Raw genomic sequence first — 57671 nt, forward strand, 5'->3', positions numbered from 1 at the left:
TTTTAGAATAACCCCCATTGTTCAAGTATGGTTTAGAATACATAGCGGCAATACTTTTTTTCAGTGAGTCTTATTCTAAATTCAGAAGGTAAATAGTTATTTCATTTTCTGACTATCGAAAACGAATCGACAATATAATAGCCCCATATTCCTTCTTTCTGCTTGATGTTTAATTTGTATTTCGAAATATCTTCGTCTATGTATGTACAATATGTTGATGAGCTGATTCTTAACTGTTCCTCATTATTTTCATCGAATTTGAAATAAATATAGCGTCTACTTCTTTTTCCTTTTGTCAGCCTTGTAATGTCATACTCTTGCGTCGAAATACCGTTATTGTCTGCTTCAATCTGGTTGATAGTGTTCCACGCAATGTTGGCTGCCGATCCTAAGCTGAGATAGGAGAGTATGAGCCCTTCTACCAAGAGGAAACAAACTAATATCGTTTTGGCACCAAAACCTTTGTAATCTATAGCTACCAGTCTAATATATTCTTTGCTGTATATTCCCCATGCAATAATTCCCAGTAGGGTAGGGATAGCAAAAACGAATACGCTGTATCTCCAATCCCCGCCAATGGTTGTAGGCTCAATAAAGAAGTGATATAACACCCCTATAACACCCAGTATAATAAAGGCGCTATAGAGTTTGTTATCATGCTTCTTTACGTATTTCTTCTCAGTCTTAGTCAGTAGAGATTCTTCTTCCTTTTTCTTCTTTTGTTTTGCCATTGTTGTTATCTGAATGAAACTCTGCGTAATTCGTCTTGGTCGAGAGCCAGATTCGTTGAAAAGAAATCGTAGAATAGTTTTCTGAGCTCTTTTCTGTTGATTGTAGTCTTATTTTGTCGGAATGTTAGATAATTAACACATAGGTTGCCATTGATCATATCCCGAATAGTATCGTATTTTAGTTTTTTGGTAAAAGCATAAAGACATTTAACGCCCATGATCGAAATTGCAATTCCTGCGATTGCTAATTTGAAGTAGAAGAACAATCCTACAATAGAAAGAATAAGCAGAATGCAGCAAAAATATAAGATGATGCGATTAGGCTCAAGTATCTCTAATTTTGCACCAATACCTCGATTGAAAGTGTTAACTAGTCTACGGCGGCTTTTCTTAGGAAATATATCTTTCAATTTTGTTGATGGACATAGTTTCGACGGATCATATAATCCGGCTTCTCTGATTACGCTCTTTATTTTGTAAAAAGCCAGCAAAGAAGTACACAAGGTATCATCCTCTCCATCTATTTTACTCATGATCAGCGAAACAAGTTCGTCGAAATCTGCTATGTTTTCAAGCTCATAGTCATCGAAATGGAAATTGAATTTATCTTCAATTTCCAGTAGCAGATCATCTAAGTCTTCCCATTGGGTATCTTTCAATTCGATTTTCTTCATAAATGTATGGTTTTGTCGAGTTATACCGAATTTACTTATCCATATTGTTAACGTAAAATCTGTTCTTAGAGTATGAGTAGCTGTATCCCCATTCCTCAGAACCTCCCTGAAATATATTTATCCAATCATTATATATCTTTACTCGATAATCCTCATATCTGACGGGAGTTGCGAACTGCTTGATAATATGATCATCCTCGAAAATGCTTATTCGGCTCTCTTCGAAAAAAATAACACGCTCATTCATCTCAACCGGTAAAGATAGATTCGCTTCAATATCTGAGATTAGTTTGCCGTTAAGATAATAATATAACCGATCATCTTCTACGTGATATGCTAAAGATACCTTACCCGATTGCCAAACCATAATAGGTTGATGTTTTGGTCTTTTGATATCTCTGGTGTTTTGCCGATTAAAAAAATACTGCATTTGTTCATCTACATCAACATCCTTAAAGTCGCCGGCTGAGAATGATTTCCAGTCTTTGATCGTGAAATAGTCAATTATCGTAATCAGCTCTTCAATAGTAGGGTAACGGCTTATATCTACGAAATACCCATTTTTTCCTTGTGTTATTTCCAAGCGTGGATAAACTATATTGACTTGGTATAAAGCTAGTTCCAGCTTTTTGTTTTGCAACTCTCCTTTGTCAATCTTTTCTTTGATATAATAATTTAAAAATTTAGCTCTCCCTTCAAGGAGTAATGCCGTACAAGTTTTATAGCTCGAATAATTCTGGCACAAGTACATATTTATGTACTCTCCTTGATACACATAATCTACACATTCTGTAGCCTTGGATGAGATAGCGAAAGTAATTATAATGATTAAGGAGCAAATTCGTTTCATATGTTTAGGCGTATTCTATATTGTTATTCAATCGATATCACAATAACCGGAGGCGATCAGATCTCCTGTATTGTTTGCATATTCTATGATTTCAAATTTATTAGCATTCCTGGCAGGAACGATATAACTCCCATGCAAACTTTTGTAAACGCATAAATTATCATCAACTAACTCATAATGTTCGTCATTCAAGCGGAAATCTCCATTTTTATTAACTTCGAAACAACGAATGAAAAAAGGTGCGGGACCATCCATATAATGTTCTGTTAATATGCTGTCCGAAATATGAAAAGAAGACAACCATGCCCAGTGGTCATCAAGATAGAATTTACCCTTATATCTTGACAGATAAATCCAATACCCCGTATATTTCTTAATAATAGAATCGACTTTTACGGTGTCAATATTATTTTTGTACTTTTCTATTTGCTGATTATAATACGTATTATAGTTTTCAACATAGAAATCCGAATGCTCTTTGTTTTTATCGAAATACGTTTTATAAGTCTTATCTAAAGCCTGAGGGGTAAATGGCTTATGAAAAGGTGTGTTGTTGCTATGTATAATGAATTTATATTGCGAATATTTTCCATACTCTTTGTCGCAGTGGTGGTAAGCTTCTAATACGGTAATCGGATCAACTGGTACTTTGTTTTCCCATCTAAAATAAAGTTTACCTCCCAACTGTTGCAGTATAGTATCTTCAACAGTAGGGATGTGCTTATCTCCTGATTCAGATCGAGTGGCATAGATAGAACTACACAAGATTGATGCAAATAAGATTGACAATATTGCTAATATGAAGTATTTGTAGCTTTTCATAATTGAGATTATTTGTGTTTCGATCTATTAGGCTTATTATAACTACTAATATAAATCTTTTTTGTCCCTAAATCTGTAATCTCCTATAATTTAACATAAATACAGTTAAATATTTGGTTTATTTTCATTAATTTACGGAACCAACCTTAAAACGAATCATTATGAAAAAGAAATGGTATTTAATCATCTTTTATTTGGTGATGACTCTTGTTATGATTCTGATCAATATAGCTTTGCCTGATGGTGAAAAACTCAATTGGCTAGCTGTATTTTGCTCCCCTGTATTGGCTACTATCTTGATGTATTTTTTTTACAGAAGACTCTTCGGTAGATATTGAAGATATAAACAAAAAGGCTGCAATTCATATGCAGCCTTTTATTTTTTTCATACACCGAGATATTATATATCCAATCGGTAGACATTTGTTTCGCGTTTCATAAAACCCGATTTCTGATACAAAGCATTTGCTTCGATTCGAGAAGGACTCGAAGTCAGATCAATCTTAGTAATACCTAGTTGCAGAGCTTGAACTACAGCCTGTTTAACCAGTTTTTCTCCGATTTTTTTACCTCTGTGTTTTTTATCAACCACCACATCTTCTATCTGAGCTCTCGTACCCGATGTCAGTTCGCAGATTAGAAGTGTTAACATTCCAATGATTGAATCGCCTTCTTGAGCAACGAAAACATATGCGTTTGCCGAGCTGATGATGTCCGACAAACGTTCTGATGTTATTTCTTGACAATCAGGGTTCAACTGAAGCAGCAAACTATTTATAGTTTTAACTGTATCTGCCGAAACGGCTGTAAGTCTAGTTATTTCCATTTCTTTTCTTAAAATACAAATTGTAGTTGTCCGATTACCGAATGACTATTTTTCTGATCCCATTTCTTCGAATAGTCCGAATATCTGTAGTTCACAGTAAAACGACAGTTTTTGTAGAAGTAGTAGTCAGCACCGGCTGTGTAGTCCATCACTTCCGAGTTAATATCTTTGTCGCTGTTGTAATAATCTACTTTACCTACAAGGCTGATTTTTTGTGGACATACATAGTATTTCACAGTCCCATACAATCCTTCGCGATCAATTTTGCTGTCTTTACCATGAAGCCATTCCGCACGAGCGTATAATCTGTCCGATTTGTAATCGGCACTCAATATCCAACGATTACGGGTATGGTTAGTTAGTTCTGAAGAACCTGGCATTATATATGTCGCATCACCATAGTAAACACTACCTCCTATACGGAAACCTTTCAGCGGTTGAAGCATCAACGATGCCGAGAAGTCTTTCGAATTATCCTTGTCACTCGTATTCAATCCTGTACCTTGGAAAACTCCGGCAGCATATTGGATGAAGTCGTGACCTTTCAGGGTAAACAGCGATCCCGATACCATAAATCCGGCATCACGACCTGAGTTGTTTTTCCCGTTCTGGTATCTTTGCACATCATCGCTCATACCTATCAGGCTAGATATAGAACGAGTATTATAAATGGTTTCAAGATCAGTTAACGAGATCTGATTTTCTAGTGAGTAAGGTGCTTTGAATTGTCCTAATCTGAAGCTCAATTCTTTCAGTGGAGACCATTCGCCCCAAAATTCATAAATCATAGGATTTACCAATTCGGTCAAGAAAGAATATCTGATGTTATTTCCTAAATCACCTTTCGCCGAAACATAGACTACTCGCGCTTGTACATCATGTTTCACTCTGTTCACATTGCTGTAATTGTACATAAACAGACCATAACCACCTATTTGCAGATATGGCGTGTTGTTGAAAATGCCTCTTACTTTAGCGGCAGCTTGATCAATTTTGTCAACCGGGTCGGATTGTTGTGGTTTCGATGTCGATTCTTTTTTTATTTCATCAGCTTCCTGCTGAGTTAGAATCTCTTTTTCTACAAGTTTTTTCAACAGTTCGTCGTTGTTGTCTTGAGCATACCCCATCATAGCGATCAAGCATACGGATAAGATTAGGCAAAGTCTTTTCATCGGTATTAGTTATTATTAATTAATAGATTCTTTAATTTCTATTTTCTCGCCTAAATGTTTAGGCTGTTTGTTGGTAATCAAGTCTAAGAAGACTTTCACTCTTGTGAGTTTTTCTCGAACCTTGGTTTTTAGGGTCATTCTGTTCAAGCTTAAATCTGCAGCGTTATATCCGTAAACTTCGAGTCCTGATTGTTGAGCCAGATAAATAGCTCGTTGGTTTTGGAATTTTTGTGAAACAATGATAAATGAATCTTGGCTAAAGATCTCTTTCATGCGGATGACCGAATCCAGAGTACGCAATCCTGCAAAATCGAAATAGATAATGCTATCGGGAACGCCCTTTTCGACCAAAGCATTGAACATGTCGCGAGGCTCGTTGTACGAAACGTGTCTATTATCGCCACTGACAACAAATGCCTTTGCTTTTCCGGCATTGTATAATCTGACTGCTGCATCTATACGATTGGTGAAATAGAGGTTTTCGCGTCCTCCTCTCGCCCATTTCGAGGTACCAGGTATTAAGGCTACTTTTTGTGATGGAATGCTGTCAAGATTGTCGAAAACAAAATCTTTAGTATCGTGTTCTACTTTCCAATTTGCAAACCAAATGACGAAAAAGATAATCAGTGCGAATGCCAGACAAAGCAGCATCGCACGTTTGATCATCCTTTTTATCTTCGATTGCTTTTTCATCAAATACGATCAAGCACTTTCTCGATCAGATCTTCGATTGAACCTTTGTAGTTTGCGTTCGATTCACCTGCCAAACGATTGGCTATAATCGTACAAACTGTCATGGCCTTGTGTCCCATCAAACGGCCTAAGCCTGCCAGAGGAGCACTTTCCATCTCGTAATTGGTGATCATGTGTCCGTCAAATTTGAAAGCTTCGATTTTGCTGTTCAAATCCGGATTTGCCAACGGCATACGCACATATCGTCCCTGAGGACCATAGAATCCGATAGCCGAAATTGTTACACCTTTGATCATGTCGTGTCCTACGCGCTGAACCAATTCTTCATCGGCTTTTACTACGTATGGCGAGCAGTGTAGCGGATTCCAGTTTACATATTTCTTGAATGCATCTTCAAAATCCAGCTCAACTACATTGTTACGGCCATCATAGTAGTTCAAAACTCCATCAAATCCGATCGATCTTTCGGCAACAACATACGATCCTATACCGCAGTGAGGCTGTAATCCGCCCGATGTTCCTACGCGCACCATAGTCAGTTGTTTGAAATCTTTCTTTACTTCGCGGGTCTTGAAGTCCACATTTGCCAATGCGTCCAGTTCGGTCAGAACAATATCTATATTATCGGGGCCTATACCATGAGATATGGCCGTGATACGTTTACCCTTGTACTTTCCGGTTATTGTACGGAATTCGCGGCTCTGTATTGTACATTCTATCTCGTCGAAGAATGAAGCTGTCAGATCAACTCGGCTCGGATCACCCATCATGATGATTTTGTCCGATAGCTGTTCAGGTTTGATGTGCAAGTGGAATACGCTTCCATCATCATTGATAATTAACTCTGAGGCTGGTATAATTCTCATAAACGTCAATTTTAATATTTATTACAAACTTACACAAAAAAGCTGTTAAACAATTCGCTATCTCAATTTATTATATATTAACATTCGAAGATGCAACAATGTCCGGATATGTGCATCTTAAAGATGTAACAGTTTTCTAGACAGATAAATTAAATTATTAAAAGAGTATGAACAGTATATTTAATTTGAAAAAAATCGTGTTATTCGGAGCCGTGATAGTAACCGCATTGGGATTTCATTCATGTTTGGATGACGATAATGATAGTTATTCAAAATTATTTCCGAATGCACTTGTAACAACTAAAACAGCAACTGATAATACATTCTTTCTTCAACTAGATGATAGCACTACGCTATTGCCTATCAACATGGATAAGTCTCCATATGGAGATAAAGAAGTGAGAGCTTTGGTAAACTATGATGTTGTGAAAGACCCTAGCGGACCGTATAGCAAGTCGGTTCATGTCAATTGGATAGACAGTATATTGACTAAAACGATTGCTCCTGATTTGGGCGAGGAAAATGACAAAGTGTATGGCACAGATCCAGTAGAGATGGTTGCCGATTGGATAACAATTGCCGAAGATGGCTACCTTACATTGCGTTTCAGAACGCTATGGGATCGATATAGTGAGCCTCATTTTGTTAATTTACTATTAGGCAACAATCCGGACAATCCGTACGAAGTAGAATTCCGACACAATGCTCATGGCGATGTTGATGGTCGTTGGGGCGATGGTTTAGTTGCATTCCGACTTGATCAGCTACCCGATACAGAAGGCGAAACCGTGAAATTGACACTGAAGTGGAAATCATTTAGTGGCGACAAATCTGCCGAATTTGATTATTGTACCCGCAAATCGACAGCAGGCGGCGAAGAAGCCGCTAAGGTAAGAAACCAGTTGAACATCCAATAACCAATTTTCAATATTTTCTAAGTCTCCGTAGTTTGATTACTGCGGGGACTTTCTTTGTTGATTGTTTTTTATTGGTGATGCAACATATTTTGTATTTGATGCATCATATTAGTATAACCAATATTTATTGACTATGAAAAAAAGAACGTTATACCTTATTAGTGTTATTATACTTTTTGTAGGTTTTGCTTGCGATAAGAATGATGATGTTAGAATCGAGGGTTATGAAAAAGCAGAGGTTGAATGGCAGAATTGCATATCGGCTGATCAAAAGCATCTTAAGAAGTTGAAACGAGTTGAAGGGCAAATCATTTCAAAAGAAATTGATCAATATATATCGCTTACTCTCATCGTAAGTGCCGATGGAGAAGAGTATGATCCATGTAATTCGGATTTTTTGGATGAAAATATCGGGGCTCATGTTATCTTTTCGGGTGATACTTATGGTGGCGATCCTGCAACCGATTATATCTATTATGCTAAAGGTGGTTTCTTGAAACTTAAAGAATTGTGGATAAAAAAATGAGATTGTTGGTGATGTGATGCAACATTTTTTGTATTTGAAGCATCATAGTAGTATAACCAATATTTATAAACTATGAAAAAAAGAATATTATACCTTATTAGTGCAATTATGCTTTTTGTAGGTTTTTCCTGTGATAAGAATGATGATGTTAGAATCAAGGGTTATGAAAAAGTAGAAGTCGAATGGCAGAATTGTATATCGGCTGATCAACAGCATATCATGAAGTTGAAACGGGTTGAAGGGCAAATCATTTCAAAAGAAATTGATTCAGGCAATTTCTCGCTTACTCTCATTGTGACTTCCGATGGGGAAGAGTATATTCCATGTGATTCTGATTTCTTGGATGAAAATATCGGGGCTCATATAATCTTTTCGGGTGATACTTATGGTACTGATCCACTTGCACTATATATATATGTCGCTGAAGGTGGTTTCTTGAAGCCCACAGAATTGTGGATAAAAAAATGAGATTGTTGGTGATGTGATGCAACATTTTTTGTATTTGAAGCATCATAGTAGTATAACCAATATTTATAGACTATGAAAAAAAGAATGTTATACCTTATTAGTGCAATTATGCTTTTTGTAGGTTTTTCCTGTGATAAGAATGATGATGTTAGGATCGAGGATTATGAAAAAGCTGAAATTGAATGGCCGAATTGCATATCAGACGATCAAGGCCATCTAATGAAATTAGAACAAGTAAAAGGACAGATTATTTCAAAAAAAATAGAATTATTCAATCGTTCTATAACTCTCATTAAAGGTTCTGATGGAAAAGAGTACTTGCCTTGTGATTCTGATTTCTTGAATGAGAATATTGGGGCTTATGTAATCTTTTCGGGTGATACCTATGCTGGCGGTATGGCAACTGAATATATCTATTATGCCAAAGATGGTTTTTTGAAGCTCAATGAATTGTGGGTAAGAAAATGATATCAGAAGATGTGATATCTTAGCATCCTTTGTTTATTCACAAAAACAAATAAGGAAAACTAGATAATAGTTTGCTTATTTTGTAATAGTTAGGTGGAAAATTTCTATATTTGCCATCGTGAAACTATACAGAATCATAGCATTAATTTGCATTCTTATTGCAAACCTTTGTATTTTAGGACATGCAATTATACCTCATTGTCATTGCGATAGGGACGAATTGTGTGTGATTATGCATCATAACGATTGTGATGAAAATGCCTGCGATGAGACTCAGCATCACAGTCGCAAAGGAGAGTCAGGAAGCTGTATTCTTACACAGATTGTGCCGCAGCATCATTCGTCGGTAGATGAAATTTTGCCCGATGTGTCTGATAGCAACATTACATTGTTGTTTTACGATATCCCTTTAGATCTATTAAAAATTGATTTGCCAAATACAAGCGTAAGGCATATTGCCTTCGACGAAGTTTCGCATTATACCTCATACGTCAGTCCTACACTAGGATTGAGAGCTCCTCCTTTCATTTAATTACACCCCCGATTTGTTACAAAGCAATTGCATTAGACTAAACGAGTCTGATGTTTTGCATATCTGTTCAAATATTTCAGTAATTAAATGATAAACAATGAAAAAAATATTCTTTTTACTTATGTTGTCTGCATCTGTTATTCTGTATGGATGCAACAAAAACAATAAAACAGATCATGATGCCCACGATCATGCATCCGAAACTCACGATCATGATGCGGAAAATGCCCACGATCACGATCACGACCATGATCATGATGATAAAAATCACAATGCAAACAACATCGAAATGTCGCCCGAACAAGCCAAGAGTGTTGGCTTGGAAGTAATAACTGTACAGCCTGCCGAATTTCACGAAGTGATAAAAACCGGTGGTCGTATAATTTCGGCTCAGGGTGACGAAAAAACAATGTCGGCTAATGTGAGCGGTATTGTTGTTTTCAATAAAAAATCGGTAACCGAAGGTACGCAAGTGCAGAATGGCGAAGTGCTAATCAGTATTTCGACTCGTAATATTGCCGATGGAGATATTGTTGCTCGTACGCGTAATGCTTACGAAGCTGCTAAAAGAGAGTACGATAGAGCGAATACGTTGATGGAAGATATGCTTATTTCGCAGAAAGAGTACAACGATATCAAATTGAATTACGAGAATGCCAAAGCTTCATATCGTGCATTCGAGAATAACAACTCAGCTTCGGGCGCATCGGTCAGAGCTCCGATGAGTGGTTATGTAAAATCATGCCTTGTTACCGAAGGACAGTATGTTGAGGTAGGACAACCCTTGATTGTTGTTACACAAAACAGACGTCTGCAGCTTCAAGCCGAAGTCTCTGAGAAATATTATACAAGCCTGCCTACGATTCGTTCGGCTAATTTCAAAACAGCTTACGACAATAAGTTGCATCAGCTGGATGAAATGAATGGCCGGGTTACCTCATACGGCCGATCGGCAAACGAAAATAGCTTTCTTATTCCGATCAATTTCGAGTTCGATAACGTTGGAAACGTGATGTCGGGTTCTTTTGCTGAAGTATTCTTGCTCGGTCAGAAGAAAGAGAATGCAATTGTTGTTCCGATAACGGCTTTAGTTGAAGAGCAAGGTACATTTTATGCATTCATCAAGTTGGATGATTTTCATTATACACGTCGTGAAGTTAAGTTAGGGGCGACCGATGGCGAGAATGTCGAAATCCTTTCGGGCTTGGCTGTCGGCGACAAAGTAGTGAGTAAAGGTGCTTATCATGTGAAACTTGCATCCTTGTCTGAAGCTATTCCTCACGGACATACACATTAAAATAGGGGAGGAGTAGACTTATGTTGAATAAAATAATACATTTTGCGTTGCATAACCGTTTTACGGTATTGGTTGCAGCCGTGATCATACTGGTTGCGGGATTGTACACCGCCCGTAATATGGATGTCGATGTTTTCCCTGACTTGAATGCGCCAACAGTCGTTATCATGACTGAGGCTAAAGGGATGGCTCCCGAAGAAGTGGAGCGTATCGTAACTTTTCCTATCGAAACGGCTGTCAATGGAGCAACTGATGTGCGTCGTGTACGTTCGTCTTCCACAACTGGTTTTTCGGTCGTTTGGGTAGAGTTTGATTGGGGTACAGATATCTTCTTGGCAAGACAAATCGTAACTGAAAAGTTAGCCGCTTTGGGAGAAGCGCTTCCAGCAGGAGTCGGAAATCCGACTCTAGGACCTCAATCATCTATTTTGGGCGAAGTTATGACTATTGGTGTAACTGCCGATTCTACGAGTTTGCTTGATTTGCGAACAATAGCCGATTGGACAATCCGTCCGCGATTGCTCTCGATTGGTGGCGTGGCTCAAGTTTCGGTTATAGGTGGAGATATCAAAGAGTATCAGATCCAGTTGGATTTGAATCGCATGCGTCATCTGAATGTGACTTTGGATGAGGTGATGGCTGCTGTTAACGAGATGAATCGAAATGCTTCGGGGGGAGTTATCTACGAATACGGAAACGAATATATAGTTCGCGGTATCATGCAAACTAACGACTTGGATAAATTGGGCAAAACATTGATTCGTCTCGAAGGTAACAGCCCGATAACGCTGGAAGATATTTCGAATATCGAAATAGGTGCCAGTAGTCCCAAACTTGGAGTCGCTTCCGAAAAGGGAAAACCAGCCGTATTGGTAACCGTTACAAAACAACCAAGTACAAGTACAATCGAATTATCAGAAAAAATAGATGCATCTATCGAAGAATTGAGGGCAAATTTACCTGCCGATGTTAAGTTATCGACTGATATTTTCCGTCAGGAACGCTTTATTCAGAGTTCGATTAGTAATGTAGAAAAAGCACTTGTCGAAGGCTCGATCTTTGTGGTTATTGTTCTTTTCCTATTCCTGATGAATGGTCGTACGACTTTCATCTCGTTGATGTCGTTACCAATATCGCTTCTGATGACATTTCTTTCGCTCAAACTGATGGGTATGACCATCAATACGATGAGTCTTGGTGGGATGGCTATTGCTATCGGTTCGCTGGTGGATGATGCCGTAATTGATGTGGAGAATGTATTTAAGCGTTTACGGGAAAATCGGAAAAAATCAAAGGAGCTGCAACAGAGATCGCTTGATGTTATTTTCGAAGCTTCGAAAGAAGTACGAATGCCGATTCTGAATTCTACATTGATCATAATTGCCAGCTTTGTTCCTTTGTTTTTCCTTAGTGGAATGGAAGGCCGTATGTTGATGCCACTAGGTATAGCATTTATCATTGCTTTGATAGCGTCGACAATTGTAGCATTGACCGTTACGCCAGTATTATGTAGTTATCTGTTAGGCTATAAACAGCAAAGTGCTAAAGGTGATCATGAACCTAAATTGGTACAGAAACTGAAAAGTTGGTACACAAAAAGTTTGCATTGGGCACTTGAACATCAAAAAGCCGTTTTGAGTGGAACAGCAGTACTTCTGGTTTCGGCTATTATTGTAGCATTGACATTAGGGCGTAACTTCTTACCTCCATTCAACGAAGGTTCATTTACTATAACATTAAATACATTACCCGGAATATCGTTGGAAGAATCGGATAAAATCGCTCGCCAAGCAGAATTACAGTTGCTTGCGATTCCTGAGATTCAGACCGTAGGAAGAAAAACGGGGCGCGCTGAATTGGATGAACACTCTTTCGGTGTAAATGTATCCGAAATAGAAGCTCCATTCATGTTGGCAGATCGTTCGAAAGATGAACTAGTTGCTGATATTCGCGAGAAGTTGAATGCTATTCCGGGTACTTCAATCGAGATTGGCCAGCCTATATCGCATCGTCTGGATCATATGCTTTCGGGTACTCAGTCTAATATTGCGATAAAGCTATTTGGTAGTGATTTGAACAAGTTATTTCAAATCGGTAATCAGATTAAAAGCTCGATTGAAGATGTAGAAGGTGTAGCCGATTTAAATGTAGAGCAGCAGGTAGAACGTCCGCAATTGGCAATTATTCCGAAGCGTGAAGTGATGGCCAAATATGGTGTTACGTTACCTGAGTTTTCGGAATATGTGTCAGTATTGCTGTCCGGAGAAGAAGTTTCGCAGGTTTATGAGGATAATAAAAGTTTTTCGCTTATCGTAAAAGTGAAAGATGATTATAAGGATACAGCCGAGAAAATAAAGAATCTCTTGGTTGATGCCAATGGCAAGAATGTTCCTTTCGAATATATTGCCGAGATACGCAGTACTTCGGGTCCGAATACAATCAACCGCGAAAATGTACAACGCAAAATTGTTGTTTCGGCCAATGTTGCCGGGCGCGATTTAAGAAGTACTGTAAATGAAATTCAGTCGAAAGTAGCCGAATCGGTACAATTACCCGAAGGATATCACATAGAATATGGTGGCCAGTTCGAAAGCGAACAATCAGCATCACGCACACTGATGTTGACATCTGTTTTGGCTATCCTAGTGATATTTATGCTGTTATTCAATCAGTTTAAGAGTCTGACACAGTCATCGGTAGTGTTGCTCAATCTTCCGCTGTCACTCATTGGCGGGGTGTATGCTATCTGGTTGACTACGGGCGAATTGAGCATCCCTGCTATTATTGGATTCATTTCGCTTTTTGGTATTGCTACACGTAATGGTATTCTATTGATGGCGCATTATAACGATTTGCATGCGCGTGGCGAATCTGTTGATGAAACAATTATTCATGGATCTATCGACCGGTTGAATCCGATCTTGATGACAGCTCTTTGTTCGGCATTAGCTTTGATTCCGTTGGCAATACAAGGAAGTTTGCCGGGTAATGAAATACAAAGCCCGATGGCAAAAGTTATCTTGGGTGGATTATTCACATCTACACTTCTCAATATGTATATTATACCTATTATGTATAAACTATTGCATAGAAAGGAAAATTAAAACACGATGTTCGTATGAAAAAAATAATATTTATAACACTGCTATTCGCATCTTCGCTTGTTGCTCGTTCGCAATCGGGATTCGATAATGTGATGCAGCAGATAGAAACTAATAATACAACTCTGAAAGCTTATGATCAGCAACGGCAGGCTAGTCGTGCCGGTAATCATACGGGAATAAATATGGAGAATCCCGAAGTAGAGTTCGGCCGCATGTGGGGAACGAATTCGAAAGCTGAAGGATATAAATATGATGTAGGAGTTACACAAACATTCGACTTTCCGACAGCCTATCATCATAAGAAAAAGTTGGCTAAAGATCAGGATCAGATATCTGATCTTACCTATATGGAACAACGAAATGAAATTCTGAACGAAGCCCGTATAATCTGCATCGAGCTGCTCTATCAGAAAATTATGTGTCGCGAATTGTTGGAGAGAAAGCTTGTGGCTGATCAGTTATTCGATGCTACCGAAAAGCGTTTTAAATCGGGCGATATAGATGTATTAGAGCGAAATAAGGCTAGAATCAACCAGATAAATGCTGAAAAAGCTTTGCAATTGTGCGAAGTAGAAGTGGATGTCTTGACATCTGAATTAACGCGTATTAATGGAGGTGTAGCTGTAGAATGGACGGATGTGTCTTATCCCGTAACGAAGGCTTTACCAATAAGTTTCGATGATTGGTATACAAGTATAGAGATTAATAACCCTTCTATAAAGCTTGCTTCGCAGCAAATTGAAGCTAGCAGAAGGCAGGAACAACTGACTAAGTCGCTGAATCTGCCCAAAATATCAGCAGGGTATCGTAAAGCATATGAAGCGGGAGGTCATTTTAGTGGTTTTGTTGTGGGAATGTCTATCCCTTTGTGGGGCGGAAAGAATACAGTGAAGCAGCGCAAGGCCGAAACAGTGGCTATGACAGTTCTATACGAAGATACACGTTTACAGTTTCGCAACGAATTGAAAAAAGAATATGAAAAGGCAATTCGCTTGGAAAAACTATTGAAAGAGTATGACGATGTGTTGAATGCTTCGAACAATCACGAACTTATGCTCAAAGCATTCAATCTGGGACAGTTGTCACTAGTGGGTTATCTGCAAGAATTATCGATCTATTACGAACTGAAAGATAGTTATTACAGCACAGAAAAAGATTATTACTTGGCTTGGTCTGAGCTGATGCGTTGGGATACTAGCTTTCAAAACTAATTTGAAGATTTAAATGATATCGAAAGAGCCGCCTTTTAGGGTGGCTCTTTTTGTATTTGGCATCTGGGCTTAGTTAGTATGCATATTGATGGAATATTTAATTAGTTTCGATAAGTTTCATATTTAACATTAAATATTTTTATTTCTTTCGAATATTTGTTTTATTTGTATCGTCAATTGAGATTAACCAATAATATGCCATATATATGAAAGAAACCGTCAATAAACCTTATGATGTGATCATTATCGGAGGTGGTGCTACAGGGGCAGGTACAGCCCGAGACTGTAGCCGAAGAGGCTTGCGGACTCTGTTGCTCGAGCGATTTGATATCGCCACGGGTGCTACAGGACGAAACCATGGGCTTTTGCATAGCGGAGCCAGATATGCTGTGACGGATGCCGAATCGGCAGAAGAATGTATCAAAGAAAATATGATTCTGAAACGCATTGCTCATCATTGTGTTGAGAAAACAGATGGTCTGTTTCTTACTTTGCCTGAGGATGATATCAATTTCCAAAAAACATTTGTTGAGGCTTGTACAAGAGCCGGAATCGAAACTGAAATTCTCGATCCGAAACAAGCTTTACTTCTTGAGCCATCAGCCAATCCAAATATGTTGGGTGCTGTTCGTGTTCCTGACGGGGCGGTCGATCCATTTCGGTTGACGGCTGCAAATATCATTGATGCACAAGATCATGGAGCAATAATCATGACTTATCATGAGGTCGTTGGTTTGATTCGTGAAGGTGGAAAAGTAATTGGAGTAAAAGCTTTCGATCATAAATCGAAAGTTACGAAAGAAATATATGCGGAAATAACCGTAAATGCCGGAGGAATCTGGGGACAACATATTTCGGAGTTTGCAGATGTTAAAATTAATATGATGCCGGCGAAAGGATCGTTATTGATTTTTGGCCATCGTGTGAATAATATGGTATTGAACAGGTGCCGCAAACCAGCCGATGCTGATATCCTTGTTCCGGGTGATACTATTTCGCTGATTGGTACAACTTCGGTTAGAATACCATACGACGAGATCGACAATATGAAAGTAACTCAGGAAGAGGTTGATATACTTATTCGTGAAGGAGAAAAATTGGCACCAAAACTTGCATATACTCGTATTTTGAGAGCCTATGCGGGGGTTAGACCGCTTGTAGCTGCCGATAACGATCCTACTGGACGTAACATCAGTCGTGGAATTGTATTGTTAGATCACGCTATTCGTGATGGATTGGAAGGGTATATCACAATTACCGGAGGTAAGTTGATGACTTATCGTTTGATGGCTGAGTGGACAACGGATTTGATCTGTAGAAAACTCAATGTTTCAGGAAAATGTACAACAGCCGAAGAAAATTTGCCAGGTTCTCGCGAAAGTTTCGAGGAAATAAATAAAAAAATCGTATCGATACCTGCAACATCGCGTCAGTCGGCAATTTCGCGTCATGGCGATATGGCTGCTAAGCTTTCGGGAAATGATGATTTTCAGAATGGTTTGGTCTGCGAATGCGAAAATGTTTCGGTAGGAGAGGTGGAGTTTGCATTGAAAGAATTGAACGTAACCAATCTTGTCGATCTTCGCCGACGTACACGTGTAGGTATGGGGACTTGTCAAGGAGAGTTGTGTGCTTGTCGTGCAGCCGGATTGATGGGATCGTCAATATCATGTACTGAAAAATCGATGAAAGATTTGATGTCTTTCTTGAATGAACGTTGGAAAGGTGTTTATCCAATTGCTTGGGGTGATGCACTTCGCGAAAGTGAATATACAACTTGGGTATATGAGAGTGTGTGTGGTTTAGAACAAACAGATAAAACAGCGAACGATGAAATTTGATACAATTATAATAGGTGGAGGTCTGGCAGGCCTTGTATGCGGAATAAAACTTTTGCAGAATAACCAGCGATGTGCAATTGTTTCGTCCGGACAAAGTGCATTGCACTTTTCTTCGGGATCGTTCGATTTACTGAATAAATTGCCTGATGGCACAGAGGTTGCTAATCCGCTAGAAGCTGTTGAGCAATTGATTGCTGCAAAACCTAAGCATCCATATGCTAAAATGGGTGGCGAAACATTCCGATCTTTAGTTGGCGAAGCCAAATCATTCTTTGATGGAGTGGGCTTCCCTACGATAGGAGATGGACGGACGAACCATTTCCGAGCAACTCCATTCGGATTGATGAGACCGACATGGCTTACTTTCGAAAATTATGTAACAAGCATTAGTGCAGATAAATTACCATGGAAGAAAGTCTCTATTTTTACGATAGCCGGATTTTTAGATTTTTATCCCAAATATATTGCTGATGAGTTTCATAAGCTAGGAACCGAATCGGAGATTCATGCTTTCGATTTGCCAAAGCTTGCTCATCTGCGCCGTAATCCTAGTGAGCTGCGTGCTACTAATATTGCTTATGCTCTGGATAAAGATGAAGATACCGAGCTATTTATAAAGATTTTGTCAGATAATAGTAAAAATTGTGATGCTATTATTCTACCGGCTTGTTTCGGATTGAATAATCTTACAATGAAAGATCAATTGGAAAAAGCAGTAGGTAAACCTATTCTCTTTATTCCTACATTGCCGCCATCTATTGCGGGGATTTATACACAGCAATATCTGCAGCACTATTTCAAACATTTAGGTGGTGTGTATATGTTGGGTGATAATGTAATGAAAGCTGATGTTGAGGGAAATAAAGTGAAGCGCATCTATTCGTTCAATCATGGTGATATACCTTTCGTAGCAGAAAACTTTGTGTTGGCAACAGGAAGCTTTTTTAGCCAAGGTGTGATTGCTACTCTGGATAAAGTGTACGAACCGGTTTTTGATCTGGATATTGAATATTCTAATAAAAGAGAGGATTGGTACGAAAAGAATCTTTTCGAAAAGCATAACTATCAGGAATACGGAGTAGAGACGGATAAGTCTTTCAGAGCTTTGAAAAAAGGTGTAGCCTTTGAAAATCTGTATGCATCGGGAGCTGTATTGAGTGGTTTCAATGCCATAAAAGAGGGGACCGGAGCTGGTGTTTCGATATTGAGTGCTTTACATATTGCAGAACAAATACTTAAAAAGTAAGATCGAGATGAATTTACAACAACATAATATAAGCAGTAACAACTTTGAGCAATGTATCAAGTGTACAATTTGTACAGTCTACTGCCCCGTATCAGCAGTCAATCCAAATTATCCCGGACCAAAACAAGCTGGTCCTGATGGTGAACGCTTGCGTTTGAAAGAGCCTTTGTTCTTTGATGAGTCGTTGAAATACTGTTTGAACTGTAAGCGTTGCGAGGTGGCTTGTCCTTCGAATGTACGTATCGGTGATATCATTCAGTCGGCACGTATCAAGTACAGCAAGAAGAAGCCGAAACTGCGTGATATGATACTCGCAAATACGGATATTGTAGGAACGTTGACAACACCATTTTCTCCGATAGTAAATCCTATTCTAGGCTTGAAAGCTACTCGTAAGGTGTTGGATATGACATTGGCTATCGATCATCGCCGTATATTCCCCAAATATGCTTTTGGAACATTCGAAAGCTGGATGAAAAAGCAAGCTGCTAAGCAGAAAGAATTTCCTAAGCAAGTGAGTTTCTTCCATGGCTGTTACGTGAATTACAACAACCCTCAGTTGGGTAAAGACTTAGTGAAGGTATTCAATGCACTTGGAATAGGTGTTCAGTTGCTGAAGAAGGAAAAATGTTGCGGTGTAGCCCTTATTTCGAACGGATTGATCAATCAGGCAAAACGTCAGGCTAAAGTAAATATAGACTCGATACGTGAATCGGTTATAGACAAGAAAATACCGGTGGTGGCAACATCATCTACATGTACATTTACTATTCGTGATGAGTATCCACATTTGTTGGATATTGATAATTCGGATGTGAAGGATCAGGTAGAATTGGCTACACGTTACATCTTCCGTTTGATGAGTCAGAATGAAGATTTGAAGCTGAAATTCAAGAAAGATGTCGTAAAAGTGGCTTATCATACGCCCTGTCATATGGAGAAATTGGGCTGGTCGTATTATTCGATTGAGTTGATGAAACTGATCCCTAATCTTGAATTGACAATCCTTGATTCGCAATGTTGTGGTATAGCCGGAACTTATGGTTTCAAGAAAGAAAATTATAAAACATCGCAAGATATTGGTGCATCGTTGTTCGAAAAGATTGAAGCAGCAGATATCGACTGTGTTGTCAGTGATTGCGAAACATGTAAATGGCAGATCGAGATGTCGACAAGCCGTAAATGTGAGCATCCATTGTCTATTTTGGCTCGATGTTTAGAATAAATAAAAGTTTCGTTTTTGGAGATTGTGGTGTTTCGATTTTAGGGGCGTGAATACTAGTTCGTAAATTTAACATTTAACCGATCGAGGCACCATCTAATCTGCTAAGCAACTGTTTTAGACTTTGAATTGTGTTAAAATATGGATTTATGGTGTCTTCTTTCGATTTCTAGGGTATATCAGAATGCGAAATTAAAAAGGAACTAATATTTAACTATTCGAAACTTTGAGGTCAGATTAATATTTCATATATTTGTAGAGCAGGATAAAGTAGAAGACTGTTTAGACCTAATAAAATTTCGTTTATACTTTTGATCTGTTTTATCAGTGTTTAAGATTATTGAATTTTAAAAAACTACTAAAGATGAGTAAAGTTTATGAGATAAATGTGCAAGGCATGTCAGATCAGACAAGAAATGCTTACTCTTTGGATTTTACCAAAATGGAAAATATGGACACATATACATCTCTATTGAATGTATATAAAGAAGTCCTTAAGTTCGTTGATTTTGGTGGAATGATAAAAAGGCTAAGCGGGAAGTAAAATTAATACGTACAGTAATGAATAAATGTGAAAGTTAAAAGCGATATCTGATGAATACAGGTATCGCTTTTTTGTTTGGACTTCTATTGCTATTTTTTCTTTGATTTGAATTTTGCTAAAAACGCTTTCTTACGGAGTCTGTTTTCATCAAACTTATTTTTTGCTTCAATTGCTTTTCCCAAAAGATTACTATCCCATCCACGTTTCTCAATATAATGCTTAGCTACAAACTCGAATAAATCCAAGCGGTAGGTAAATCGAGTCAGGTTATCGAAACAATCTTTTATGGGAATGTCTTCACCGATAGGGTAGACTTTCATACGATTAATATCGATAACTGAAAATGTATAATGTCCATTATCCAGTATATGATATTGAACGTTCGTTTGATTCAAATCGTGATGTAATATACCTTTCAGATGCAGTTCGGCGGCAAATTCTGCAAAGTCTTTAGCCAATACCTGATCGAAATCTTCCAAGTCGTGCAGTCTGCTTTTGATGGCAGGAGCGTAGTCGCTGGCTGATATGAAGTAGGTATCACCGATAAAACCATCTTTCCAATACTCAATATAAGCTAGCTCAAGCGGAGTATCTATATCCCGTTGGCGTAATATAGTTGCATTGTTAAATGCTCTTTTGGCCTTACTTGGTCTGAAGAAACTATATCCAATGCGTTGAATAATGTTCGGACTTTTATATTTTTTGACGATAACATCGTTCAGTATATTATCAGATTCGTCAAGTGTGAATGATTTGATAACATTCCTCTTATTATAGAGAGTTTTTCCATCATTTGTGAATCTATCGGTAATATGCGATAGAAAATCTCGCAGATTATCATTTGTCTGATAATCCGGATTGATGGTTATTTTAGCTTTATATGATTTATCAGCTGACATGAGACTCTCCGTAATTGGGTATTCTGAACTTAAAATTCCGATGTAAAGTGAAATTTTATATCTTGAAAATCTTGCTGAGCCATCATCAATACATAATTTGAATCGGCCAAGAATACATCACGGTCGTCTTTGTCCTTTGCCATATACTGAGCCTTGCGACGTTTGAAATCGTTAAGCTGTTCAGCGTTATCACTTTCTATCCAGCAAGCTTTATAAAGATTGATCGGCTCCCAGCGACATTTTGCACCATATTCATGCAGCAAGCGGTATTGAATAACTTCGAACTGAAGTTGCCCAACTGTACCAATGATTTTGCGGTTGTTGAACTGATTTACGAATATCTGAGCTACACCTTCGTCCATCAACTGATCGATACCTTTCTGAAGTTGTTTAGTCTTCATAGGGTCGTCGTTCTCTATGTATTTAAACATCTCAGGCGAGAAGCTTGGTAATCCTTTGAAGTGTAGATTTTCGCCAGATGTCAATGTATCTCCGATTTTGAAGTTTCCCGTATCAGGCAAACCAACTATATCTCCGGCATATGCTTCGTCTACAGTTTCTTTCTTCTGTGCCATGAAGGCAGTAGGAGAGGAGAAGCGCATTTCGCGATTGAAACGCACGTGCTTGTAATAAACATTACGCTCAAATTTACCCGAACATACTTTCACGAAGGCAATACACGAACGGTGATTTGGGTCCATATTGGCATGTATCTTGAAGATGAATCCGGTAAAGGCTTCTTCTTCTGGTCGTACTGTTCTTTCAACAGCATCTACCGGACGCGGTGATGGAGCAATGTTAACAAAGCAATCCAATAGTTCCTTTATCCCAAAGTTATTCAGTGCAGATCCGAAGAAAACGGGAGCGATTTCGCCTTTCAGATAATCTTCGACATTCAATTCAGGGTATACACCTTGTATCAAGTCTATATCTTCGCGAAGTTTACCGGCTAATTTATCGCCAATATGTTTTTCCAGTTCCGGACTATTAATATCTTTCAATTCGACCGACTCGGTAACAACTTGTTTGCTTTGTTTGTATAGGTCTAATTTCTTTTCGTATAGATTGTACACACCCTTGAAATTCTGTCCACTGTCTATTGGCCAGCTCAATGGTAGTACTTTTATCTTTAGTTCTTCTTCTATTTCGTCAAGCAAATCGAATGGATCTTTACCATCGCGGTCCATTTTATTCATGAACACAATCACTGGCGTCTTACGCATACGGCAAACTTCCATCAATCGACGGGTTTGAACTTCTACCCCTTTTGATGAGTCTACCACAACAATAACACTATCTACGGCAGTAAGGGTACGGAAAGTATCTTCTGCGAAATCCTGGTGACCAGGAGTATCGAGAATATTAACTTTGTGTCCTTCGTATTCGAATCCCATTACCGATGTGGCAACCGATATACCGCGTTGTTTCTCAATCTCCATCCAGTCAGATGTTGCTGTCTTTTTAATCTTATTCGATTTTACAGCTCCAGCTACGTGGATAGCTCCCCCGAAAAGTAGTAGCTTTTCGGTCAGTGTAGTCTTACCTGCATCGGGGTGACTGATGATGGCAAACGTTCGGCGACGGCGTATTTCTTTTTCTAATTCACTCATTGTTGCGATGTATATCTTCTTTTCAGCGTGCAAAGGTACTAAAAAAGATGTAAAAAAGAAGAAGGTGCTTTTCTTAAAAGCACCTTCTTCGCAATATCTGTAAATTTAATCGATCGATTAAATATTATTTTCCAGCTTCAGACTCTTGTGGTTTGTTTTTCGACAACATTTTCCAAGCGATTGGAGTTGCGATGAACAATGAAGAGAATGTACCGATGATAACTCCAAGTAGGATAGCAAACGAGAAGCTTCTGATTGTATCACCACCTAGGATGAAGATACAAAGAACTACTAGCATTGTACTCAAACTTGTATTTACCGTACGACCTAATGTCGAGTTAAGAGCTTCGTTAATTGTTTCCGTAACATCACGTTTTGGATAATTCGTACGGATTTCACGGATACGGTCGAAGATAACCACCTTGTCATTGATCGAGTAACCTACTACGGTAAGGATTGCCGCAATAAATGTTTGGTCAACCTCCATCGAGAATGGCATGATCTTGTATAGTAACGAGTATGCCAATATGACGAACAGAGCATCATGTGCAACTGCAACGAGTGTACCTACCGAGAATGCTTTGTCGCGGAAACGTACAAGGATATATAGACCCATGAATACGATTGCGAACAATACTGCAATACTTGCCGATTTTTTCAAATCGTCGGCAATACTTGGACCTACACGTTGCGAGTTGACGATATAGTTATCGTCTAATTGCTCTATAGTCGTATTTTGATCTATCAGATTCATTTTCTTGAATCCCTCCGCAAGAATTGTTCTTACATTAGTTTCAGCTGAATCTGTTGCACTTTCAATTTGGTAGTTAGTTGTAATACGCAACTGGCTTGCAACTTTAGATTGGCTACCAGCACCAGTCGTAATTACACGCACATTAGCACCGTCAAACATTGGAATCAATGTTTCTTCTACATCTTGAGCATTAACCGGTTTGTCGAAACGAACTAGATAGTTACGTCCTCCAGTGAAGTCAATACCAGTGTTCAATCCGTTGAAGAATAAAGATGCTACACCGATCACTATAAATACTATAACTCCTATTGTTAATGTTTTAGTCATAGCTAAGAAGTTAATCTTAGTATCAACAAACAAGTTTTTAGTTATAGAAGTTGTAAATGTAAGATTACGGAATTTACCTTTTTCGATCATGAATTCGTAGAATATACGAGTTAGGAATACAGCAGTCAAGAATGAAGCTGCGATACCGATGATCAATGTAGTTGCGAAACCTTGGATTGCTCCGGTTCCGAATATGATAAGGATAACCCCTGTAATGATTGAAGTGAAGTTAGCATCGAAGATTGCCGAGAATGCATGTTTGTAACCATCAGCAATAGCTGTTTTAACATTTTTACCTGCACGCAATTCTTCTTTCGTACGTTCGTAGATCAAAACGTTAGCATCCACAGCCATTGCAAGTGTCAATACAAGACCCGTAATACCAGGAAGTGTAAGTACAGCTTGGAATGCAGCTAGTGTACCCATCGTGAAGAATAAGTTTAGTAATAGAGCAGAGTTAGCAACTAGCCCTGGAATTACTCCGTATGCAAGACACATATATACCATCAACACAACAAGTGCAAGGATGAATGATATGATACCAGCATCAATTGCTTCTTGTCCTAGTGATGGACCTACAACGTCTTCTTGGATGATACGTACTCCGGCTTTCATACGTCCCGATTTCAGAACGTTTTCCAAGTCGGCTGCATCTTCGTATGTGAAGTTACCTGTGATTGACGAACGTCCACCCTCGATTTTATCGTTTACGCGTGGTGCAGAGTATACGTGTCCGTCAACAACGATAGCAATACTTTTTCCTTTTTCAGCACCAGTAATGTTAGCCCAGCTTTGCGAACCTTGAGAGTTCATTTGCATGCTTACTTCCCATGCCGAACCGTGTTGCGATTGGTCAGCTTTTGCGTTGACAACAGCATCTCCGTCCAAAACCGGACCTTTGTTGCGTCCCATTCCGCTAGGGCTAAGTGCATATAGTGTAAATAGTGTTTCACGATCATCTTCAGCTTTGAAACCCCATGCGAATTCAACATCACGCTCGCCGCTGTTTCTTGATTCTACAGCAAAACGGCGTAGGATATTTCCTACTGCAGTTGTGTCGTTTTTGTGGAATGCTCCTACTGTTGGACCTTGTCCAGGAACTTTGATATAAGCTTCTAACGGTTTAGAGAAACCTAGCAGCATTTGGATCGAGTCAGATGAAATAGAATCACCCATCGAATTCAATGCTGTTTTCGAAAGCTCATTGATAGTATAGAAACGTCCTTGTATTTCCGAGAAATCATAAGTTTTCCAGAACTCAAGATTTGCATTTCCTTGAAGTAGTTTACGAACACGCTCTGGTTCTTTAACACCCGGTAGTTCGATAAGGATACGGTCTGCACGGTCATTCAGTTTTTGAATGTTCGGAGCAACTACACCAAAACGGTCGATACGTGTACGAAGGATGTTGAACGAGTTGTCAGCAGCACTGTTAACTTCAGTACTCAACGCTTCGATAACTTTCGCGTCGTTGTCTTGTGGTGTTATTTGTTGTTCTCTAAGCTTTGTGCTGAATATACCAGCTAGCTTATCTTTACCGTTGTTAGCTTGGAATTTCTCGATAAAAAGTGTCAAGATGTCTTTATTGCTACCTTTTTTCTCTTCAGCAATTGCTTGATCCAAGGCTGTGTTGAACGCTTCGCTGTCCTGATCACCTAGTGAACGAAGTACAGAAGCTACGTCAACTTCAACAATAACACTCATCCCGCCTTTAAGGTCGAGACCTAATCCTACTTCTTTTTCACGACATTCTTTAAGCGTGTAACCAAGATCTTTGATGCCAATCCAGTCAAATGTCATCCATACTTTTTCGGTTGACATTGAATCCAAATAGCGGTCATGCTCGGCTTGGAACAGTTTGTCGTACAATTCGGTATTACCACCGGCATTTTTCTGAGCATAAGATGTAGCAATTTCTTTTGCTTTCTTGTCGTAGCTACTAGTTACGAATGTGAAAGACAAGTAGAAAAGACAGATCAGTGCTAATGCGATGGCAAAAGTTTTTACAAATCCTTTGTTTTGCATTTTTGGAACTTACTTTTGTTATTTAATATTTAATTATATTCTTATCAGAAACTGTATGATATATACTCAAATTTAAGGTTACACACTTCAAATTATGAATAAAAACACAATTTCGAGCGTGCAAATATAATCTTATTCTTCGTACAATCATAGAAAATACAGAGATATTTCATCTCTGTAAAGCTCATTACTCTTTGTCTTAGTGTTTATTTCCTTCGTCAGACTTACGAATATCGACACGTTTAATTTTTCCGCTGATGGTTTTCGGTAATTCGTCGACAAATTCGATAATTCTAGGATATTTGTATGGAGCTGTAACTTCTTTTACATGTTTCTGTATTTCGTGCACAAGTTTGTCTCCTGCTTTGTCTTTGTAATCCTTGGCAAGAACAATTGTAGCTTTGATAACTTGCCCGCGTACTTCGTCCGGAACTCCGGTTATGGCACACTCCACTACAGCCGGATGTGTCATCAGCGCGCTCTCCACTTCGAATGGACCGATGCGGTAACCGGAACTTTTGATTACATCGTCTTTACGACCGATGAACCAATAGTAACCATCTTCGTCGCGCCAAGCTACGTCACCAGTGTGGTACACGTTGTCCGAATAGACAGCTTTGGTAAGTGCTTCATCCCTATAATATCCTTTGAATAAACCTAATGGCTTAAATTTATCAGTTCGGATGATCACTTCGCCCGACTCTCCATCTTCTACCGAACGGCCTTCCGAGTCGACTAAATCCATGTCGTAAGCAGGATTTGGAACACCCATTGCTCCCGGTTTTGGTTCCATCCATGGGAAAGTAACGATGGTAGGAGTGGTTTCGGTTTGTCCGAAAGCTTCCATCATTTTTATACCCGTAGCCTTGTAGAAAGCTTCGTATACCGAAGGGTTCAAAGCTTCTCCTGCGGTTGTGCAATATTTGAGTGCTGACAAGTCAAACTCGCTCAAGTCTTCGCGAATAAGGAACCGATATATTGTTGGAGGTGCGCAGAATGAAGTTACTCTATATTTCGAAAGCATTTCCAACATTGCGTGAGGAGTAAATTTCTCGTGGTCGTAAACAAATACGCATGCACCTACTATCCATTGTCCGTACAGTTTTCCCCAAACTGCTTTTCCCCAACCGGTATCTGCAACAGTCAGATGAAGACTGTTCTCGTCCAGATTGTGCCAATACTTAGCTGTAACGATGTGCCCTAGTGGATATCTGAAGTCGTGAACAACCATTTTGGGCTGTCCTGTGGTTCCCGATGTGAAGTAAAGCAACATGTTATCATCGTTGCTGTTTACCGATTGCGGTCTGACAAAAGGTTTAGCTCTTTGCAGGCCTTCGTCGAAATTCGACCATCCTTCGGGAGTGTGTGTGCCGCAAACAATACGATGTTCTATTGTCGGCGATTCGGGCATTGCTTCGTTGATGTGATTTATCACAATTTCATCATCAGTACTCACTATAGCTTTGATGCTGGCAGCATTGTTGCGATATACAATATCTTTCTTCGTCAGAAGATGTGTTGCCGGTATTGCAACAGCACCAAGTTTGTGCAGTGCTATAATAGAGAACCAAAACTCATAGCGGCGTTTCAGAATAAGCATGACCATATCACCTTTACCTATTCCTAGGGATTGAAAAAAAGAAGCTGTACGATCACTTTGCTCCTTTAGATCTGAAAAAGTAAAGTCGTGATGTTCATTTTTGTCATTAGTCCAGCATAGAGCGCGCTTATTGGGGTTTGTTTTAGCCCATTCGTCTACTATGTCGTAACCGAAGTTGAAGTTGTCGGGGATGCTTATCTGAAAGTTCTCTTTAAAGTCTGATGTGGATGTGAATTCTGTTTGTTTTAAATATCTTTCTAACATTGTATAGTCTTTTTTCGAAGTTACATGACGGCCGCAATGAAACGGACGATTTTGTTGTCGAGGGCTTTCATCCCGTGCGGAAGGCTCGAATCGTAATATATACTATCGCCTTCCTCCAGTATGATTTCTTTCCCATTTATACTCAGTAGCATTCTGCCTTCGAGTATGAAGTCAAATTCCTGCCCTTCGTGGCTGCTGAGATGAATATCGTCATCTTCTTTAGGTTCTACAGTCACTTCGAATATGTCAGCTTTCCGATTATTGAATCCGGCAGACAGAGTCTGATATTTATAAGCCTTTTTTCGGTCTACGCTCATACCTTTGCCATTACGTGTCACGAAATAACTTTTCATGCGCGGCTCGGAATCAAACATCAATGTCGTGAGATCGACATTGTGAGTTTGAGCGATGCTTTTCAGTAGGCTTATTGTTAAATCTTTATCTCCACTCTCGTATTGTTCATAAACATCCAGAGGAAGATTGCACGACTGAGCAAACTCTTCGAGGCTCATGTCGAGTGACTCACGCAAGCCCTTCAGTCGTTGTGCTATCTGTTCGAATTCATGTTTCATATTGTATATTATTCTTGTTTGCTTTGAGAGCGTTCGTTCAGCAATTGTGTCATTGGTTTAGGCAGATTGCTTTCGAACTCAAGTATTTGTCCCGAAACAGGGTGTTTAATCACCATGCGCTGTGCATGTAGTGCTATTCTTTTGATTGGGTTTGAAGAAGCACCGTATTTTTTGTCTCCAACTATCGGGTGCTTATATTGATTAAGTTGCGCACGAATTTGGTTCTTACGACGTGTTATCAATTCTATTTCTAGTAAAGAGTAATGTTTACTCTCTTTCAGAGTTTTATATTTAGAAACTGCTTCCAATCCTCCATTGTCGAAAGACGAAGAGAAGATCATGAAGTTCTTATTCTCGGTCAGCCACGAGCGTATTTTGCCTTCTTTCGGTTCCATCTGACCTTGGATGACTGCCTGATATTTATACTCGGGTACAACTATATCCCAGTTTTTCTGGAAAATGGCTTGTGTTTCGGCATCTTTCGAGAATACCATTAACCCCGATACTTCACGATCTAGACGATGAAGTACGAAAACACGGCTGTCTTTTTTTCCTTTAGCTTTGACATGATTGTTTAGTGTATTGAATATGGTCAGAGTCTTTTCTTTATCGGTGCCGATAGATAACATTCCGGCTTCTTTTTCGATAACAACTAAGTATCCGTCTTCGTATACTATAGTCAGACCTTTCAGTTTATTTATTTTGCGTGCTTGGTTATATTTCATAACCGATACACGATCTCCTTCATTTAGCGCGAAGTCAAATTGAACCTGTAGTTTATTGTTGACTTTTATCTGCTTATGAGCAAGTAAAGATTTTACGGCATTGCGACTCTTGCGAACTTCTTTTTCGATAAGGAAATCTAGCAACTGCGATGGCTTATTTACTTTGAACTCTTGTAGTACGATATCTTGCGCGGGTTTTCTCATTCTGTTTTTTGATATATAATATAATAAGCTGCAAAGTTATTGATTTTTATTTCATATCGTTGGTAACAGCTTTTATAATTCGGATACAAATTCTTTTAAAAAACTTAAAATCAAGTTGTCTTGCTAACTAAATGACGGCTAGGATAAAAATAATCCAACTTTTTTGTAACCCTTTTTGGGGGAGTCTCGTCATACTTATAGAGCGGCCACTCTGATGAAACAATTTAAACTTAATGAAATGAAATACTATCTGACCATATTAATCATATTGATTTCCTATATAACGGCATCGGCTCAATCGAAAGTTTCGGGCAAAATAATTGACGAGCAATCTAAAAACCCTATCGAATATGTGAATATAGCACTTATTCAGGCCGATACGGTTTTTCGTAATGGTACAATAACTGACGAAAACGGTTTCTTCGAATTTCATAATATCACGCCCGGAGAGTATAGTCTTTGTGCTACATTTATCGGGTATGAGGAGTCCAGAACTCTGATTACTAACTCAGATAAGGATCTGGATATAGGCGAAATACACATGAAAGCTGGCGATGTGAAGTTGAAAGATGTGACAGTTACGGGCAATCAGGTAATATACAAGGCTGACAGACAAGTAATAGTGCCGAATGATAATCAGATAAAAGCATCTAATACCGGGTTGAAATTGTTGGAGAATATGCAGCTGCCTCGTATCGAGATAGATCCGTTGACAAAAGCTGTGAAGATGGCAAACGATAAAGAGGTCCAGTTGAGGATTAATGGGGTACTTGTTACTAAGGACGAGATTGCGGCTCTCAATCCGAATGATGTTATTCGTATTGAATATCACGATGATCCAGGTGTCAGATATAATGATGCCGGTGCTGTCATTGATTTTATAACACGTGTGAGAGAATCGGGAGGTAATGTGATGCTAAACGTTTCCGAAGGTATATCCGGAATAGACTTTGCAGATGATAATTTTTCAGCAAAGCTGAATCACAAAAAATCTGAGTTCAGTGCCAATGCTTATTGGCGTCGTCGCGATATTAAATGGACTCGCGAAAATGTCGAAACATTCAATTATCCGACACATACACTTATCCGGACTGAAGAAGGGCAGCCGACAAGGTATAAAGAAGGCTATCTAAATCTGTCGTTGAATTATACATTGCATGATGCTGATAATTATTTATTTAATGCTCGATTTAGGAACAGATTAGAAGATAATCCTTACAGCTTTACCGATCGAATAAGTACTATAACTCCATCAGATGGAAGTACTCCTTTGGATATTGTAGATCACTCTTCATGGAAAAGCAATTCACCATCATTGGACCTATATTTTCAGAAGAATCTAAAAAACAAACAGCTCATAATATTCAACGTAGTTGGAACATATATAGATTCTAAATCTACGCGCTTATATACTGAGCAAAACGAAAGTGTATTAGACGAAATATTCTCTGATATTAGAGGGGATAAATATTCTCTTATTGCAGAAGGTATTTATGAGAAAGAATTAAATACAGGTAAAATATCGGGAGGAGTGCGACATACTCAAAGCTATACAAACAATATTTATAAGGGTAATATATTGGCAGATCTGTCGATGAATACGGCTGAGACTTACGCTTTCACAGAATATCAGTTGCGCAAAGGAAAGTTTAATTATTCGCTGGGTTTGGGAATGATGCGTACATATAATAGTCAGGCTGGTAAGAGTAATGAGAAATATATCTTCCGACCAAAATTACGTGTGACATATAATATAAATGATAATGCGTTTATTCGCTATAGTGGATATATCTCGGCAGATGCACCTTCGTTGTCGAATCTGAATGACGTGGAACAGGAGATGAATCCTCTGGAAATTCAACGAGGAAATCCGAATTTGAAGACGATAACATATTATAGTAACGAACTGACAACAGGATTCAATAAAGGATTCTTCAGTGCTGAATTACAGATGCAATATCGCTACGAACGGAATCCAATAATGGAACAGATTACGTTTGACGATGAAGAAAATAAATTTATTCATAGCATAGACAACCAAAAAGGATTTCACCGATTATCGTTTTGGGGATCAACAAAATTCAAGATTTGGAAAGACCATTTGGTATTGTCTTTCGATCCTTCATTCCGCAGATTTATAAGCGAGGGAAATAATTATACTCATACATATAATACATGGCGAGTTAATAGTAGTTTAAACTTTAATTATAAAGGCTGGATGGCATTTTTTCAATATTATGGTCGTTGGAATCAGCTTTCGGGTGAAACTGTATATCGGGGAGAACGAGGTCATAGCCTCGGCTTAGGTTATAATGCAAATAAATGGTCATTATCCTTGTGGACTTTCAATCCTTTCGAGAAAGAGTATTTTCAGGAATCCAGAAATAGGTCACAATTGACACCGAAATACTCGAAGGTAAGTAGTGGTGACTTAGGTTCAGGAAAACTTTTTGTACTTAACTTTTCTCTTAATCTTGATTTTGGTCGTAAATTCAAATCAGCGGACAAACGTTTAAATAATGATGATTCGGATGCGGGAATTATGAAATAAGCTTTTAAACTATACAACACTACTTTTGTAAAGCGGATTGCTCTGTGATAGAGGTGATCCGCTTTATTTGCTGAAAACATAATATGTTATATAATATTTATTTGTACTTTTGCAGCCGTAAATATTAACATATACACAATAAGTTAAAAAACAAAACCAATGAAAGCATTTGTATTTCCAGGTCAAGGCGCTCAGTTCGTAGGAATGGGTAAAGACCTATACGAAACATCGGCAGTTGCGAAAGAAATGTTCGAAAAAGCAAACGAAATCCTAGGATTCCGTATCACAGACCTGATGTTTGAAGGCACAGATGAAGATTTACGTCAAACGAAAGTAACTCAACCAGCAATATTTCTTCATTCAGTAATCTTGGCAACAACTCTTGGTGATGAGTTTAAACCCGATATGGTTGCAGGTCACTCACTGGGAGAATTTTCTGCTTTGGTTGCTGCTAAAGCTCTTAGCTTCGAAGACGGATTGAAACTTGTTTACAAACGTGCTTTGGCTATGCAGAAAGCATGTGAAATCAATCCTTCGACAATGGCTGCAGTACTTGGCCTTTCGAACGAAAAAGTTGAAGAAGTTTGTGCTACAATCACTGACGAAGTAGTAGTCCCTGCAAACTACAACTGCCCAGGACAAGTTGTTATCTCGGGTAGCGAAGCTGGAATTGACAAAGCATGTGAATTACTTTTGGCAGCAGGTGCAAAACGTGCATTGAAGTTGAAAGTTGGTGGTGCATTCCACTCGCCATTGATGGATCCTGCAAAAGTTGAACTTGAAGAAGCTATCAACTCGACAAAATTCTCGGCACCGATTTGTCCGGTTTATCAAAACGTAACAACTGTGGCTGAAACAGAGCCGGCATCTATTAAGAAAAATCTTATTGCACAGCTTACAGCACCGGTAAAATGGACTCAATCGGTAGAACATATGGTGGCTGACGGAGCAACTGCATTTATCGAATTAGGTCCGGGTAGCGTTCTGCAAGGTCTGGTTAAGAAGATTGCGAAAGACGTAGAAACTTGCGGAAAACAATAAGATAATTTTTATCTTTGTGATATAGTGATAAGTTGAAAATTTATTTTTTCAACTTATCTTTTTTTAGAATAAACAATAAAAATATAACGATGGCATTTTTGACAGGTAGCAAGCAAGCCGATGCCGATGAGGCAGGTAAGAATACGGTGTTTTTCTTCGAACTATTGCAACGAAATGTATTAGTGACTGGAGCAAATGGCCAATTGGGTAAAGAGTTACAATATCTGACAGATATTGATCCGAACGATAACTTCAAGTTCTTTTTTGCCGATTCTTCAATGCTTGATATAACAGATGCCGCTGCTGTTGACGAGTATGTCAAATATAACAGTATCCGTTATATTGTAAACTGTGCAGCATACACAGCTGTTGATAAAGCCGAAGATGATGCAGATCGTTGTTATGCCGTAAATCGTGACGGAGTAGCTAACTTGGGAAAAGCTGCAGCAAATCATAAAGCAAAGGTTATCCATGTTTCGACGGATTATGTATTTGACGGAACTGCGACAACTCCTTATACTGAAGATACGCCAACTTCACCACAATCGGTTTATGGAAAATCGAAGCGTGAAGGTGAGATTGCACTTCTCGAAGCTTGCCCCGATTCAATAATCATACGTACATCGTGGTTGTATTCGCAATTCGGTAAAAACTTTGTGAAAACTATGCTTAAGCTCGGGAGAGAACGTTCCGAACTGAATGTTGTTGCCGATCAAACGGGAACTCCGACCAATGCTGCCGATTTAGCTGCTGCTATAGCTAAGATTCTACATTATAGCGTAGCAAATGATTTCAAGAGAGGAATTTATCATTATAGTAATGAGGGGGTAACTACTTGGTATGACTTTACAAAAGCAATTCATCGAGAAGCTGGTATTGATACTTGCGAAGTAAAGCCTATAACTACCGATCAGTACCCAACACGGGCAATACGTCCGAAATACAGTGTATTGGACAAAGCGAAAATAAAGGCTGCGTTCGGTATAGCTATACCGCATTGGCAAACTAGCTTAGCTGTATGTGTTCAGTCTATACTTGAGGAAGAAGATTGATGAGATAAATACATCAGATTACTTTAACTGACACAACTATGCTAGCAGACACACGAAAAGAAAAACTGAATATAAAAGATTGGGCCGAAGAAGATCGTCCACGTGAGAAGATGCTCCTCAAAGGTGTAGCTTCACTGTCGGATGCCGAACTTCTAGGTATTCTTATCGCTTCGGGTAATAAGAACGAAACAGCAGTTGAACTTGCTCAGCGAATATTGCATAGTGTAGGTAATAATCTGAATCAGTTAGGAAAACTAGAAATAAAAGACCTGATAAAGAATTTCAATGGAATAGGGGAGGCTAAAGCAATAACAATCGTTGCCGCGATGGAATTAGGTAAACGTCGCAAATTAGCCGAAGCTATCATTCAACCAGTAATTAAGACCAGCAGTCAGGTTTTTGATTTACTCCATCCCGTTCTGGCAGATCTACGACATGAGGAAACTTGGATGATTTTTCTCAATCAGTCGAATCGAGTATTGAAAAAGACTCAGATCAGCAAAGGTGGTTTAAATAGTTCTATTGTTGATATTCGTATGGTGATGAAAGATGCGATCGATTCATTGGCTTCGGCAATGATTCTGTGTCATAATCACCCTTCGGGCAATCTTGAGCCTAGCAATGATGATGATCTGATAACGCGTAAATTGATGGCTGCAGGATCTTTGTTAGATATTCCGCTGCTCGATCATGTGATCGTATGTGATGAGGGTTATTACAGTTATGCCGACCAAGGTCGGATGTAAAAATACGAAATAGGCATTATCAATGACCGATTGTGTACGATAAACGAAAAAGGTTTTATATTTTTGTTCTCCGAACGAAGATTCACTTTAAACAAATCGAACTATGGGTGATTTATTAAAATTAGAAGAAGATATAGTAAAAATGATAAAGACCGTATACGATCCCGAAATTCCGGTTAATGTATACGATCTGGGCCTGATATACGATGTAGATGTAGATGATAGTAACAATGTTACGATCACTATGACACTGACAGCTCCAAACTGTCCGGCAGCAGACTTCATCTTGGAAGATGTTCGCTTCAAAGTAGGTTCTATCAAGGAAGTAAACAATGTTATTGTTAATCTTACTTTCGAACCTGAGTGGAATAAAGATATGCTCAGCGAAGAAGCAAAACTAGAATTAGGCTTCCTATAATATCAGAGCATGACGGCAGACAAAAAAACGTATTTCTTATCAGATGTACACCTAGGTGCAGCTTATCACAAGAAAAATGCTGATAAGCTGGCTTCGACTGCACATAAGTCGAAAGAATCGAAAGATAATCCGTTGTATATCGATCATGAGGTTGAGCGCAAGCTTTGCCGTTGGTTTGATATGGTAAAAGCAGATGCTGCAACAATTTATCTTTTGGGAGATATATTCGATTATTGGTTCGAATACAAAAATGTCGTGCCGCGAGGATTTACCCGTGTCTTGGGCAAAATTGCCGAACTGACAGATATGGGTATCGAAATTCACTTCTTTATCGGCAATCACGATATCTGGTTGACCGATTATCTGCGCGATGAGTGCGGAATGATTATTCACAAACAACCTTTGATAGTTGATATCGACGGAAAACGTTTTTTCTTAGCTCATGGAGATGGATTGGGCGATGAATCAAGATCTTTTAAAATAATCCGTCGTATATTTCATAGCGAAATTCTTCGTGTACCTTTTGCTGCAGTTCATCCACGCTGGACCGTAGGGTTTGCCCATGCTTGGTCTAAACATAGTCGCGATACGGGCGAAATGTTAGATTATCTGGGAGAAAAGAATGAACATCTTATCATCTATGCAAAGGAGCATAGCAAAAAAAATCCCGATATAAACTTTTATATTTTTGGTCATCGTCATATTTTACTCGACTTGGAATTGAGAGATCAATGCCGTGTTGTAGTTCTTGGCGACTGGATTAACTACTTCTCATACGGCGTGTTGGATAACGGCCGTTTTATACTCGAAATTTTTGAAGAATAAATCTTTAGAAAATGGCTCTGGTATTGCGGTTAACTAGTGTTATAGTTGTACCTTTGTGCCCGAATTAATTCTTAAGGTTTAGGTAATATGAAGATGATAAAAGGGATAACAATTATCCTTTTATTCTATTTTTTAGGTGAGTTTATCGCAAAACTCATCAATGGCTTTGTGCCTGGTAGTATAATTGGAATGCTTCTGTTGTTCGGTTGCTTGTATTTCAAATTGGTGCATGCCGAGACAGTAAGCGGAGTAGCTGATGCTTTCACTAAAAATATGGCCGTATTCTTTATTCCGGCCGGTGTAGGTCTGATGGGCTCTTTCGGATTGATCAGTAAATTTTGGTCATCTATCTTGATTGTTTGTACGGTGAGTACGGCTCTTGTGATAATTGTAGTTGCTCTTATACAGCAATACATGGAAAATAGGAGAGGAGAGTCGAAATGAAAGAGCTGTTAACATCAACCGAGTTTATTCTTCTGCTGATTTTTAGTTCATACTTATTGGGGCAGTGGATCTTTAAACGTACACGTATTGCAATATTTCATCCTCTTATTATTTCGATAGGTTTGATTATAGGCTTTCTGAAGCTGGCGAATATAGAATATGAAGCATTCAGTCGAGGAGCAGAATTTGTAAATTTTATGCTTGGCCCATCTATTGTAGCTTTGGGGTATGTATTATATAGTCAAATGCAGTACCTGAAAGGGAATGTTATCTCAATTATGCTGTCGATTTTTATTGGTAGTATTGTCGGTATTGTGAGTGTAATAGTTATAGCACGTCTGACTGGTGCCGATCAAATCTTAGTACACAGTCTTGAGCCAAAATCGGTAACCACAGCAATAGCAATCAGTATAGCTGAGCAAACTGGAGGAAATGTTTCTCTAACAGCTGTTATTGTTGTTTTTTGTGGTATCTTGGGAAGCATTATCGGACCTCCGATATTGAAGTTGATAGGTATAAAAAGCAGTGTGGCCAAAGGGCTCGCTTTGGGAGCAGCTTCGCATAGTGTTGGTACTGCCAAAGCTATGGAGATGGGATTGATAGAAGGAGCTTTAAGTGGTCTTGCTATTGGTTTGATGGGAGTAATGACAGCATTGCTGATTCCTATAATTCATCAGATTATAGTGCTTTGATTTTAAGTAGAATAATTATATAATGACACAATTTTTCAAAACTATATTTAATTTAAAGTTTTCTATTTTACTTATTATATTTCTATATGTAATAATCAGTATTCCCATTGGTCTGAATATAGGAGTAACTCTATTACTTCATTGGCTTTTTCTGGTGTGTTTGTTGTACCTATGTACTCAGATAAGATTACGTTGGGTTTTAGCAACAATATTCTTAATTATAATATTCATCAATGCATATACAAGTTTAGTTTTACATACAAAAATAGAACTGGGTATTATGGCTTCAGTTTTAGAAACAGATAGTCAAGAAGCATTGAGTGCAATAAAAGACTCTTTGTTAAAAGGATTGATTATCTTTGTTGTAAGTGCCATTTTAGTTTATGGAGCCTTTTGGGAACTAGGTAATAAAAATCTGAATTATAAATATCCTTTAGCTTTGGTTATATTGTACTCTTTCTGCTTCTTACCTTACAAATGTTATTCTTTTGCTCAGAAGTCAGGAATGGATGGCTGGGTATCAAATAAACCGCTTCTTTATAGAGAATTGGTAAATGTAAATGCACCGATCGTTTATGGAAATATAGCCATATATTTATCATATAAAGATGAAATAAATGGAATTAAGAAATATCTTGACCAAGAACGATTATTACCCCAAGGGGTTGATTTTGATGATGATGCTTACTCGCCCAATACTATTCTCTTAATACTTGGTGAAAGCTCGGCTCGTACTCATTATTCGTTGTATGGTTATGATGTAAAGACAACACCATTTCTAGACAGTCTTTCTCAGGGTATTGAGAATTCATCTTACTCATTTAACTATTATAATGCAATCTCTCCAGCATCATTGACTAGATATGTAGTACCATTAATATTTTCGTTCTCTTCTTATGAAAATCTAACACAAGATTTCAGTAGATATAAAAATATACTTGATTTGGCTAATATGCAGGGGTACGAAACAATTTGGATATCAAATCAGGCGATAATAGATGGATCATATAGTATGGTTGGTATGTTGGCTTCTTCTGCAAGAAGAATGTATATAGAAGAGCCTGCTTATTCAGATGACTTGAAGGTGGTAGATAAATTGAAGAACTTCTATAATAAGGATAAGAAACAATTTATTGTACTTCATTTGGCTGGAAGTCATTTCGGATATCAAGATCGATACGACGAGTTGGATAAAGAAGCTATAATGGGGACAGAGTCGAATGAATTACACTACGATAGATCGGTACACCATACAGATCGAGTTTTAAGAGAGATATTTCAGATGGTACAACAAGATCCTTCAAATATAATTTACTATTTGTCGGATCATGGAGAGGCTATTAGTATTGGCAGTCATGGTATGGCTGTTTACAAAGAAGAATTTGAAATCCCCTTAATTATTCTGAACAATAGCAATAATATTGATACAAAACCTTTGATTGAAAAGTATATGTCTGACGAAGATAGCTTGATAAATAGTATAAATTCTATTTATATTCTTTCCGAACTTTTAGGATATAAGGTTGAGAATACTATCATAGAGAAGGCTGTAGCAGGTACTTGTCAAGTTTATGGTAGTGGTAAAATAAAGGATTTTCGTGAGTTAGAGTGATTTCTATTACTGTCTAATATAGGAAAAAAGACACTCTTCATTTCAGAAGGGTGTCTTTTGTGTATAATAGTGTCCTCTTTTAGATTAGTCCTGCAGCTTTGAGGTGACTTGCCATTTCTTGTTGAACTGCTTTAGCAGCTTTTTCCGCTTGGAAAGCAAAATCAACAGTATTGTCTGCATAGATAATTGCTCTCGAAGAGTTTACTAGTAATCCACATTGCGAATTTATTCCGTACTTAACTACTTCTTCCAGACTTCCGCCCTGAGCGCCTACACCCGGAACCAATAGGAAATGATTTGGTGCAACCTTACGAATGTCTGCGAACATCTCGCCTTGAGTAGCTCCTACAACATACATCAGCTGATCTTCAGTTCCCCATTCTTGAGATTTTAAGATCACTTTCTCGAAAAGACGTTGACCGTCTTTATCTTCAGTCATCTGAAAATCGTGTGAGCCTTTATTTGAAGTCAGAGCAAGCAAGATAACCCATTTGTTAGGATATTGAAGGAATGGTGTAACACTATCAACACCCATATAAGGAGCAACAGTTACAGCCGAAGCTTTCAGATGTTTGAATGCTGATACAGCATACATATCTGATGTATTACCAATATCACCACGTTTAGCATCCAGAATGATAAACTGATCCGGATATTTAGTACGTATATATTCGATCGTCTTTTCTAAAGCAATAATTCCAGTTGTACCTAAACTCTCGTAAAAAGCCGTGTTAGGCTTGTATGCTACACAGTATTTGACTGTTGCATCAACGATCATTTTGTTGAAACTGTAAATTGGGTCATCTTCTTCAAGTAAATGCTTAGGAATTTTGTTTATATCTGTGTCTAAGCCTACGCAAAGAAATGACTGTTTAGCTTTGATATTTTCAAATAACTCTTGCCTTGTCATCTCTATATTTTTTATAATTCACTTTCTTTAATTCGTTCAGCATTTTCTGCTATAATAAGTTGGTCGATGATCGGTTGGATTTCGCCATCCATTATAGCTGCCAAATTGTACACTGTTAGATTAATGCGATGATCAGTGATGCGACCTTGTGGATAGTTGTAAGTTCTGATCTTTGCTGATCGGTCTCCGGTTGACACCATTGTTTTACGTTTCGATGCAATTTCGTTCTGATATTTCGAAAGCTCGATGTCGTAAAGTTTGGTACGAAGCATTAACAATGCTTTTTCGCGGTTAGCTAGCTGTGATCTAGCTTCCTGACATTGGATCATAATACCCGTAGGTTTGTGTGTCAACTGAACTTTTGTCTCTACCTTATTTACGTTCTGGCCTCCCGCACCGCTCGAACGTGCTGTTTGCCATTCCAGATCAGCTGGATTTATCTCGACGTCTACTTCTTCAGCTTCGGGTAATACAGCTACTGTCGCGGCTGAAGTGTGTACACGGCCTTGAGTCTCGGTTGCAGGAACACGTTGTACGCGGTGTACTCCCGATTCGTATTTTAATGTTCCATATACATTGTCTCCCGATACGGTAAAGATAATCTCTTTGTATCCGCCGGATGTACCTTCAGTACTGCTAGTTATTTCGGTTGCCCAACCTTTCGATTCGCAATATTTGATATACATGCGATAAAGATCGCCGGCAAATATTGCAGCTTCATCACCACCTGTTCCTCCGCGAATCTCTACAATGGCATTTTTGCCATCTTGAGGATCTGCTGGGATAAGTAGCATTTTTATTTCTTCTTCCAACTGAGGTAGGCGTTCGTTTGCTGCATCAAGCTCTTCGTGCGCAATTTCGCGAAGTTCCTGATCACTTTCCGAATCCAGTATGTTTTTAGCTTCGATAATTGAAGTTGTTACTTGTACGTATTCTTTTCGCGCATCAACTATTTTTTCTAAATCGCGATATTCTTTATTCAACTTTACATAACGTTTCATATCGGCAATTACCGATGGGTCGGTTATGAGTTTTCCTATTTCTTCGAAGCGGATAACTAAAGCGTCTAGTTTCTCAAGAAGTGAGGTTTGAGCCATTCTGTTATAGTTCTTTTAATTTCTGTGCAAAGGTAAAAAAATAGATTGAATTTCAGCTCAGACTGTCAATCTCTTATTCACAATTATGGTAGGGTATATAAAAAAAGAAAGCCCGCGAAATCGACTTCGCAGACTTCCTAACCTTAACACAAACTTTACAAAACTACACAATTGCTTTAATCGCACTTTCGTATTGAGGTTCCACTGTGATTTCAGGAACAAGCTCAACGTGCGAAACAATTCCTTCAGGGTTGATAACAACTACCGAACGTGCTGTAAGTCCAGCCAATGGTCCGTCAGTCATTAAAACTCCGTATGCTTTTGCAAATTCAGGATTTCTGAATACCGATGCAGGCACTACGTTTCCAATTCCTTCTGTAGTACAGAAACGTCCGGCTGCAAATGGAAGGTCAGCAGATACTGCAAGTATTACAGTGTTTGGCATGTTTGCTGCCTCTTTGTTGAAGCGGCGAACAGAGGCTGCACATACACCTGTGTCAAGACTAGGGAATATATTTAGTACAACGTTTTTTCCTTTAAGTGATTCTAGAGATATCTCAGAAAGATCGTTTTTTACTAGTACAAACTCAGGTGCTTTTGTACCAACTTTAGGAAGTTCACCACTTGTGTTTACTTCTGATCCTTGAAATGCTGTTTTTGCCATGTTTTCTTATTATTATGTAGATTAATTTTAAATACCTATCACAAATATAACGATAGCAAAAGTGGAATCCAATAGTTATATGCTTTTTTTATCTATAATTAGTATTCCTTATCAGATCATTTTCTTAAGATATTGAGCAGTAAAGCCTTTGTCGGTTTTTAGTATGTCTTCCGGCTTACCCGTAGCCACAACCATACCTCCGTCGCGGCCTCCGTCGGGTCCCATATCGATGATGTAATCGGCACACTTTATGATATCCTGATTGTGTTCGATTACGATAACTGTATTACCTCTGTCGACCAATTTGTTCAATACACCTAACAATACGCGTATATCTTCGAAATGTAGTCCGGTACTAGGTTCATCCAAGATGTAAATCGTATTTCCGGTATCTATACGAGCTAATTCAGCTGCAAGTTTTATACGTTGAGATTCACCTCCCGAGAGGGTAGTAGATGGTTGCCCTAGCTTGATATAGCCTAGACCAACTTCCTGAAGTACTTTAACTTTATTTAGTATATTGGGGACGTTTTCAAAGAACTCGACAGCCATATTGATGGTCATATCCAAAACATCGGCAATCGATTTTCCTTTGAAACGAACTTCGAGAGTTTCACGATTATATCTTTTGCCATGACATGCTTCGCATGGAACGTAGACATCGGGAAGGAAGTTCATGCCGATGGTTTTATACCCATTACCGCTACATACTTCGCAACGACCACCTTTTACGTTGAACGAAAAACGTCCCGGCTTATAACCTCTGATTTTCGATTCAGGCATACTGACAAATAGATTGCGTATATCCGAGAATACGCCCGTGTAAGTTGCAGGATTGGAGCGTGGTGTGCGTCCGATAGGTGATTGATCGACACTGATTACTTTATCTACATACTCTATTCCTTCGATCGATTTGTAGGGTAGAGGATCAGCCAGCGATCTGTACATGTGCTGACTCAATATTGGTTGTAATGTTCCGTTGACTAGGCTGGATTTTCCACTTCCTGATACTCCGGTAACACAAATCAATGTGTTGAGAGGAAAGCTTGCTGAAACATTTTTCAGGTTGTTTCCAGTAGCTCCTTTTATCGTAATTTTTTTGCCATTTCCTTTACGTCTTACTTTCGGTATTTCTATGGCTTTATGTCCGTTCAGATAATCTGCTGTCAGGGTACGTGCCTTAAGCATCTCTTGTGGAGTTCCGGCAAATACGATTTGCCCTCCGCGGCGACCGGCGTAAGGGCCAAGATCGACAACGAAGTCAGATTCCATCATGATGTCCTGATCGTGTTCCACCACGATAACCGAGTTGCCTGCGTCGCGCAATTTTTTCAAAGAAGCAATCAAACGATCATTATCACGTTGATGAAGACCAATACTCGGTTCATCAAGAATGTATAATACATTCACTAGTTGTGAACCGATTTGTGTAGCCAAACGAATACGCTGGCTTTCTCCACCCGAAAGGGTAGTTGAAGAACGATTAAGCGATAGATAGTTCAAACCAACATCAAGTAGAAAGCTCAGTCTCGAATTGATTTCTTTTACAATTTCAGAGGCAATAGCAGACTGCTTTTCAGATAAATGTGCAGGCAGTTCTTCAATCCAACTATAAAGCTGCTGAATGTCCATTTCGGCCAATTCAGCAATGTTTTTACTGTTTATCAGATAGTGTAGTGCTTCGATATTCAGTCGTTGACCTTTACATTCGGGACAAACATCTGTTTTGATGAATTGTTCAGCCCATTTCTGAGCGGTCGTAGAAGCTTCGCTATCTTGTTGCATTTCGATGTATTTTGCAACACCTTCGAAAGGCATCATATAACCCGAAGTACCCAGTAATTCAGGTTTTACAGCCAGCTGTTCGTCTGTTCCGAACATAATCTCATTGATAGCTTCTTCGGGAATATCTTTAATCGGCGTCTTTATTGTAACTCCATATTTCTCGCAAATAGCTTCAATCTGCCAAAAGAATAGAGAATTCTTATACTTGCCCAGAGGTGCAATTCCTCCGTTATGAATACTTTGTTGAGGCTTCGGAACAATCTTGTTCATGTCAATCTGGTTGACAACTCCAAGACCTTTACATTTAGGACATGCACCTTGTGGTGAGTTGAAGGAGAAATTGTGCGGAGCTGGTTCGCTGTACGATAAACCAGTTGCAGGGTCCATCATTTGTCGACTGAAATGACGAACTTCGCCACTCTCAATCTCTTGTATCATAATCAAGCCATCGCCTTGCTTCATAGCTGTACGAAGGCTGCTCTTGAGCGTTTTCTCTTGTCGCTCGTTGATGATTAGCTTGTCAATCAATACTTCTATATTGTGCATCTTGTATCGGTCGACACGCATACCAGGTATGATTTCACGAATCTCACCATCAACACGAACTGTCAGATAACCTTTCTTACTAACTTGCTCGAAAAGTTCTTTATAATGTCCTTTACGATTACGAACAAGCGGAGCAAGCAGATAAACACGCTTATCCTTGTAGCGATCCATGATCAGATCGTAAATCTGATCTTCGGTATATTTTACCATCTTTTCGCCACTAAGGTATGAGTAAGCTTCTCCTGCACGGGCATAAAGTAGACGCAAGAAGTCATATACTTCGGTAGTTGTTCCTACGGTTGAACGAGGGTTGCGATTGGTTGTTTTCTGTTCAATCGAAATAACGGGGCTTAAGCCGGTTATCTTGTCTACATCAGGACGCTCCATCGAACCTAAAAAATTGCGGGCATATGCCGAAAATGTTTCGATGTATCTACGTTGTCCTTCTGCAAAAATTGTATCGAATGCAAGCGACGATTTTCCACTTCCGCTCAGTCCGGTCATAACAACCAGCGAGTCGCGGGGAATAGTAACGTCAATATTTTTTAAGTTGTGTACACGCGCACCGTATACATCAATAGTTTCTTTGTCTTCTCCGTTGATTTTCATTCTGATCTGTCCTTCCTTCTAGACGTAAATTCCGAGTTATTGATGTTTAATCCAGTTAGGATTGTGGACTTTAATTTTTTCACCTTCTTTGTAGTAAAGGGATTCTTCCGTAGGGATAAGTATAGTATACGTTTTTGTTTTCTTCTCGTTGATGGTCAGTTTACGGGCTCTCAACCACGAATTGAAATCCTTTAGCTGAGCGTAGGTTACACCATGCTCTTGAGCAAAACTTGCAAGGTCTTCGATAGTGGATGTTACTTCAACTTCTTTAAACTTCATCGGTTTGTAAAGCTGATTAGCTTCTATCACAAATCCGTATTTGTATGGATGTTCCATTACTTGTTTTATAGCTAGCATGCGGAAATAATAACGCGTCGTTTCTTCGACCAACCAAAGGTCTAAAGCATCTTCAACGTTCTGTTTCTCCAATTCACCACTGATGCGTCCTTGTCCGCCGTTGTATGCTAGAGCAACTGCCGACCATTTGCCGTATTTTTTATATGCTTCTTTCAGGTATTTACATGCAGCTTCAGTCGATTTTTCGATCGAATATCTTTCATCTACTTCGTCAGAGACCTCCAAACCGTATTGAGGAGCTGTCTTTGGCATAAATTGCCACAGACCGGCGGCTTTAGCCGGAGATACGATACGATGATTCAGATTACTCTCGATAACAGCCAAATATTTGAAATCGTCGGGAACCCCGTTTTTCTTCAATATGGGTTCAATTATCGGAAAGTAGCGATTGGCCTTCTTGATCAGCAATAATGTCGACGAATGTAAGTACGGAAAGGCATTGATCTCGCGATCGAATCGTTCGTACAGATCGTATCTGTCAAGTTCTATTTTCTCTCCTGCAAATTTGATTGAAGTTGGTACTTCTATCGATTTTGTCATTGAAATTACGTATGCAGGGTTATGTACTTCATGCGGTGGATCGCCTGCTTTGCAGTTCTGTGCCGATATTAAGAAAAGTCCTAAGCCACATATCAGTGTGGTAGGGGCAATATATTTAATGATTTTTTTCATAGGATTTACCTTCTGTAAGAGTCATTTATAAGATCGGCAAAGGTACTGCTTTTTCGGCAAAAAATCAAGATAAGGATACTTCTCTTATAAGTGATTTGCAGTAAAGGTTTATAAAGTACCTCCCCAATAGAAATGAGATTCGAATTCAGAATGCAGATCAACTTCGTTTTCGAAGATACCGAATACGGATGATCCCGAACCCGACATGGATGCGTATAGTGCGCCTTGTTTGTATAGCTCTTCTTTTATTTCACCGACTTGGGGATATAACGAAAAAATACTTGTTTCGAAATCGTTAATCATATGATTTTTCCATTCGCCGATAGGGAGTTTAGCAACAGTTCTGAGATTCATTTGCGGAGTAGTTGGTTTGATTTTCGAAAACGCATCTTTTGTCGAAACAAATACATCGGGCTTTACCAAAACCAAATAATAACCCTTCAATGATAAGTCTATATTCTCAAGTTTTTCGCCAATGCCTTCGGCATACATCGGGCGATTGTAAATAAATATCGGACAATCGGCTCCTAGTTTCACAGCTATGTCTGCCAGTTCTTTATCGCTCGCCCCTAATTCAAATTTATCATTAATCAGTCGGAGCATAAACGCTGCATCAGCCGAACCACCTCCGAGCCCTGCACCGAAAGGAATCTTCTTTAGTAAATGAACATCAAGTTTCGGAAAGTCGTATTTCGAGCGCATAGCCCGCAAAGCTTTCATCACAAGATTATCATCGGCATGTGTTTCAACCTTATTGCCTGCCTCGATAAGAGTGTCATGTGGGCTGTCCTTTGCTTCTATAATTTCCAAAGCATCGTGTATAGTAATAGGGTAGAAGATCGTTTCTAGATTGTGATATCCGTCTTCTCTTTTCGATACAATATTCAGTCCCAAGTTGATCTTGGCATTAGGAAAGCTAATCATAAGTTGTCGTTTTATATGTAGCAAAGATAGTACAAAAAACATCCGCTACGACTTGCAACGGATGTTTAGCTTTATCAGAAAAGTTATCTTATACTAGTTTTTTGATCAATGCTTCTCTGTCACCATAGATGAAGTCGATAATCGGAACCTCGATCATTGTATAAGCTCCAGGTTGCTGTTTCATTGCTGCGCGAGCTGCTGCTACAAGAACTTGCGCCGTTAGTGCAGGGTTATTTATTTTCATATCAAACTCAAGCAATTGATTTTGAGTAGTACCTGATACACCTTTGCGGATCATGTTTACACCATGTCCCATATCTTTAAGCGCATCAACACTATCTACTTTCATTACATGAGTTTCGTCATGAGAAAAATAGTCATCCGATTTGATTGCATTGGCAACATCTTCGAATCTGTATCCGTCTTTCAACTCGATATATACCATACGTCGATGAACGCTAGTTCCTAGCGGAATAGTCATGGATAAAGCATCTTTTACACCATTAATAGCCTTTGCAGCTACCGAATGTCCCATACTCATGCCCGGACCAAAGTTGGTATATGTTATACCTTTCGGAGCCATAAATTCCATAATAGAACGAATCATCGAGTCTGTTCCCGGATCCCATCCTGCTGAAATGATCGAAACTTTATTGTTTTCTTTAGCTACTTTGTCCAGATTACGACGAAGTTCTACAATACCTCCGTGTATATCGAAACTGTCAACCGTATTGATACCTAGTTTCAGGCATTCGATAGCGTAAGTTTCAACGCTACGTGTCGGAGTACTCAATACTGCTACATCAACATCTTTAAGATCAGAAATTGATTGTACGACAGCGTATTTTTTTAATCTTTCGGGGATATTGTTTGCATCACGACGAACAATACCTGCTACTTCGAAATCAGGTGCCGCTTCTAATGCATCTAATACAAAATGTCCGATATTGCCGTAACCTACAATTGCTGCTCTTAGTTTTTTCATATGTCTTTCTCTATTTTATAATTAATTGATTTTATGTCTATTCTGGAATACTTTGTTTCATGAAGTTGTATAGCCATTCGAGGGCTAAGAAATCCTCTTGTATTCTTTCTTGAAACTCTTTGGAGTATGCTTCTTGTCCGACAGGGTAAGTTTTGTATGCATATATTCCTTTTCGATGATACCATTGTTGGAAATATTCATCCAAGTCATTTTTTATAGGACGTTTATATTCTTCGCCACCTACAACGAAACCTCTTTCGAAAACCATCTTTTGAGTGACTTCTTGGAATTCTTTCGAGCGATAAGCCATATGATCGCGAAAATCGTCCATAACCGTTCTTTTTGGTTGATAGATACCCATTCCGTACATGTATTCTTTAGCTCCTAACTCGAGAAAGAATCCCGGAAGGCTGATCCACTGATCGGAAGTGGAAGGTATCATAAACGTCATCCACAGATGTGTTTTATACGGACTTTTATCTGCCGAAAAACGAATGTCGCGATTGATACGCGATATGCATCGGTGTGGACGTAATTCGAATGTCGGATCTATGCTTCGCATTGCCGGAATAAGTGATACGCACAACTCTTTGAAACGATCGCGTACTTCGGTTTCGTATATTTTACGGTTCTTGTCGAACCATTCTTTGTTATTGTTCATCTCCAAATCTTTAAAGAATTGGAATGTAGCGGGCGTGAATCCCTTGAAGTCTAAACTTTGCATAAGGATATTTCTGTAAGTTCGGTACTGTTTCCGTAAAGATAAAAAATAGCGACCTAAAGTTAAGCCGCTATTAATAATTATTTTGTTAATTCCCGAATGACGTTCATTACTTCAGCTCCAATTTCTTCGGCTTCCTGCATACTCTTTGCTTCGGAGTATACGCGAATAATTGGTTCTGTATTCGATTTGCGAAGATGTACCCATTTGTCTGGGAAATCAATCTTTACACCATCTATGTCAGTTATGTCGAAGTGATCGAATTCTTTTCTAATAGCATCCAGTATAGCATCAACATCGGTTTGAGGAGTAAGTTCCACCTTCTGTTTTGCGATGTAATATGCCGGATATGAGGCGCGGAGTTCACTGACAGTCTTCTTCTGTTTTGCCAGATAAGTAAGGAATAATGCAATACCCACAAGTGCATCGCGTCCGTAATGGCTGGCAGGGTAGATGATTCCTCCATTTCCTTCACCACCGATAACAGCATTCACTTCTTTCATTTTTGTCGTAACATTTACTTCGCCTACGGCAGCTGCATAATATGGGCAGTCGTATTTGTAGGTTACATCTCGAAGTGCTCGGCTCGAACTAAGATTTGATACGGTACTTCCGGGTGTATGTTGCAATACGTAGTCTGCAATAGCTACCAATGTATATTCTTCTCCGAACATATCTCCGTTCTCGCAAATAATAGCCAGACGGTCAACATCCGGATCGACAACAAATCCTACATCTGACGATGTTTCTTTCATCAACTTCGATATATCGTCAAGATGCTCGGGTAGTGGCTCTGGATTGTGCGGAAACTGTCCGTTAGGTGTGGTATAAAGCTCATTTACTTTATTTACTCCCAAAGCTTTCAGTAGTTTAGGAATAACTATTCCTCCTACCGAATTGACACAATCTATACTAACTTCGAAATCGGCTGCTTTGATTGCTTCTACATCAACCAAATCCAAGTTGAGAACTTCTTGAATGTGTATATCTGTGTAATCTTTTGTTGATATTTTACCGAGTGAATCAACCTCGCTGTATGTGAAATCTTCTTTCTCCGCTATTTCTAAAACTTTGGCTCCATCTTCAGCATTCAGGAATTCGCCTTTCGAGTTCAGTAGCTTCAAAGCATTCCATTGTTTTGGATTATGGCTAGCTGTAAGGATTATCCCTCCACAAGCGTTTTCTTTGACAACTGCAATTTCAGTTGTTGGAGTTGTAGCCAAGCCTATATTTACAACATCGAAACCCATTCCAATCAACGTGCCGACAACGATATGTTCCATCATTTCGCCGGAGATACGTGCATCGCGTCCAACTACTATCGCGTTTGACGAAGTGCCTTTATTGCTTTTGATGTATGTAGCATAGGCCGATACGAATTTTACTGTATCTAAAGGGTTAAGTCCTTCACCTATTTTGCCACCGATGGTTCCGCGTATGCCGGAAATAGACTTAATTAAACTCATATTATATTATTTACTCAAATTCGTAACGCAATTCCTCAATATACATAGGCTCATATTGAGATAATTGTAGCGAAGAACCACTACTAAATGGAACAATCAAGCTGACACTTCCGCCATGACGAACGTCAAATTTAAGAGGAAGCATTGAGCCTACTGATAGTAAGTACATTGCATATTGTTCTCCTATAGTTGTAGGGTTTGCTATTATGTATTTATTAGGATCCAGATCTGTATAGTATATAGTTTTAATCCAAGCTTCGGGAGCTATATTTCCTGTTATATTTTCTTTTGTTCTGAGCAACAGATTGCTGCCCCAATAACGTAAATATACTGAAGTCCTTTCTTCTATTTCTTCGCCTTCTCCCCAGTTTATGACACGAATGTATACACCTGTATTTTCGTCTTTGTAAAATTCATTGTCAGCAAATTCGTAGCCTCTTTCCGGCATCTTATTCAGAACAGAGATGTCAAGGCTATCTCGGATAAAGTCTATTGCTCTACGTTCTTTTTTCAACATATCAGCATATGTTTCTGTTTTGCTACACGAACTAATTGCAATAATGGTACAGATTAATGTAAATACAAGAAGGATGTTCTTTTTCATATCGTTGTATGTTTATTTTTCTTTTACTAATAGTGATTTATATTCAGGTAAAGTTTTTTCGAATAGAGCGATTGCCTCGTCAAGTGTTCCGTGAAATTCGCCACCAGAAGCGTTTAGGTGTCCTCCTCCGTTGAAGCATTGAGCTGCAAATTTATTCGTCGGAAAGTCTTCTTGCGAACGAAGTGAAACCTTAACAAGGTTGACATCTTCTCGGATGAATATGCCAAATACAATATCCTTGATGTTTAATAACATATTCGGAAAACCTTCAGTGTCACCTTTCTGAGCATTGAAGCGTGCTTGCTCTTCCAGAGAAAGACTGATCATTGCTGTACGATATTCAGGATAAACACGCATTTTTTCGGATAGAACATAGCCCATCATACGGAAACGGTCAACCGAATAATTGTGATATACATTCGAGAAAATTTGGTCTTTGTTGATACCTTTTCTCAATAGTTCGCCGATGATATAATAGATTGCTTCATCATTCGAATTATACGTAAATCCTCCGGTATCGGTCATCATCCCTGTATAAATTGCTTCGGCAGAAGCCTTGCTCATAACCTTAAAATCGCCTAGACGGCAAATAAGACGGAAGATCAACTCGCTGGTTGATGATATTTCGGGGTGAGACACGATGATGTCGCAAAATGTATCGGGATGTGGATGATGGTCAATCATCACTTTCTTTGCACTTGCGCCAATTACATGTGGTGCTAGTTGAATGATACGTTTAGCTACGTTGAAATCAAGACAGAAAATAACATCGGCAGATTCTATTAGTTTCTGAGCATAATCAGGATATTTTTCAGCATCCAATATGTCTTTGGCTCCGGGTATCCATTTCAGAAACTGAGGAAAAGCGTTTGGTACTACAACAGACGCTTCGCGTCCTTGCTCGATAAGATAGTTATATAGACCTAATGAAGATCCGATTGCATCACCATCGGGTGACACATGGGTTACAATTACAAATTTATCATTCTCGTTCAGCAAATCTGCTATCTGCTCAATCTGATGATTCGGGATTATTTTATTTAGCATTTTATCTGTTCTTCGGCAAAATAATATAGCTAGCAAAAGTAAGAAAAATATTAGAAAGAAGAGGCTTCACTTACGCCTTTGATGGCTTTTTTGTCCTTTTTGATATTCATTAACAAAAATGCCGTTTAACTTCTTGTATATGCTATAGATAAATTATTTTGGAAATTATAAAAATCAAGATACATCCGAGTGCTGATTTTAGGTAAAAAGCTTTTTTGTTTAATATGAAAGCAGATAGACATCCTATGATGAGATATAGCGCAAATAATTGAAAAAGGTTGATCTTCACATCATGAATCAAAGCAAAAGGAATACTTTCGAAAAATCGTACAGACCAAGATAATAGATCTAGAAGTATTTGTACTATTCTGATGACTACAACAATGATGCTATCACCGAAAGCTGTTAATAAGCTTAATAATTTGGCTATGAGAATTCCTCCAAATGAATACATAAGTATTGTCACCAAAGGCACGATGACTAGATTCGTCGCAAAGAAATAAGTCGGAAACGTCCCGAAATAATATAAGCAAAGAGGGAAGGTTGCCAACTGAGCTACTACCGATATCGTAAATGATTGCCAGATCAGATTTGCTGCTCTGCTCTGTACAGTAATTAGCTTCTGTACTTTGGGATAAAGATATATGAGGGCAAATACAGATAGAAAACTCAACTGAAATCCGACATCGAAAAACGATAGAGGATTATAGAGCAGCAATAAGAAGGCTGCAATAAACATCCCATTGAGGGCATAATTGCGCCGTCCGAAAATTTCGGCAACGCAGATCATCGTTAGCATGATGCTTGCTCGGTTGACAGCAGGCGATAATCCCGTAATAAAAGCATATATCCAAAGAAGAAGAATGACTATGATTGGCTTGAGAACATAGAAACGTGATCGTCTGGGAATGAATTTGAGCAGGAGGTTTATCATAGCGTATATCAGCATCACGTGCAGACCGCTGACTGAAAGTACATGTACGGTTCCCGTTGTGCGGAAAGCTTGTAGCAAGTCGTCCGACATGGCTGCCTGATAACCAACGCTCAGAGCTGATAGAATAGCATACTGATCGGAGCTGAGATCGAGCGATTGGTAGAATTCTAGAATACTAGACCGACATCGTTGAGCGTATATTTTAGGTGTATGGTATATTTTATCTGTTGCTTGCCATGCTTTTGATCCAACAAACACAGACCCTGCAAACCCATGATTGGCCATGTATGAAGCATAATCGAAATCATTACTCATATTGCGGAATGGCTGAATTTTTCCTTTGAAAAGGAACTCATCGCCCGGAACAAGTTGTTGCTGTAGTGAGTCGCGATAGAAATAACAGACTATATTTCTATCATAATCGGGCAAGAATGCTTTATAGGCGATAGTCTTGGGTTTGTCCTCAGGTATGTCGGTAACGACCGCTTTGTAGGTGTTCCGTTCGAGTGGAAATATGAAAGAGGTTTCTTGTTGTCGAATGAATGTAGCGAGTATGCCAATCCCAATTAGGATGAAGTTTATGCCTACACCAAATAACCATCTATATTGAAAACGCTTCGGCGCTGGGATAAAGTAGGATAGTAATGCCAGAACAGTACCAATGCCGAAAAAGGCAATAGTCCAATGCTGAATGTCGAAAAAATATTGGAGTAGAAGGCCCGCTATCAGAGGGATAAGCAACGCAAGAATGGGCGTCCGTGATAGCGGGTTCATATCTGTTAGCTGCTAAATATTCTTCAGCTTATGTATCATCTCGGTAGGATTAGGAGCTGCAAAAACTGCACTTCCTGCAACGAGTACATCGGCTCCAGCATCGATCATGCGTTTGCCTGTTTCGAGGTTTATGCCTCCGTCTACTTCTATTAATGCATGAGCATTACGCTTGATAATCATATCCTTTAGTTTGCTAGTCTTCGAAAGAGTTTCTTCGATAAACTTCTGTCCGCCAAAGCCCGGATTAACAGACATAATCAGAACGAGATCAAGATCGGGAAGTATATCTTCGAGTAGCGAAACCGGTGTGTGCGGATTGAGCGTAACTCCGGCTTTCATGCCTGCATCGCGTATTGCCGATATGGTACGATGAAGATGTGTACAAGCTTCGTAATGTACATTCATCAGATATGCGCCTGCATCTTTTACGGCAGGAATGTACTGATCGGGATTGACAATCATCAGATGAACATCAAGCGGTTTAGTAGCAATCTTGCTGACTTGTTTGATGATAGGAAATCCGAACGATATATTAGGAACGAAACTGCCATCCATTACATCGCAATGAATCCAGTCGGCTTCGCTATTGTTAAGCATCTCGATATCCCAGCCAAGATTCAGAAAATCGGCTGATAGTATTGATGGGGCTATTTTATGACTCATACTAGTGGTTTTATATTGTTGAACCAAAGGTAGCAAAAAGTAACAAAGGTGACAAAAGTACACATTCTTTTGCTATTTTCTTTTTATCCCTTTTTCGGATCTTTTATCGTAGCCGTTTTATTGTATAGATAAAGTTGATTTTTATCGGAAGAGATTATAAAAGGAAAAATAGACAAAATAATCAAGATATTGATCTGCGTTTTTAGGGGTAGCAACTTTTATTGTATCAATGTAATCATCAGAATAATTAAGGTTCTTCCATTCTCTGAATCGAAGAGCTCTTAGAGATGTAAATGCCCTGTATTCATCAAAAATAAGTTCTTGATGATACATTAAATTACCTTGTTTTATGGCAAAAAGGAGGTAGTTGTATTCTTTATTCTTGTCTGTGTAATCGTAAATATTTTCTTCCGAAATAATCAATAAGCCTGTGATCCAGTCCAATTTTACTCTGTTCTGATTTTGAAACATTTCATCAAGAACACTTTCCCATTCAGTTGTCTCTGTTTCGGTATTATAAGATTCAATATGTATGTCTTTCAAAAAGAATTGATCTTCCGCTATTTCAAAGGTTGCTCTATATCCTCTCCATAAATCTGAAGAAACAGTCATAATTTCCCGTTGTGGTATTTTTATTTCAGGGTGTTCTTTGAGGTAATTTTGAAGAATCTCTGTTTGCAGATGATATTCTTTTCCATTAAAAATCAAAATATCAGGTGTTTGTATTGTAGCTGATACAGATAATGCATTAATGAAGAGACTAAAGACACAGATAAGTATATATTTCATAAGTTATTTCTTTTTCTTAATTGATGAAATATACTAATCATTTCCATAAAATATGATTTTATATGTAACTTTTATCTTCCTTCCAATTCTCTAAATCTTGCAGTTTGCCCATCAGGCAGAACAAAATATTCGCCATCTATACGAGCTTTTCCGAGTGTCGTTGCATCTATCGAATATCCCATGATTTCGGATAAAATATACGGAATATTAGAATTTCCAATGTGTCCACGATATATATAATTCGATGCGATAGAATCGATATTCAGCTTATCCAGATTGTGTTTAATGAAAACCATCGGTATCTCGAAATCGGCTGACGAAGCATTCTGCAACCCGTGCAATCCTCTTTCGGGCGATGTGCCATGATCGGAATAATAAAGGATTATCGAGCTGGAATCGTTGGCACGGCTGTAATCGTAAAGAGCTTTCAATACTCTATCTGTATGATGTAAAGTTTTATCGTATTCCGATACCTCATCCATATTTTTGAAATGAGATTCGTCGATGCTATCGTATCTTATATTGTACGGAAAGTGGCTTCCTACAAGATGTAACGTTATTAGTTGTTTCTGATCTTCTTTGTGATACTTCGATAGCAACTCAATTAAGTCGAAGTCTTCTTTCTCCATATTTGGAGTAAAGTATGTTTCTTGCGAAGTCTGAGCAATATATGACGGGTAATTGTCGTGCAATCCTGCTTTTTCCTGATTAGATAGCCATACACTATGGTAACCAAGATCGTTTGCCAGATCGATCGGATTTTTATAAAACCAGAAATCATTATGCTGTTTAACCGTTGCGAATGACATCGAAAAACGAATCGCATTTCTAGTCAGATTGGCTACCGATGTTCCCTCAAAATAGCTAATCGAAGCAGAATCGTTCCGAGCGAGTGAATCGAGAAACGGAGTCGTTTCTATCTCATATCCATATAGCGACATATTTCTGCGATAAGCGCTTTCGCCAATGACAAGATATATCTTCGGACTAGCCGGATTTTCGGCTGAAAAAGTTAATCCTTCGGGAACTTTTCGATCCGAGTTTTTCAGTTTCAGGACTTCGTATTTCTCATAGCCATATACAGTGAATGCAAATAAATCGCCATATAAGAGAGGCATTCTGTATCCCGAATATACATAGACGGTATGAAATGGTTCTTCCCGGAATTCATTCTTTATGGCATTGAAAAAGAATGGCATTCTGTAAGCAGGAATAATAAATGCCAAAGCATTTATTATTATAACAACTCCTAACAATAAAACTGCGGCTATTCGGGAAGATATAAGATTTTTTAGTTCGTATTTTACGTAAAACGACAAGAAGATTGTTACGATATAAGTAGCTATGCTTACCCAGTAAACATGAGTCGGCATAGTGCTTGCTTCAGCAGGGTTTGTTTCTATTATAGATGCTAGATTTCCGACTCTCAGCGGGATTTGAAAAAGTAAGGCAAAGGCAATACCTCCGGAAAGAATAAAGGAGATAGCAGCCATAACTATGTTCGAAATAACATTGTTCTTGATATTGCTAATCAGGATATATGTAAGAATAATAAATACAATATTGATGATTGCAAATACCCAATGTATATGCTTATCGAGAAAAAATGTCAGGACGATGAATAGTAAAACCGTGAAAATTAGACTATATTTATACTTGCTTAATATGCTCAGCATGTTGTAATGTTTGTTATTTGATGTGCAAAAATATGCTTTATTTATCATATCCGTAAATTTCGAACGAATAAAGTGTAAGTCAATAATATATAAACTCTTTATAATTTATTTTAGTTCGATAAAGAATCCCTAAAAAAACTGAACTATGAAAATTTTGACGGGAAAACAAATCCGAGAAGCCGATCAATATACCATTGCCAACGAACTAATTTCGTCTATTGATTTGATGGAACGAGCATCCATTGCATTATCCGACGAGCTAGAGAAGGTAGTTCGTAAATCAACTCCATTACTTATTATTATAGGGAAAGGTAACAATGGAGGCGATGGTTTGGCTATGGCTCGTATTTTATGCGAAAGAGGATATCATTGCAGTGTCTATTGTCTATTCGAAGAAGATGTTCTGAGTGAAGATTGCAGGGAGAATCTTCATCGGTTACCTCCAGCAGTGAGTTTATTATCTCCCGATTTTGTTGTTGCAGACGATGCTGTAATAATCGATGCCATTTTCGGATCAGGTATTCGTGGAGTAGTTTATGAACCTGCTGCATCTGTCATCAGAAGAATTAATCAAATTTCGAATCCAGTTATTTCTATTGATCTCCCTTCGGGCATGAGTACCGAATGGCAGCAAGAAACAGATACTCTGATTCGGGCTGATTATACATTAACTATTCAGTTTCCTAAACTAGCGATGCTATTGCCCGATTATGGTCAATTTTGTGGCGAAGTGCGTATTGTTCCAATTGGTTTGAGCGAAACTTATATTGCTAAAGCAGATAGTAATTTGTTCTACTGTGATGAGGAATATATCAAATATTTATTAGTGACGAAAAGAGATAAATTCTCTTATAAAAATAAATTCGGTCATACTCTTCTGATCTGTGGATCGAAAAATATGAGCGGTGCAGCTACTTTAGCAACAGGTTCGGCACTTCGATCGGGTTGCGGATTGGTTACAACGCATATCCCATATTCGGAAAGAATAGGTATAATGACTAATTATCCTTCGGCAATGCTGAGTTTCGATGATCGGGATTGTTTCTCTCGTTTTCCTTATAATATCGGGGATTATTCATCAATTGCAGTAGGTTGTGGCATAGGCCAGTTGGACGAAACAGTCAGTGCTTTAGAGAAACTTCTGAAATCAGCAAAAGTTCCAATGGTTATTGATGCCGATGCTTTGAATATAATTGCAGCGAGTGATAGTCTTAGAAAATATATCCCTAAAGATTCAATCTTGACTCCTCATGTTGGCGAACTGAGACGATTGATAGGCGAGTGGGGTAGTGAGCAGGAAAAATTTGAGAAAGTACAAAATTTCTCATCTGAGATTGATTCCATCGTAATTGTTAAAGGAGCATATACAGCTATATTTTGCCCCGATGGTAGTTGTTGGTTCAATTCGACGGGTAATGCAGGTATGGCTAAAGGAGGAAGCGGTGATGTACTTACCGGCTTATTAGTAGGATTGCTTGCTAGAGGTTATAACTCTGTGGATGCTGCAAAAGTAGGAGTATACATACATGGATTAGCGGGAGATCTTGCAGCTGCTGATTTGGGGCAAGAAGCAATGAATAGTAAAGATATAATCGATTATTTACCTAAAGCTTTTCAGCAGTTTGAACAATAAACAAAAAAAGATTGAGTTTCTTTCGAAACCCAATCTTTTTATATATTCGATTTTTTTGTATCGTTCTCAGATTAGCAACCGCAACCACAGCCTGAACCGCAGCTACCGCCTTCTTCTTCGTCAGAACCGCAACCACAGCTAGAGCCACAACCGCAACCTCCACCTTGAGGTGCAAGTAATGCTGCTATTTCTTCTGGAGATGCTTCTTTAACTGTCAATACTTTTCCTTCGAAGTGTAGAGTTTCGCCAGCTAGAGGGTGATTGAAGTCCATTGTAACTACATCATCTTTAACAGCTACTACCGAACCATTCAAACGGTTGCCATTAGCATCCATCATAGGTACAGTGTTACCTTCGAAAACTACGTCTTCGTTCAATTTGCCATCTACTTCGAAGATGTTGCGTGGAAGATCAACTACGCTTTCGTCGTCGTATTCGCCGTAA

54 protein-coding genes (2 of these 54 only partly in view) are annotated in these 57671 nt (G+C 38.7%); 24 read left to right on the forward strand and 30 right to left on the reverse strand.

Annotation, left to right across the window (positions count from 1 at the left end; translation table 11 throughout):
• A protein-coding gene (locus C1A06_RS01720) for an ankyrin repeat domain-containing protein (protein WP_159461368.1) crosses the window boundary here: on the forward strand, positions 1 to 11 show its final stretch. Its footprint begins 484 nt before the window's first position; the window shows 11 of its 495 coding nt (coding positions 485-495); the start codon falls outside the window, past its left edge; the stop codon is at positions 9 to 11.
• A gap of 90 nt (positions 12 to 101) precedes the next feature.
• Here the strand turns inward: C1A06_RS01720 and C1A06_RS01725 are convergent, their stop codons facing one another.
• From C1A06_RS01725 to C1A06_RS01740, 4 genes are read right to left on the reverse strand one after another with little or no spacing between them, the layout of a single operon-like run.
• Positions 102 to 731 carry a hypothetical protein gene (locus C1A06_RS01725; RefSeq protein WP_101688488.1) on the reverse strand — a complete coding sequence of 210 codons (630 nt, stop codon included), beginning with the start codon at positions 729 to 731 and terminating at the stop codon, positions 102 to 104.
• Positions 732 to 736: 5 nt separating this feature from the next.
• Positions 737 to 1405: a hypothetical protein gene (locus tag C1A06_RS01730; RefSeq protein WP_101688489.1), complete on the reverse strand. Its 669-nt coding sequence runs from the start codon at positions 1403 to 1405 to the stop codon at positions 737 to 739.
• Positions 1406 to 1436: 31 nt separating this feature from the next.
• Complete coding sequence (locus C1A06_RS01735; RefSeq protein ID WP_145996320.1) at positions 1437 to 2255, reverse strand: hypothetical protein; 819 nt, start codon at positions 2253 to 2255, stop codon at positions 1437 to 1439.
• Between the two features lie 27 nt (positions 2256 to 2282).
• Positions 2283 to 3077, reverse strand: coding sequence for a hypothetical protein (locus C1A06_RS01740; RefSeq protein WP_101688491.1), 795 nt, complete (start codon positions 3075 to 3077; stop codon positions 2283 to 2285).
• Positions 3078 to 3238: 161 nt separating this feature from the next.
• On the opposite strand from C1A06_RS01740, the gene C1A06_RS15035 reads away from it, so the two are divergent.
• Complete coding sequence (locus tag C1A06_RS15035) at positions 3239 to 3415, forward strand: hypothetical protein (protein WP_159461369.1); 177 nt, start codon at positions 3239 to 3241, stop codon at positions 3413 to 3415.
• Between the two features lie 62 nt (positions 3416 to 3477).
• Here the strand turns inward: C1A06_RS15035 and C1A06_RS01745 are convergent, their stop codons facing one another.
• The 4 genes from C1A06_RS01745 to C1A06_RS01760 are packed head-to-tail and all read right to left on the reverse strand — an operon-like array spanning position 3478 to position 6634.
• Complete coding sequence (locus C1A06_RS01745) at positions 3478 to 3903, reverse strand: GNAT family N-acetyltransferase (RefSeq protein WP_101688492.1); 426 nt, start codon at positions 3901 to 3903, stop codon at positions 3478 to 3480.
• Between the two features lie 8 nt (positions 3904 to 3911).
• On the reverse strand, positions 3912 to 5075 hold the full coding sequence (locus C1A06_RS01750; protein WP_101688493.1) for a porin: 1164 nt from the start codon (positions 5073 to 5075) through the stop codon (positions 3912 to 3914).
• Positions 5076 to 5090: 15 nt separating this feature from the next.
• Positions 5091 to 5741 (reverse strand): SanA/YdcF family protein, encoded by a 651-nt coding sequence (locus C1A06_RS01755; RefSeq protein WP_370738359.1) that lies wholly within the window; start codon positions 5739 to 5741, stop codon positions 5091 to 5093.
• A 26-nt stretch (positions 5742 to 5767) separates the two neighbouring features.
• A complete protein-coding gene (locus C1A06_RS01760) occupies positions 5768 to 6634 on the reverse strand; it encodes a nucleoside phosphorylase (protein ID WP_101688495.1) in 867 nt (288 codons plus the stop codon).
• A gap of 167 nt (positions 6635 to 6801) precedes the next feature.
• Between C1A06_RS01760 and C1A06_RS01765 the strand changes: the two genes are divergently transcribed.
• From C1A06_RS01765 to C1A06_RS01820, 12 genes are all read left to right on the forward strand, one after another.
• Positions 6802 to 7551 (forward strand): NigD1/NigD2 family lipoprotein, encoded by a 750-nt coding sequence (locus tag C1A06_RS01765; protein ID WP_101688496.1) that lies wholly within the window; start codon positions 6802 to 6804, stop codon positions 7549 to 7551.
• 133 nt (positions 7552 to 7684) lie between these two features.
• Positions 7685 to 8077 (forward strand): ATP synthase subunit B family protein, encoded by a 393-nt coding sequence (locus tag C1A06_RS01770; protein WP_101688497.1) that lies wholly within the window; start codon positions 7685 to 7687, stop codon positions 8075 to 8077.
• 72 nt (positions 8078 to 8149) lie between these two features.
• Entirely contained in the window at positions 8150 to 8545 is a 396-nt protein-coding gene (locus tag C1A06_RS01775; protein WP_101688498.1) for a hypothetical protein, read from the forward strand.
• 72 nt (positions 8546 to 8617) lie between these two features.
• Entirely contained in the window at positions 8618 to 9013 is a 396-nt protein-coding gene (locus tag C1A06_RS01780; RefSeq protein ID WP_101688499.1) for a hypothetical protein, read from the forward strand.
• Between the two features lie 118 nt (positions 9014 to 9131).
• Positions 9132 to 9545: a DUF6769 family protein gene (locus C1A06_RS01785; RefSeq protein WP_145996321.1), complete on the forward strand. Its 414-nt coding sequence runs from the start codon at positions 9132 to 9134 to the stop codon at positions 9543 to 9545.
• 97 nt (positions 9546 to 9642) lie between these two features.
• Positions 9643 to 10842 carry an efflux RND transporter periplasmic adaptor subunit gene (locus C1A06_RS01790; RefSeq protein ID WP_101688501.1) on the forward strand — a complete coding sequence of 400 codons (1200 nt, stop codon included), beginning with the start codon at positions 9643 to 9645 and terminating at the stop codon, positions 10840 to 10842.
• A gap of 20 nt (positions 10843 to 10862) precedes the next feature.
• Positions 10863 to 13946 carry an efflux RND transporter permease subunit gene (locus C1A06_RS01795; RefSeq protein WP_101688502.1) on the forward strand — a complete coding sequence of 1028 codons (3084 nt, stop codon included), beginning with the start codon at positions 10863 to 10865 and terminating at the stop codon, positions 13944 to 13946.
• Positions 13947 to 13960: 14 nt separating this feature from the next.
• Positions 13961 to 15157: a TolC family protein gene (locus C1A06_RS01800; RefSeq protein ID WP_101688503.1), complete on the forward strand. Its 1197-nt coding sequence runs from the start codon at positions 13961 to 13963 to the stop codon at positions 15155 to 15157.
• Positions 15158 to 15363: 206 nt separating this feature from the next.
• Positions 15364 to 16998 carry an anaerobic glycerol-3-phosphate dehydrogenase subunit A gene (glpA, locus tag C1A06_RS01805; protein WP_101688504.1) on the forward strand — a complete coding sequence of 545 codons (1635 nt, stop codon included), beginning with the start codon at positions 15364 to 15366 and terminating at the stop codon, positions 16996 to 16998.
• Positions 16988 to 18244: a glycerol-3-phosphate dehydrogenase subunit GlpB gene (gene glpB / locus C1A06_RS01810; RefSeq protein WP_101688505.1), complete on the forward strand. Its 1257-nt coding sequence runs from the start codon at positions 16988 to 16990 to the stop codon at positions 18242 to 18244. Before glpA ends, glpB begins: the two co-directional genes overlap by 11 nt.
• A gap of 7 nt (positions 18245 to 18251) precedes the next feature.
• A complete protein-coding gene (gene glpC / locus C1A06_RS01815; protein WP_101688583.1) occupies positions 18252 to 19469 on the forward strand; it encodes an anaerobic glycerol-3-phosphate dehydrogenase subunit GlpC in 1218 nt (405 codons plus the stop codon).
• A 361-nt stretch (positions 19470 to 19830) separates the two neighbouring features.
• Positions 19831 to 20010 carry a hypothetical protein gene (locus C1A06_RS01820; protein ID WP_145996322.1) on the forward strand — a complete coding sequence of 60 codons (180 nt, stop codon included), beginning with the start codon at positions 19831 to 19833 and terminating at the stop codon, positions 20008 to 20010.
• An 89-nt stretch (positions 20011 to 20099) separates the two neighbouring features.
• Here the strand turns inward: C1A06_RS01820 and C1A06_RS01825 are convergent, their stop codons facing one another.
• The 6 genes from C1A06_RS01825 to C1A06_RS01850 form a co-directional block, all read right to left on the reverse strand.
• The gene (locus C1A06_RS01825; RefSeq protein ID WP_101688507.1) at positions 20100 to 20909 is read right to left on the reverse strand and encodes a hypothetical protein; all 810 of its coding nucleotides are present in this window, start codon (positions 20907 to 20909) and stop codon (positions 20100 to 20102) included.
• Between the two features lie 29 nt (positions 20910 to 20938).
• Positions 20939 to 22519: a peptide chain release factor 3 gene (locus tag C1A06_RS01830; RefSeq protein ID WP_101688508.1), complete on the reverse strand. Its 1581-nt coding sequence runs from the start codon at positions 22517 to 22519 to the stop codon at positions 20939 to 20941.
• 124 nt (positions 22520 to 22643) lie between these two features.
• Complete coding sequence (secD, locus tag C1A06_RS01835; protein WP_101688509.1) at positions 22644 to 25625, reverse strand: protein translocase subunit SecD; 2982 nt, start codon at positions 25623 to 25625, stop codon at positions 22644 to 22646.
• A gap of 199 nt (positions 25626 to 25824) precedes the next feature.
• On the reverse strand, positions 25825 to 27489 hold the full coding sequence (locus tag C1A06_RS01840) for an AMP-binding protein (RefSeq protein WP_101688510.1): 1665 nt from the start codon (positions 27487 to 27489) through the stop codon (positions 25825 to 25827).
• A 20-nt stretch (positions 27490 to 27509) separates the two neighbouring features.
• Positions 27510 to 28061 (reverse strand): helix-turn-helix domain-containing protein, encoded by a 552-nt coding sequence (locus C1A06_RS01845; RefSeq protein ID WP_101688511.1) that lies wholly within the window; start codon positions 28059 to 28061, stop codon positions 27510 to 27512.
• Positions 28062 to 28069: 8 nt separating this feature from the next.
• A complete protein-coding gene (locus C1A06_RS01850) occupies positions 28070 to 28990 on the reverse strand; it encodes an RluA family pseudouridine synthase (RefSeq protein ID WP_101688512.1) in 921 nt (306 codons plus the stop codon).
• Positions 28991 to 29204: 214 nt separating this feature from the next.
• Between C1A06_RS01850 and C1A06_RS01855 the strand changes: the two genes are divergently transcribed.
• From C1A06_RS01855 to C1A06_RS01895, 9 genes are all read left to right on the forward strand, one after another.
• Positions 29205 to 31541, forward strand: a complete 2337-nt coding sequence (locus C1A06_RS01855) for a TonB-dependent receptor (protein ID WP_245871980.1) — start codon at positions 29205 to 29207, stop codon at positions 31539 to 31541.
• 159 nt (positions 31542 to 31700) lie between these two features.
• Entirely contained in the window at positions 31701 to 32582 is an 882-nt protein-coding gene (gene fabD, locus C1A06_RS01860; RefSeq protein ID WP_101688513.1) for an ACP S-malonyltransferase, read from the forward strand.
• An 89-nt stretch (positions 32583 to 32671) separates the two neighbouring features.
• Positions 32672 to 33634: a dTDP-4-dehydrorhamnose reductase gene (gene rfbD / locus C1A06_RS01865; RefSeq protein ID WP_101688514.1), complete on the forward strand. Its 963-nt coding sequence runs from the start codon at positions 32672 to 32674 to the stop codon at positions 33632 to 33634.
• 38 nt (positions 33635 to 33672) lie between these two features.
• Entirely contained in the window at positions 33673 to 34380 is a 708-nt protein-coding gene (gene radC / locus C1A06_RS01870) for a RadC family protein (RefSeq protein WP_101688515.1), read from the forward strand.
• A gap of 103 nt (positions 34381 to 34483) precedes the next feature.
• Positions 34484 to 34798: a metal-sulfur cluster assembly factor gene (locus C1A06_RS01875; protein WP_101688516.1), complete on the forward strand. Its 315-nt coding sequence runs from the start codon at positions 34484 to 34486 to the stop codon at positions 34796 to 34798.
• Positions 34799 to 34807: 9 nt separating this feature from the next.
• Entirely contained in the window at positions 34808 to 35623 is an 816-nt protein-coding gene (locus tag C1A06_RS01880; protein ID WP_101688517.1) for a UDP-2,3-diacylglucosamine diphosphatase, read from the forward strand.
• 87 nt (positions 35624 to 35710) lie between these two features.
• Entirely contained in the window at positions 35711 to 36067 is a 357-nt protein-coding gene (locus tag C1A06_RS01885; protein WP_101688518.1) for a CidA/LrgA family protein, read from the forward strand.
• Positions 36064 to 36759 carry an LrgB family protein gene (locus tag C1A06_RS01890; RefSeq protein ID WP_101688519.1) on the forward strand — a complete coding sequence of 232 codons (696 nt, stop codon included), beginning with the start codon at positions 36064 to 36066 and terminating at the stop codon, positions 36757 to 36759. The genes C1A06_RS01885 and C1A06_RS01890 overlap by 4 nt, the downstream gene beginning before the upstream one ends.
• Positions 36760 to 37039: 280 nt before the next feature.
• Positions 37040 to 38371 (forward strand): phosphoethanolamine transferase, encoded by a 1332-nt coding sequence (locus tag C1A06_RS01895; protein ID WP_159461370.1) that lies wholly within the window; start codon positions 37040 to 37042, stop codon positions 38369 to 38371.
• A gap of 79 nt (positions 38372 to 38450) precedes the next feature.
• On the opposite strand, the gene pyrF is transcribed toward C1A06_RS01895, so the two are convergent.
• The 15 genes from pyrF to C1A06_RS01970 all read right to left on the reverse strand — a co-directional run bounded on the left by pyrF (position 38451) and on the right by C1A06_RS01970 (position 55594).
• The gene (gene pyrF / locus C1A06_RS01900) at positions 38451 to 39281 is read right to left on the reverse strand and encodes an orotidine-5'-phosphate decarboxylase (protein ID WP_101688521.1); all 831 of its coding nucleotides are present in this window, start codon (positions 39279 to 39281) and stop codon (positions 38451 to 38453) included.
• Between the two features lie 11 nt (positions 39282 to 39292).
• The gene (gene prfA / locus C1A06_RS01905; RefSeq protein ID WP_101688522.1) at positions 39293 to 40378 is read right to left on the reverse strand and encodes a peptide chain release factor 1; all 1086 of its coding nucleotides are present in this window, start codon (positions 40376 to 40378) and stop codon (positions 39293 to 39295) included.
• Positions 40379 to 40541: 163 nt separating this feature from the next.
• Complete coding sequence (gene tpx, locus C1A06_RS01910) at positions 40542 to 41042, reverse strand: thiol peroxidase (RefSeq protein ID WP_101688523.1); 501 nt, start codon at positions 41040 to 41042, stop codon at positions 40542 to 40544.
• A 111-nt stretch (positions 41043 to 41153) separates the two neighbouring features.
• Positions 41154 to 43982: an excinuclease ABC subunit UvrA gene (uvrA, locus tag C1A06_RS01915; RefSeq protein WP_101688524.1), complete on the reverse strand. Its 2829-nt coding sequence runs from the start codon at positions 43980 to 43982 to the stop codon at positions 41154 to 41156.
• 36 nt (positions 43983 to 44018) lie between these two features.
• Complete coding sequence (locus C1A06_RS01920; RefSeq protein WP_101688525.1) at positions 44019 to 45011, reverse strand: lytic transglycosylase domain-containing protein; 993 nt, start codon at positions 45009 to 45011, stop codon at positions 44019 to 44021.
• A gap of 108 nt (positions 45012 to 45119) precedes the next feature.
• A complete protein-coding gene (gene ispE / locus C1A06_RS01925) occupies positions 45120 to 45935 on the reverse strand; it encodes a 4-(cytidine 5'-diphospho)-2-C-methyl-D-erythritol kinase (protein ID WP_101688526.1) in 816 nt (271 codons plus the stop codon).
• Positions 45936 to 46023: 88 nt separating this feature from the next.
• Positions 46024 to 46920, reverse strand: a complete 897-nt coding sequence (locus C1A06_RS01930; RefSeq protein ID WP_101688527.1) for a diaminopimelate dehydrogenase — start codon at positions 46918 to 46920, stop codon at positions 46024 to 46026.
• 37 nt (positions 46921 to 46957) lie between these two features.
• Positions 46958 to 47644, reverse strand: coding sequence for a DUF2461 domain-containing protein (locus C1A06_RS01935; protein WP_101688528.1), 687 nt, complete (start codon positions 47642 to 47644; stop codon positions 46958 to 46960).
• Positions 47645 to 47721: 77 nt separating this feature from the next.
• Positions 47722 to 49107: a phosphoglucosamine mutase gene (glmM, locus tag C1A06_RS01940; protein WP_101688529.1), complete on the reverse strand. Its 1386-nt coding sequence runs from the start codon at positions 49105 to 49107 to the stop codon at positions 47722 to 47724.
• 10 nt (positions 49108 to 49117) lie between these two features.
• On the reverse strand, positions 49118 to 49711 hold the full coding sequence (gene bamK / locus C1A06_RS01945; RefSeq protein WP_101688530.1) for a BamK family beta-barrel-assembly machinery protein: 594 nt from the start codon (positions 49709 to 49711) through the stop codon (positions 49118 to 49120).
• Between the two features lie 12 nt (positions 49712 to 49723).
• Positions 49724 to 50758, reverse strand: a complete 1035-nt coding sequence (locus tag C1A06_RS01950; RefSeq protein WP_101688531.1) for a DHH family phosphoesterase — start codon at positions 50756 to 50758, stop codon at positions 49724 to 49726.
• A 142-nt stretch (positions 50759 to 50900) separates the two neighbouring features.
• On the reverse strand, positions 50901 to 52466 hold the full coding sequence (locus C1A06_RS01955) for a ComEC/Rec2 family competence protein (RefSeq protein WP_101688532.1): 1566 nt from the start codon (positions 52464 to 52466) through the stop codon (positions 50901 to 50903).
• Between the two features lie 12 nt (positions 52467 to 52478).
• The gene (rpe, locus tag C1A06_RS01960; protein WP_101688533.1) at positions 52479 to 53129 is read right to left on the reverse strand and encodes a ribulose-phosphate 3-epimerase; all 651 of its coding nucleotides are present in this window, start codon (positions 53127 to 53129) and stop codon (positions 52479 to 52481) included.
• Between the two features lie 141 nt (positions 53130 to 53270).
• Positions 53271 to 53918, reverse strand: coding sequence for a hypothetical protein (locus tag C1A06_RS01965; protein ID WP_101688534.1), 648 nt, complete (start codon positions 53916 to 53918; stop codon positions 53271 to 53273).
• A 71-nt stretch (positions 53919 to 53989) separates the two neighbouring features.
• Entirely contained in the window at positions 53990 to 55594 is a 1605-nt protein-coding gene (locus tag C1A06_RS01970; RefSeq protein ID WP_159461371.1) for a phosphoethanolamine transferase, read from the reverse strand.
• Between the two features lie 145 nt (positions 55595 to 55739).
• On the opposite strand from C1A06_RS01970, the gene C1A06_RS01975 reads away from it, so the two are divergent.
• The gene (locus C1A06_RS01975) at positions 55740 to 57227 is read left to right on the forward strand and encodes an NAD(P)H-hydrate dehydratase (protein WP_101688536.1); all 1488 of its coding nucleotides are present in this window, start codon (positions 55740 to 55742) and stop codon (positions 57225 to 57227) included.
• 71 nt (positions 57228 to 57298) lie between these two features.
• On the opposite strand, the gene C1A06_RS01980 is transcribed toward C1A06_RS01975, so the two are convergent.
• Positions 57299 to 57671: the 3' portion of an FKBP-type peptidyl-prolyl cis-trans isomerase gene (locus C1A06_RS01980; protein WP_101688537.1), read on the reverse strand. The gene runs 209 nt beyond the window's last position; the window shows 373 of its 582 coding nt (coding positions 210-582); the start codon falls outside the window, past its right edge — the gene reads right to left on this strand; its stop codon occupies positions 57299 to 57301.

Origin of the sequence: Dysgonomonas massiliensis, from assembly GCF_900240225.1 — a bacterium.
GTDB lineage: Bacteria > Bacteroidota > Bacteroidia > Bacteroidales > Dysgonomonadaceae > Dysgonomonas > Dysgonomonas massiliensis.

Excerpts from the sequence above, each read along its gene's own strand:
- glpB (WP_101688505.1), top strand. The coding sequence starts at position 16,988 with ATGAAATTTGATACAATTATAATAGGTGGAGGTCTGGCAGGCCTTGTA.
- bamK (WP_101688530.1), bottom strand. The coding sequence starts at position 49,711 with ATGAAAAAGAACATCCTTCTTGTATTTACATTAATCTGTACCATTATT.
- prfA (WP_101688522.1), bottom strand. The coding sequence starts at position 40,378 with ATGGCTCAAACCTCACTTCTTGAGAAACTAGACGCTTTAGTTATCCGC.
- C1A06_RS01895 (WP_159461370.1), top strand. The coding sequence starts at position 37,040 with ATGGCTTCAGTTTTAGAAACAGATAGTCAAGAAGCATTGAGTGCAATA.
- uvrA (WP_101688524.1), bottom strand. The coding sequence starts at position 43,982 with ATGAAAATCAACGGAGAAGACAAAGAAACTATTGATGTATACGGTGCG.
- rpe (WP_101688533.1), bottom strand. The coding sequence starts at position 53,129 with ATGAGTCATAAAATAGCCCCATCAATACTATCAGCCGATTTTCTGAAT.
- C1A06_RS01885 (WP_101688518.1), top strand. The coding sequence starts at position 35,711 with ATGAAGATGATAAAAGGGATAACAATTATCCTTTTATTCTATTTTTTA.
- C1A06_RS01725 (WP_101688488.1), bottom strand. The coding sequence starts at position 731 with ATGGCAAAACAAAAGAAGAAAAAGGAAGAAGAATCTCTACTGACTAAG.
- ispE (WP_101688526.1), bottom strand. The coding sequence starts at position 45,935 with ATGATTAGCTTTCCTAATGCCAAGATCAACTTGGGACTGAATATTGTA.
- C1A06_RS01765 (WP_101688496.1), top strand. The coding sequence starts at position 6,802 with ATGAACAGTATATTTAATTTGAAAAAAATCGTGTTATTCGGAGCCGTG.
- C1A06_RS01855 (WP_245871980.1), top strand. The coding sequence starts at position 29,205 with ATGAAACAATTTAAACTTAATGAAATGAAATACTATCTGACCATATTA.
- glpC (WP_101688583.1), top strand. The coding sequence starts at position 18,252 with ATGAATTTACAACAACATAATATAAGCAGTAACAACTTTGAGCAATGT.
- C1A06_RS01955 (WP_101688532.1), bottom strand. The coding sequence starts at position 52,466 with ATGAACCCGCTATCACGGACGCCCATTCTTGCGTTGCTTATCCCTCTG.
- C1A06_RS01745 (WP_101688492.1), bottom strand. The coding sequence starts at position 3,903 with ATGGAAATAACTAGACTTACAGCCGTTTCGGCAGATACAGTTAAAACT.
- C1A06_RS01875 (WP_101688516.1), top strand. The coding sequence starts at position 34,484 with ATGGGTGATTTATTAAAATTAGAAGAAGATATAGTAAAAATGATAAAG.
- C1A06_RS01780 (WP_101688499.1), top strand. The coding sequence starts at position 8,618 with ATGAAAAAAAGAATGTTATACCTTATTAGTGCAATTATGCTTTTTGTA.
- pyrF (WP_101688521.1), bottom strand. The coding sequence starts at position 39,281 with ATGACAAGGCAAGAGTTATTTGAAAATATCAAAGCTAAACAGTCATTT.
- C1A06_RS01970 (WP_159461371.1), bottom strand. The coding sequence starts at position 55,594 with ATGCTGAGCATATTAAGCAAGTATAAATATAGTCTAATTTTCACGGTT.
- C1A06_RS01760 (WP_101688495.1), bottom strand. The coding sequence starts at position 6,634 with ATGAGAATTATACCAGCCTCAGAGTTAATTATCAATGATGATGGAAGC.
- C1A06_RS01755 (WP_370738359.1), bottom strand. The coding sequence starts at position 5,741 with ATGATCAAACGTGCGATGCTGCTTTGTCTGGCATTCGCACTGATTATC.
- C1A06_RS01820 (WP_145996322.1), top strand. The coding sequence starts at position 19,831 with ATGAGTAAAGTTTATGAGATAAATGTGCAAGGCATGTCAGATCAGACA.
- secD (WP_101688509.1), bottom strand. The coding sequence starts at position 25,625 with ATGCAAAACAAAGGATTTGTAAAAACTTTTGCCATCGCATTAGCACTG.
- C1A06_RS01930 (WP_101688527.1), bottom strand. The coding sequence starts at position 46,920 with ATGAAAAAACTAAGAGCAGCAATTGTAGGTTACGGCAATATCGGACAT.
- glpA (WP_101688504.1), top strand. The coding sequence starts at position 15,364 with ATGAAAGAAACCGTCAATAAACCTTATGATGTGATCATTATCGGAGGT.
- C1A06_RS01740 (WP_101688491.1), bottom strand. The coding sequence starts at position 3,077 with ATGAAAAGCTACAAATACTTCATATTAGCAATATTGTCAATCTTATTT.
- C1A06_RS01830 (WP_101688508.1), bottom strand. The coding sequence starts at position 22,519 with ATGAGTGAATTAGAAAAAGAAATACGCCGTCGCCGAACGTTTGCCATC.
- C1A06_RS01935 (WP_101688528.1), bottom strand. The coding sequence starts at position 47,644 with ATGCAAAGTTTAGACTTCAAGGGATTCACGCCCGCTACATTCCAATTC.
- C1A06_RS01920 (WP_101688525.1), bottom strand. The coding sequence starts at position 45,011 with ATGAAAAAAATCATTAAATATATTGCCCCTACCACACTGATATGTGGC.
- glmM (WP_101688529.1), bottom strand. The coding sequence starts at position 49,107 with ATGAGTTTAATTAAGTCTATTTCCGGCATACGCGGAACCATCGGTGGC.
- C1A06_RS01795 (WP_101688502.1), top strand. The coding sequence starts at position 10,863 with ATGTTGAATAAAATAATACATTTTGCGTTGCATAACCGTTTTACGGTA.
- C1A06_RS01890 (WP_101688519.1), top strand. The coding sequence starts at position 36,064 with ATGAAAGAGCTGTTAACATCAACCGAGTTTATTCTTCTGCTGATTTTT.
- radC (WP_101688515.1), top strand. The coding sequence starts at position 33,673 with ATGCTAGCAGACACACGAAAAGAAAAACTGAATATAAAAGATTGGGCC.
- C1A06_RS01750 (WP_101688493.1), bottom strand. The coding sequence starts at position 5,075 with ATGAAAAGACTTTGCCTAATCTTATCCGTATGCTTGATCGCTATGATG.
- C1A06_RS01800 (WP_101688503.1), top strand. The coding sequence starts at position 13,961 with ATGAAAAAAATAATATTTATAACACTGCTATTCGCATCTTCGCTTGTT.
- rfbD (WP_101688514.1), top strand. The coding sequence starts at position 32,672 with ATGGCATTTTTGACAGGTAGCAAGCAAGCCGATGCCGATGAGGCAGGT.
- C1A06_RS01775 (WP_101688498.1), top strand. The coding sequence starts at position 8,150 with ATGAAAAAAAGAATATTATACCTTATTAGTGCAATTATGCTTTTTGTA.
- C1A06_RS01825 (WP_101688507.1), bottom strand. The coding sequence starts at position 20,909 with ATGTCAGCTGATAAATCATATAAAGCTAAAATAACCATCAATCCGGAT.
- C1A06_RS01770 (WP_101688497.1), top strand. The coding sequence starts at position 7,685 with ATGAAAAAAAGAACGTTATACCTTATTAGTGTTATTATACTTTTTGTA.
- C1A06_RS01730 (WP_101688489.1), bottom strand. The coding sequence starts at position 1,405 with ATGAAGAAAATCGAATTGAAAGATACCCAATGGGAAGACTTAGATGAT.
- C1A06_RS15035 (WP_159461369.1), top strand. The coding sequence starts at position 3,239 with ATGAAAAAGAAATGGTATTTAATCATCTTTTATTTGGTGATGACTCTT.
- C1A06_RS01880 (WP_101688517.1), top strand. The coding sequence starts at position 34,808 with ATGACGGCAGACAAAAAAACGTATTTCTTATCAGATGTACACCTAGGT.
- fabD (WP_101688513.1), top strand. The coding sequence starts at position 31,701 with ATGAAAGCATTTGTATTTCCAGGTCAAGGCGCTCAGTTCGTAGGAATG.
- C1A06_RS01965 (WP_101688534.1), bottom strand. The coding sequence starts at position 53,918 with ATGAAATATATACTTATCTGTGTCTTTAGTCTCTTCATTAATGCATTA.
- C1A06_RS01735 (WP_145996320.1), bottom strand. The coding sequence starts at position 2,255 with ATGAAACGAATTTGCTCCTTAATCATTATAATTACTTTCGCTATCTCA.
- tpx (WP_101688523.1), bottom strand. The coding sequence starts at position 41,042 with ATGGCAAAAACAGCATTTCAAGGATCAGAAGTAAACACAAGTGGTGAA.
- C1A06_RS01950 (WP_101688531.1), bottom strand. The coding sequence starts at position 50,758 with ATGCTAAATAAAATAATCCCGAATCATCAGATTGAGCAGATAGCAGAT.
- C1A06_RS01790 (WP_101688501.1), top strand. The coding sequence starts at position 9,643 with ATGAAAAAAATATTCTTTTTACTTATGTTGTCTGCATCTGTTATTCTG.
- C1A06_RS01840 (WP_101688510.1), bottom strand. The coding sequence starts at position 27,489 with ATGTTAGAAAGATATTTAAAACAAACAGAATTCACATCCACATCAGAC.
- C1A06_RS01850 (WP_101688512.1), bottom strand. The coding sequence starts at position 28,990 with ATGAGAAAACCCGCGCAAGATATCGTACTACAAGAGTTCAAAGTAAAT.
- C1A06_RS01845 (WP_101688511.1), bottom strand. The coding sequence starts at position 28,061 with ATGAAACATGAATTCGAACAGATAGCACAACGACTGAAGGGCTTGCGT.
- C1A06_RS01975 (WP_101688536.1), top strand. The coding sequence starts at position 55,740 with ATGAAAATTTTGACGGGAAAACAAATCCGAGAAGCCGATCAATATACC.